Source organism: Bradyrhizobium sp. MI1.10 (assembly GCF_055811035.1).
On sequence record NZ_JBVVPN010000016.1, the window covers coordinates 8,832 to 63,557 of the forward strand.

A 54,726-nucleotide genomic window follows, 5' to 3' on the forward strand; every position below is an offset into this window, starting at 1 on the left:
CGGGGGGCGCCACCCCCCCCCCCCCCGGGGCGGCCCCCCCCCCCCCCGCCCCACCCCCCCCCCCCCCCCGCGCCCCCGCCCCCCCCCCCCCCGGGGCGCGGGCCGGGGGGCCCCCGGCCCCGGGCGGCCGCCACCCCAAACCGGGGACCGTTCCCGCATTCCGCTTCGCTCCATGCGGGCTACGATGACCGCCTCTTACTCCGTCTGGAAATCCCCCGGCTGCGGCGCGGCCAGTGGCGTGAACTCGCAGCGATCCGGTTTGATGTCGATCAGCGGCGTGTTGTCGAGGCAATCGAGCCCGCGCACCAGAATCGCGTTGCCCTCGATGCCGACCAGCTTCACGATCGACGTCCCGATCGGATTGGGGCGCACCGGCGAGCGCAGCGAAAACGTGCCGCGGGTCTTTTCGTTGTTCTTCGGGCTTTGCAGGACGATGTCGCGGCGCGACTTGTCGAGCCAGTAGAGCACTTCGAGATTGCTGTAGAAATCGACACCTTTGATCGCCGGCACGAATGGCTCGAAGACGTCGAGCCGGCATATCGGGCCGTCATGCCGGCCCTGCCGCGGGGTCTCCAGCCGCGAGCTCCAGGGCGTGCGGATGCGGCCGATAAAGACGAGGCCGGCATCCTGCGTCGGCGGCAGCTCGATGGAGACTTCACCCTCGCGGAGCTCGTTTTCGCGAACCATATTTCCAAATCCCTGCTGTTCGCCGGCAGTTTTAGCCCAACCACCACTTGCCGGCCAGCATGAAGACTTCGCCCGCGACCACGCCCGCGAAGATCGAGCGGCGGGTCAGCAGGAAGACGACGAGGCCGGCGCCGACCGCACCGTAGCGTAAGGCATCGGGCACGCTCGCAAGCGCCCCAGGCGGCTCGACCACGATCTGGGCGATGACGCCGGCCAGGATCGCGGTGGCGACCGCCCGTACCCAGACCAGAAGCTCGGAGCCTTCGTCGATGCCGCCGCCGAACCACAGGCCCAGCATGCGCCATATCTGGTTGGGAACAACGCCGGCGACGAACAGCACCGCCAGCGCGTGCCAGTCGCCAATGAGCTGCGCAAAACTCATGCACGCACCTCCCGCCACCAATGCACGCCATAGGCGATGGTGCCGGCCACGAGGCCGCTGACGAGGATGTCGAGTCCGGAGTTCATTTTCGCGGCCAGCGGATACAGCAGAACCCCTAGCGCAAGTGCGACGACATCGGCGACCTCGCGGCTGTTGCGTGCGGTCGAGAACAGGAAGGACAGCGGCGTCAGCAAAAGGATCGCCGCCCCAAGCGTCTGGGTCAGATTCGCAGCAAGGAAATAGCCGACCGTGTTGGCGGTGAGACACACCGAGACAAGACCGAAGCCAAGTCCGTTGACGAAGGCGATCCGGCGTTCACGCGGCACCTGCGGCAGGAAGCGATGGCATTCGACCCACAGTGTCACTGCAGTGAGATGCGCCGCGAAAAACAGCTCGCGCCGTTTCGTCGTCGGCGTGCGCATCAGCGGCAGCACCGAGACCACCATCGGAAACAGGCGAATGGCGCTGACGGTGACCGCGATCGCCGACTGGATGACCGTCGCGCCGGAGCCGAGCGTGGTGATCAGGATGATCTGCGCCGGACCTGCCCAGACGAACAGCGTCGAGCAGAGCGCCCAGAGCAGGCTGAAATGGGTGTCGTGGGCGAGCGCGCCAATGCCGAGATAGGTCGCGAACAGGACGAGGGTGAGGATCGTCTGCGTGATCGAGCGCAGTCCCCACGCAAAGGCGCGCCAGGGACTTTGCCATTGAGGTGAATCGAGCGGAGGAAGCGCCACGGGAGTCTTGGCCGGGTGAGGAATCGTGCCTGCATAACGGGCAATACGGCGGCGGGCGTCAAGAAAGCGCGCGGCGGGGCTGGCATGCACGCGTGGTTGCCATTCGGGGCGCGTCCCCTACCCGCTCACACCGCGGTTCTTCAGCACGAAGCATGCCCCGCCCGCCTTGCGGATGCGACCGCAGAGTTCATCCGCCTCGCTCCGCGTATCGGCGCCGATGCGCACCTGGTAGAAGGCGCGCGTGCCTCGGCTGCGCATCACTGAGCTCAGCAGGCTCGGATCACGTTCGCCGATCACGGCGCCCAGCCGCGTGACCGCGCGGGAATACATAGCCAGTGCCCGGTTGCGGTCAAAGCCCGCGGCGAGCTGCACGCCCCAGATTTTTGCGGCCGCCAGCTCCACATGCTGTTCGAGCTCGGCGACGAAAGCATTTGGCGCGCGCTTCAAAAGCGCCATCAGATCGCGGCAGCTCGTCGGTGGCGCGCTCGGCGGACCCTTGCCCGTTGCGCCTGCCTTGGCCCAGGCATCGATGCTGGTGCCAGTGATGGCAAGAACGTAATTGCGGGTCTGCTCCGGCATGCTGCCGGTGCCGGCGAGCCATTCCTGCACCCGGCGCGGCCCGGCATTGTAGGCGGCCGCCGCCAGGCCGAGATTGCCGAACTGGTTGCGCAGCTCGTTCAGGAATTCCGCCGACTTCGGCAGCGCCTGCACCGGATTGAAGGGATTGAGCAGCCCGCGCTCGCTCGCGGTGCCCGGCATGAATTGCGCGATCCCCTGCGCGTGTTCGCCGCTGCGCGTCATGGGCCCCACCGCATCGGCCTGGAAGCGGCTCTCCTGCCAGATCACGCGGGCGAAGAACTCCAGCGGCAGATTGGCATCGCGCGCCGCGGCCTCGACGATCAGGCAGATCGATTCCCGCGTATCGCTCTCGCGCGCATCCGCGGGCTTCGCCGGCTGCACAGCGAGTTCTTCGACGCTGGGGACGGCGACGTCGGTTTTGGCGGGCGAACTGTCCCACGCAACAACCTGTGTCGCCGAGACAAGCAGCGCTGGGATGATGCACATCGCAATCTGCACCCATCGCGTGCAGGCATGACGGTGGCGCGCCTCGGCGCGGCATGCGACAGTGTGATCTGCCATGTTGTGGCATCGTGCCATGGTTCGACGAGTTGCCAATATATGCTGCCTGACCTGCTTCTCCCAATGCGTTACCCCGCCAAACGGATCCGCGCGATCCTTGTCCTCGCCGCATTCATCCTGGGCGTCGCGCCAGCCGCCGCGCAGGTGACGTCCCAAGTCACCTCTCAAGTCAATTGGCGGATGACCACGGAATACCCTGAGAATAACATCTCCGGGATTGGACTCGCGACCTTCGCAAGCCGCGTCTCCGACCGTACCCACGGTTTCGTGACCGTGACGAACGCCTTCGATAACCAACTCAAGATCAACTCGGGCGAGATGCCGCGCGCGGCGCTGGACGGCCGGATCGCGGGCGGCGATGCCTTCGCGGGCGCGCTCTCGGGCCTCGACCCTGTGTTCGGATTGTCCACCCTGCCCTTTCTCGTGCAATCGGTCGACATCGCCCGCGCCACCAATCTGCGGGCGCGCCCGCTCTACGAAAAAGCACTCGCTGCGCGCGGCCTCAAGCTGCTCTATGTGACGATCTGGCCGGCCACGGGCCTGTGGTCGGAACGGTGGCTCGAAGGTGCCGACGACCTGCCGAAACTGAACTTGCGAACCTATGATGCCAATTCCACCGAGGTCATGCGCGCGGCCGGCGCGAACGCGCAATTCCTGCCGATGGACGCGGCGCTCGCCGGACTGAGGGAACACCGGCTGAATGCCTTCCTCACCTCCGGCGACGGCGGTGCGGGGCGCAAATTGTGGGACTTTCTGCCGCATTTCACGGCCATCAACTACGCGATGCCGATCTCGATCGCCTTCGTCCGCAGCGACGCCTTTGCCGAACTGTCCGAACCGATGCAGCGCGAGGTGCTGGCCGCGGCGGCCGAGACAGAACAGAGCCAGCTCGCGCTACTGACCCACCGCACCATCGAGAACTATGCGCGCATGCGCGACAATGGCGTCCATATCGCCGAGCCGGCGCCCGCGTTCCTTGTCACGGAGCTGCGGAAGGCAGCAAAGGACGCGATCGCCGCCTGGGGAACCCGGGCAGGCGCGGAGGCGACCGCAATCGTCGAATGGGCGAGACAGCAATGAGGGAGTGGTAGCGGAATCTGCAATCAACGTCCTGCCGGTGTCGCTGCCTACCGCCCTAGTTCTTGACCGGACCCGGGATTTCGCCCCGGATGGCGCGGTCGAGGGCATCGATCAGCGCCTGGATCTCGATGAACTTGTTGCGCGCTCGCTCGGCCGTGTCGCGCACAAACGGAGCGGCCAGCACTTTCGCATGCGCATCCCTGTCCTCGATCATGCGATCACGGGCCTTCTTCAGAGTTTCAAGTCGCTCGCTCATCCGGCCTCTCCTGAAAAAAATCGTCCCGATCTCTCGTCCGGATTCGCCATTAACAAGACGCGGCGAACGAGCAACCCTCAACAGCCGCGGCAGATGTTCTTCAGCTTCGCTGCGGTTCTGGCCTCTTCCGCCACGAACGGGTCCTTGTAAGCACCACGGGACCCATCGTTCTCCGCAGCAGCGGGCTTTCTTTTTTTTGGAGGAAACGCAGCATCGTAGCAGGCGAGACGTCCGCTCGTGCTTTCGATCGCCCGGCAGTCCGGCCCTGCCGCGACAGCGCCTTGCGAAAGTGTGCCAAGTATCAATATGGCAAGCATCAATGCGACGAGAAGCGCTCTCCGGCGGATCCAGTCGACCAGACGAAATCGAGTCATACACGCTCCTGCTTAGTCGGCGGGAGCGCTGGTGACCCTCAGTCACCGGTCGATGCCAATGGAAGGCGGTGATGGCGCGACTCTACGCTTCCCTCCCGCGAATAGCGAGCTTTAAGGGATACGCGGTATCAAGAAGGCGATTTTCGGCCTGACAATGGTTGCGCGTTTGCCTTGGTCCGTGGCCTCGTTTAGGTCAAGCAATAGGCGGCGGTATCAACACAGGCGTGGCGACATGGTTACAATCTATTTCGATCTCGACGGCACGCTGACCGACCCGAAGCCCGGGATCACGCGCTCGATCCAGTATGCCCTGGAGCGGCTCAACGTCGCGGTGCCGAGCGAGGACAAGCTGACCTGGTGCATCGGCCCGCCGCTGCATGCCAGCCTGCAAAAGCTCACGGGCAGCGCGGAACTCGCCGACCGGGCGCTGCTGCTCTATCGCGAGCGCTTCAGCGATGTCGGCCTGTTCGAGAACGAAGCCTATGCCGGCATCGTGGACACGCTGACAACGCTTGCCGCGACAACACCGCGCATGTTCGTGGCGACCAGCAAGCCCGCGGTCTACGCCACCCGTATCGTCGAGCATTTTGGCCTGAAACCGTATTTCGAGCGCGTGTTCGGTTCCGAGCTCGACGGCACGCGCGTCGACAAGCGCGACCTGCTGCGCTACGCGCTCGACGAAGCCAGGGTCGATCCCGCCAGCGCGATCATGATCGGCGACCGCAGCCATGACGTGGTCGGCGCCCGCACCAACGGCATGACCGCGATCGGCGTGCTCTATGGCTACGGCAGCGAGGCCGAGCTGCGGGACGCCGGCGCGCATCACATCTGCGCCGCGCATTCGGAGCTGCTCGGTCACTGCGTGGTCTAGGTCCATCAAGCGCTGACGGTCTCTACCGCCGCCAGCATGCCGGTCCTGGTGTGACAGTTCAGATACTCGAAGAACTGCTCGTCTGCAGCCGCCACAGTGACCTCGTGATAGAGCCGCAGTTTTGCTGAAGGGCCGAGCGTCGACAGGTACTTCATCGCGGCGCCGAATATCCTGACGTGGGTCGGATGCGATTCCGCCCACCGCTCCAGCGCCGCCAGGCTCTTCCACCAGCTTTGACCATAGGACTTTTCACTCGCGCTCCCGTCGGCTGCCAGCACGCCCATGTAACGGTTGGCGTAGCAGCCGATGCCGAGGCCCTCATCGCGCAGGAAATCCATGCCCTCGCGCAACACCGGTTCGACGTCGTCGAGATAGAGCTTTCGCTCCGAGGTCTCGGTATCGCTCCAATCCTGGCCTGATCGGATCAGGCAGAGATTGTCGTGCGCCTGCACGCGCAGCCGCGCGCCGTCGCGGATCAATTCGGGATTGCCGCCCGGCGACATTGGATCAGTCTGCGACAGCGGGATGCGATCACGCATGCCGCCCCAATAGGCGTGCTCCTGCACCTCGCCGCTCATGCCGCCGGCGATAGCGGCGACGCCCTCCGGCCGGCCGAGCGAGGAAAACAGCGTCTCGTGCCGCGCCACCGTGGGGCGCAGCACCTCGATGAAAGTGCCGATGCCCTCGCGCTGCGTTCCGGTCCAGGCCTCGCGCGCCGGTGCAAACCATTTGTCGAACCGCGCAATGTCGTCCCAATAGGCCACCGAGACGACGTTCTCGTAACCGGCCTGATCAACGTATTGCGCGCGGTCCCAATGCGAGGGCCTGCCTTCCGCGGCAAACCGTTCCGCGATGTCGGCGAGCGCGTCGGTCGCAGCCGCCGGCGCCGTGCCGCGATATTGAAGGCCGAAATAGGCCATCACGACCCGGTTCACCGCAGGCTTATAGCGCGCCACGAAGGACGGGTATGGCGGCTGGTAATCGTCCGGCACGCGCTTGTGGCGCGTGCGCGGGGTCTCGAGATGCAGAGGAATTGCGGATTCCATGAGCGTGCCTCCCTCGATTCCGGCGATCAGCTCGCCGCCGCGGCGATGTCCGTGGGCTCGACGGTGTCGACCGGCAGCGCAAACTGCTCGACGCGCTGGTAGCGCTTCTTGTTGAGCAGGAGCCGCGTCACGTCGGGGCGCGAATAATGCCCGGCTGGATCAGCGGCGTTCTTGGCGACACCGATGGCGCCAAGATCGATCTCGGCGATCAAGAGGCCCTCCTGGTCCGGCGCGAGCTTATCGCCGATCTGGCTGCCGTCGGGACCATAGATCGCAGCGAAGCCACCGCCGGCATGCAACAGCGCATGCTTGTCCGGTCGATCACATAGCTCGTCGATCATCGCTTGCGAGACCGTTGCGCAAGGGGCAAGCACGAAGCAGGAGCCCTCCACGGCATAGACGCGCGAGGCGGCGTTATTCACCTCGGCGCCGAGCGCCGGCGCGAACGGATCGTAGAGCGAAAAGCTCGGCCAGGCCGCGACATGGACCTGCTCGTTCTGGGCATACATCGCGTATTTCGACAGCGGCTGGAGATGCTCCCAGCAGCACAGTGCGCCGATGCGGCCGATGTCGGGGCGCGCATGCACGGCGAGATCGCTGCCGTCGCCCTCGCCATAGACCGTGCGCTCGGCATGGGTCGGCCGCAGCTTGCGGCGCTTTGCGATGGTCTCGCCATCCGGCCCGATCAGCCATTGCGCCAGATAAAGACTGCCGCCGTCGCGCTCGGACAGGCCGAGCACGGCAGTGAGCTTGGCCTTGTGCACGGCGTCGCGCAGCCGCTCGGCCTGCGGACTGTCATAAGACAACGAATTGTCGAAATAGCGCTGCACGAAGCCGCGGCCGATCGCCCAGGCCGGGGAATCCATCCAGATGTGCCAGGGGTAGCCGGGGATGAAGGCTTCCGGAAAGGCGATCAGCTTTGCGCCCTTCTCGGCGGCGTCCCTGATCAGGGCGATCGACTTGTCGATCGAGGCGTCGAGATCGAGCCAGGCAGGCGCCGCCTGCACCACCGCGACCTTGTATTTCGGATGTTCGATGCCCATTCCCACCTCCCTTGCCGGTTGATCGGAAGCCAGGTCCGATGCAGTCTATTTGACCAAGCCGGGACGGCGGGCGCTCGACCGCGGCGGAACAAAAACTCGACCGGACGGGATTCGCCGACCCGGTACGGGATTTGCCTTTCAGGCGGGACCTGCGCCGACACGCGATATTGCGGGATGTGAAAGGGAGGCTTTGCAGATGCCGATCCAGTTCACCACAGACGACAGCCCAGGCCACCGCCGCCTTGCGCTCTGGCAGGATATTGTCTGCGACGTCTTTGTCGGGCTCGACTGCAAGTCCGATCTTGGCAGCGCCTTTCGCGGCTCGGTCACCCGGGCGCCACTGGGCAAGGCGGAATGCTCCGAGGTCTGTTCCGACCGTCAGCACGTGTTGCGCACGCCCTCGCGCATCGCGCGCTCGGATCAGGATTTCATCCTGATCGCGCTCGGCAATCGCGGCACCGGCGGCGTGGTGCAGGACGGCCGCGAGGCCGTGGTGCACCCGGGAGAGTTTGCGCTCTATGACACCACCCGGCCCTACGAGCTGAAATTCGACGGCATCTTCACGCAGACCATCTTCAAGGTGCCGCGCGAGATGCTGCAGCGCCGGCTCGGCGCGACCGAAACCCTAACCGCCAGCGCTTTCGGACCAGACTCGGCACTGCAGAGGATCGCCTACGATTTCATCTACCGGCTTTGCCAGAGCGCGGATCAGATCGATCCGCACCACGCCGCCGCGCTGTCGGAACAGGCCGTCGATGTCCTGGCGATGGCGCTGGGCGAGCGGCTAGGCAAGACGCCGCTGCCGTCCTCGACCCATCGCTCCGCCCTGCTCTACCGATTGAAGGCGCATATCCGGGCTCATCTTGCCGATCCCGACCTCTCGCTGTCCGAGACCGCAGCGGCGCTCGGCATTTCGTCCCGCTATGTCAACGATCTCCTCGCCGACGAGGAAACCTCGTTCCAGCGCTACGTCCTCGGTGAGCGCCTCGCTCAATGCAGACGCGATCTCGTCTCCCCCGTGCTCGCTCACCGCCACATCAGCGAGATCGCCTTCGCCTGGGGCTTCAACGACCTCTCGCATTTCGGCCGCGTCTTCCGCGAGCATTTCGGGATGTCACCGCGCGACTACCGGCAGAGCCAGTCGCGGCATTGACGTAAGGTCTACCGAGAGCGTCGCCTACGGCACAAGCGCATCGCTGGGAGATGCGACGCGGGCCTTCATCGCTTCGCTCATGGGAAGCTGGAGGTTCTCCCCTTTCGGCGGAATCGGCGACTCGAACCACTTCGCGTAGAGCCTCCCGAATTCACCGGACGCCATCTTCTCCTTGATCGCGGCATCGACGACGGCCTTGAACTCGGGATCTTCCCTGCGGGTCACTAGCCCATAGTAAGAAGGCGCATAGGTGGCCGCCAACATCCGGAAAGCCCTGGGATCCGAGGCGTTCGCGACGAGACCGGCAACCAGGATATCGTCCTCGAACCACGCCGTGGCGCGACCCGTTCCCAGCATGAGGAGCGACTCGGCGTGGTCCTTGGCCTGCACGATCGTCACATTCAGCTTCTGGTCATCGAGGAGCTTCTTGGCGACCCCGAAATTCAGCGAGCCCTGCGTGATGACGACCGTCTGCCCGTCAAGTCCTTTCGGCTCCATCAGCTGCGACGAGGCCGACACCAGCCAGCGCGGCGATGCCACATAGGTCGCAACGGAGAACGCCACCTGCTTTTGCCGTTCGGCCGTATTGGTCGTGCTGCCGCACTCGACGTCGATGGTACTGTTCTGGAGCAGCGGGATGCGATTGGACGCATTCACCGGAACGTATTCGACCTCCAGCTCAAGCCGCTGCAACATGACCTTGACCTTGTCGGCCACTGCGGCACAGAGGTCGAGCGAGAGCCCGGTCGGTTTCTGATCTGCTCCGAGATAGGCGAACGGAATCGACGCCTCGCGGTAGCCGAAGCTGATCTTGCCGACCTCCCTGATCTTTTCCAAAGTCTGACTCGCCGCTTGCGCGGCCCCCATCTCGAGTAGCGCCAGTGATGCGGCGGCAATGGCGAGCTTCGGCGCGTGTACGCGGATCATGTCAGCCTCCAACCAGTTGCTAAGCAGTGGGATTTCGCGACAGCTCGTCGAGACTTTCTCTCAAAGCCCGATCAAGGATCTCAACGGCGCGGTCGATCTCCTCGGTCGAGACGGTCAACGGCGGCGCGATACGCCACACCGATCCGCGCTCGGGGCGGCGGCGGATGTTCATGCTCAGCCCGTACTCGAAGCACTTCTTCGTGGTGAGGCCGCCAAGCTGGTGGGCTGGGCGTCGGCTGTTGCAATCGCTGACCAGCTCGACGCCAAGCAGAAGGCCCATGCCTCTGATGTCGCCGATCTGCTCGTATTTCTGCTGGAGCCCTTCGAACCGGCCTCGCAGGTAGGCTCCCATCTCGTTGGCGCGTGCGACAAGTTTCTCCTCAGTGATCACGCGCAGCACCGCGAGCCCGACCTCGGCAAGCAAGGGATCGGACACGTGGCTGGTGTAATAGGTAAAGTGATCCTCGTGGAGCTTGCTCTCGATCGCCTCGGTGGTCGACACCGCCGCAAGCGGAAGCCCACCGCCGAGCGTCTTCGACATAGTCATGATGTCCGGAACGACCCCGAAATATTCGGATCCGGTCTTCTTTCCGATACGCCCGAAAGCAGTCTGGGCCTCGTCGAAGATCAGCAGCATGCCGCGCTCATCGGCCGCCTTTCGCAGGGCCTCCATGAACGCCTTCGGCGGCACCAGCACGCCGCCGGCGCTGATCACGGGCTCCGCGATGATCGCAGCACCCCTCCCGCTCGACTGCATGTCGAACATTTTCAGGGCGAGTTCGAGATTGGCGAGCGCAGACTCGTCATCGCTGCCCTTCGAGATGTAGGGCCGGTAGGCGTTCGGCTCCGGGATGACGAACACGCCGGGCGGCGGCACGCCATATCCCTTGCGGTCGCTCGCCATCGAGACCGAGGCCGCTCCGCCGGTGATGCCGTGCCACGAGCCGCCGAGAACGAGCACCTCGTAGCCGCCCGTGTACATCTTGGCCATCCGGAGCGCGACTTCGGTTGCTTCTGAACCGGTATTGATGAAGATCGAGCGTTTGAGATCGCCGGGCAGCCAATCCCTCGCCAGCACCTGGGCGAGCTCGGCGACCACTTCGGGGATCATCCCGCTGAAGAGATGGAAGGCCTTCTTTCCCGCGTTCTCCACCGCCGCGACGATGGCTGGATGGTTGTGGCCGATGGTGGCGCACATCTGGCCCGAGGTGAAATCGAGATAGTCGCGCCCATCGCTGTCGGTCACGATCGTCCCCTTCGCCGAGGTGAAGAGGTTCGGAAACACGTCTCCGCCATAGCGGACGAGGAATTCGTCGGCGGCCTGTTTCAGCGCTGAAGTCATGGGTTCTCCTCGGGCAAGCGGCAACGCCGCACAGCCGTGCGGTGTGGCGATGCACTCGCCGTTGTCGGGTCGGTCTTTTGGGGCACGAAGCTGTTGCTTCAGGGCGTTTGCGGTACAAGAATTGCCTGAGCAACAGATAAATTCGTACCGGGCAGACATGATGGGCGCCAGTTCAAAAAACTCAGCAGCCGATGAAGCGGGGTCAACACCGCGGTCGAGAATGCCGCCGCTCAAGGCGCTGTCGGCATTCGAAGCCGCTTCGCGCCACGGCAGCTTCAGCCGCGCCGCAGAGGAGCTCGGCGTTACGCCCTCCGCGATCAGCCACCACATCCAGAAGTTGGAGGATTTCCTCGGCGTTCGTGTTTTTTCGCGGCACGCCGGCCGCGCGGTGCTCACCAATGCCGGTCGCGTCTATGCCGCCGAGATCGAGCGCGCATTTGGAATGATCAAGGGCGCGACGCGGCTGGTCGCGCCGCAGTCGCAGCGCAATCATCTGTTCATCGCGAGCGGCCCGAGCTTTGCCGCCAAATGGCTTCAGCCGCGGATCGGGAATTTCATCGGCGAGCATCCGGAGATCGGGATCAGGCTGTCAACTATCGCCGACTTGCGCGAGCTCGATACCATTCGCTTCGATCTCGCCATCGCCTATGGACGCCCGCCCGTCCTCAACGACCGGCAGATCGAGCCGCTCCTGGCTGAGCGTCTGCGTCCGCTCTGTAGCCCGCTTCTGATCGAGCAACTCGGACTTCACGAGCCCGGCGATCTTGCCCGGGCCACCTTGATTCATTCGTCGAACGCGCTGACCTGGACCGACTATCTGCGAAAGGTCGTCGGCACGACGATCAAGGCACGCCACGAATTGTGGTTCGATCGATCCACCATGGCCATCGACGCCGCGGTCGAAGGTCTCGGCGTCGTCCTGGAGAGCGAGATTCTCGCCGCCGACGAGCTGGAAAAGGGCACCCTAGTCGCGCCGTTCCATCAGCCCCAATTCGAGGTCGAGACCGTGTCTTATTATCTGGTGCGGTCCTCCGAGGCCAAAGGCCGCAGCCATGTCGACGCGTTCGAAGCCTGGCTGCGCGCGAAGATCACGGCTGCGAATTTGAAGGGGACAATCGTGGCGTAACGCGTGCGGCCCCAGCAGAGCCGCTATGTGAGCACGCAATAGGACACTGCGCGTGCTTGCTCTACCATCGGCACCAGGCCGCGGGGATCAATCAGCGGCCAGCCGAGGAGCAAATCGATGGAATACCGACGCTTGGGCCGCTCGGGCCTGATGGTACCCGCCTTGAGTCTTGGGACCGGTACCTTCGGCGGCGTTGGCCGCCTCGCTGCATGGGGCACGACTGACGCGACCGAAGCGCGGCGCCTTCTGGATATCTGTCTCGATGCCGGCGTGTCGATGTTCGACACCGCGAACGTCTATTCGCTCGGCGAATCCGAGCGCGTTCTCGGCGAAGCCATCAAGGGCCGCCGCGACAAGGTTTTGGTCTCGACCAAGGCGACGTTCCGCTTCGGCGACGGCCCCAACGACATCGGGTCGTCGCGGCAGCATCTGCTCACAGCCATCGATGCTTCGCTGAGCCGGCTCGGCACCGATTACATCGACCTGTTCCAGCTTCACGGCTTCGACGCCTTCACCCCTCCTGAGGAGGTGCTTAGCACGCTCGACGTGCTCGTGCGCGCCGGCAAGATCCGCTACGTCGGCGTGTCGAACTTTTCGGGCTGGCACCTGATGAAATCGCTTGGCGTTGCCGACAAGCATGGCTTCCCGCGCTACGTCGCCAACCAGACCTATTATTCACTGATCGGGCGCGACTACGAATGGGAGCTGATGCCGCTCGGCCTCGACCAGGGCCTCGGCGCGGTGGTCTGGTCGCCGCTCGGGTGGGGACGCCTCACCGGAAAGATCCGCCGCGGCCAGCCAAAGCCTGACGTAAGCCGCTTGCCCAAAACGGCCGAGTTCGGCCCACCCGTGCCGGACGAGCACGTCTACCGCGTCGTCGATGCGATCGACGAGGTCGCCAAGGAAACGGGCAAGAGCGTCTCGCAGATCGCGCTGAACTGGCTGCTACAGCGTCCGACCGTCTCGACGCTGATTATCGGCGCGCGCAACGAGACGCAGCTGCGCGAAAATCTCGGCGCGGTCGGCTGGTCGTTGACCAAGGACCAGATCGCCAAGCTCGATACGGCGAGCAAGGTGACGCTGCCCTATCCTTACTGGCACCAGCGCACGGCCTTCACCGACCGCAACCCGCCGCCGGTGTAGCGACCGCGCGCGGCGCAGTCCGGCTTGAGCTGCATCAATCCGGCCCGCGCCGACAGTGGCATCGTGCGCTCCCGCGAGGCCGCCCGATGCGCCGATTTGCCATGAAGGCCCTGTTCACCGCTCTCAATCTCAACCGCGCCGAGCGGAGCGGGATCGATTGGGACCGCACCATCCGGATCGTCTCGACCGCGGTGACGGTTGGGCTCGTCGCGCTCTATGTTTTCGGGAAGTCGACCTCGCGCTGGTGAGCCGCGAGGGCTGTGCGGACCCATGCCCGCGGTGCCGGGAGACCCGCGCCCGGCGCAGGAACCGCCCGTATCCTGCCGGGTTGCGATGCATCTCGCAATTTCCTAATCCGGAGACGAACCACGGCTCGAATCAAGCCCGCCGCCATCATGTCGCCAGCCCCCATGGAGCACGCCGACGGCCTGCCGCAGCCGCAGCGTGGCCAGGCGGTCCTGACGATTGCGCTCGGCATCATCATGGCAGTGGTCGACAGCGCCATCGCCAACGTCGCGCTGCCGACGATCGCGGCCGACCTCGATGCAAGCCCGGCGTTCTCGATCTGGATCGTCAACGGCTACCAGCTCGCGATCACGATCTCGCTGCTGCCGCTGGCTTCGCTCGGCGAGATCGTCGGCTATCGCCGCGTCTATCTGGTCGGGCTGGTGCTGTTCACGCTTGCCTCCGCATTCTGCGCGCTGGCGCACACGCTGCCGCTCCTCACGATTGCACGCATCGTGCAGGGGTTCGGCGCGGCCGGCATCATGAGCGTCAACGCGGCGCTGGTGCGCTTCACCTACCCCCGCAGCCAGCTCGGCCGCGGCATCGGGCTCAACGCCCTCGTCGTCGCCTTCTCGGCTGCGGTCGGCCCGACGCTCGCGGCCGGCATCCTGGCGTTCGGCAGCTGGCCCTGGCTGTTCGCCATCAATGTCCCGCTCGGCGTGGCGACACTGGTGCTGGGCTTGCGCAGCCTGCCGCACACCAGGCCTGCGAGCCATTCCTTCGACTGGCAGAGCGCGGGGCTGTCCGCGATCACTTTCGGCGTCGGCATCGCGGCCGTCGATAGCGTCGGTCATGGCGAAGCGGCGATCACCTGCCTCGTGCAGTTCGCCATCGCGCTCGTCGCCGGCGCACTGCTGATCTACCGCGAGACCCACATGGCCTCGCCGCTGCTGCCGATCGACCTGTTGCGCATCCCGGTGTTCGCGCTGTCGATTGCAACCTCGATCGCCTCGTTCTGCGGGCAGATGCTGGCCTTCGTCGCGATCCCCTTCTACCTCCAAAGCCGCTTCGGCTATTCGGCGGTGCATATGGGTCTCCTGATCACGCCGTGGCCGATCGCGGTCGCGTTCGCAGCACCCCTCGCCGGTCGCCTGGTCGAGCATTACCCGGCAGGCCTGCTCGGCGGCATCGGCCTCACGCTGTTCGCCTGCGGCCTCGCTGCGCTCGCCTTGCTGCCGGCGGCGCCCACGCCGCTCGATGTGATCTGGCGGATGGCGCTGGCCGGCGCCGGCTTCGGCCTGTTCCAGACCCCCAACAACCGCACCATGATCGCAGCCGCCCCGCGCGAGCGTGCCGGCGGCGCCAGCGGCATGCTGGGGACGGCGCGGCTGCTTGGGCAGACCACCGGCGCAGCGCTGGTCGCGCTGTTCCTCGGCCGCTATCCGATCGAGGGAACCAGGATCGCGTTGCTGACCGGCGTCGGCTTCGCGCTCTGCGGCGCGGCGCTGAGCATGTTGCGGCTGTCGCCCGCGGGCGCGCGCGGCGCCGAGCATGTTCGTGTGCAGGACGACCAGCGCCTGCGCGGTGACTAGCCGAGCCCACGCGCACGCTACCACCCTTCCTATACACAACCGGTGCGTAGCTTAACTATCTGAACCAATGACGTATTGCCCTCCCGCTGTGGTTGCGCTTCAATGGCGTCGGGGAATAAGGGGCACTTCATGCGATCATTTGGAATTGTGGCGCTCAGCGTCATGCTGGGCGGCTGCGCGTCTGTCACGCGCGGCACGACCGAAAATATCAGCATCTCATCAACACCGTCAGGCGTGGAAGCAATTGTCAGCGGAATGGAAGTTCCAACCACCTGCACCACGCCCTGCTCAGTGGTCGTCAAACGCAGCGCCGACATCTCGATTGCCTTCCAGAAGGAAGGCTATGAACCGCAGGTCGTTCCGCTCAGCCGAGACATACAGACCGGCGGAGCCGCCGGCTTTGCGCGCAATCTCTTGCTCGGCGGCGTCGTCGGCATGGGCGTCGATGCAGCGACCGGGGCGGCAACCGATCACAAGCCGAATCCGGTTATTGTAACCATGCAGCCCTCTGTCCCGCACGCAGCGCCGCGCGCTCCGAAAAAGCCGCGGCCGCCCCGCGCGCCGGAGGCTGGGACGTAAGGTCGGCACGACGGGATCGGCTACCTGAGCCTAGTTCCTGCCCGGCCCCGCCACGAGGCAACATCCAGCGCCAAACAAAAGGCCGGCTTCTCAGCCGGCCTTTTCAATTCATCGCGTGCAGATCAAACCTTGACCAGCGGGCTCTTGGTCGGCCCCTTCGAGCCGCCGGGGCCACCGGGCTTGGACTTGCCCGGCGGGCGCTTGCGGGCACCCGGGAGCTTCTCCTGCTTCGGCGTGACCGGACCCTCGACGAACTCGAAGCCGATCTTGTCCTTGCTCTCGTCGGCCTCGTCCTTGATCAGAACGACGCGGACATGGCCGCCACCCTTGAGCTTGCCGAACAGCACCTCGTCGGCCAGCGGCTTCTTGATGTGCTCCTGGATCACGCGAGCCATGGGACGTGCGCCCATCTGCTCGTCGTAACCATGCTTCACCAGCCAGGTCTTGGCGGGCTCGGACAGCTCGATGGTGACGTCGCGATCGCCGAGTTGCGCTTCGAGCTGAAGCACGAACTTCTCGACCACCGTACCGATCACCTCGACGCTGAGATGGCCGAACGACACGACGGCATCGAGACGGTTGCGGAATTCCGGAGCAAACTGCCGGTTGATCGCCTCGTGGTCGTCGCCTTCCCGCTTCGAACGCGTGAACCCGAACGCCTGCTTGGCGAGATCGGACGCGCCCGCATTCGTGGTCATGATCAGGATCACGTTGCGGAAGTTGACCTGCTTGCCGTTGTGGTCGGTGAGCCGGCCGTGATCCATGATCTGGAGCAGCACGTTATAGAGATCGGGATGCGCCTTCTCGATCTCGTCGAGCAGCACCACGCAATGCGGATGCTGGTCGACGCCGTCGGTGAGCAGGCCGCCCTGATCGAAACCGACATAGCCGGGAGGCGCGCCGATCAGGCGCGACACGGTGTGCCGCTCCATGTATTCGGACATGTCGAAGCGCAACAGCTCGACGCCGAGCGACGCCGCGAGTTGCTTTGCGACCTCGGTCTTGCCGACGCCGGTCGGACCCGAGAACAGATAGCAGCCGATCGGCTTCTCCGGCTCGCGCAGGCCGGCTCGCGCCAGCTTGATCGAAGCGGCGAGCGATTCGATCGCCTTGTCCTGACCGAACACGGTGCGCTTCAGGGTCTGCTCGAGATGCTTGAGCACCTCGGCATCGTCCTTCGACACGCTCTTCGGCGGGATCCGCGCCATCGAAGCGATCGTGGTCTCGATCTCCTTGATGCCGATGGTCTTCTTGCGCTTGTTCTCGGCGACCAGCATCTGCGCCGCGCCGGATTCGTCGATCACGTCGATCGCCTTGTCCGGCAGCTTGCGGTCGTGGATGTAGCGCGAAGAGAGCTGCACCGCAGCCTCGATCGCCTCATTGGTGTATTTCAGCCGGTGGTAATCTTCGAAGTACGGCTTGAGTCCCTTGAGGATTGCGATTGCGTCCTCGACCGTCGGCTCGTTGACGTCGATCTTCTGGAAGCGCCGCACCAGCGCGCGGTCCTTCTCGAAGTGCTGGCGGTATTCCTTGTAAGTGGTCGAGCCCATGCAGCGGATGGTGCCGGAAGCGAGCGCGGGCTTGAGCAGGTTCGAGGCATCCATCGCCCCGCCCGACGTCGCGCCCGCACCGATCACGGTGTGGATCTCATCGATGAATAGGATGGCGTTGGGATGCGCCTCGAGTTCCTTCAGCACCTGCTTCAGGCGTTCCTCGAAGTCGCCGCGATAGCGCGTACCGGCGAGCAGCGTGCCCATGTCGAGCGAGAACACGGTCGCAGCCGCCAGCACCTCCGGCACTTCGCTGTCGACGATGCGCTTGGCCAGGCCCTCCGCGATCGCGGTCTTGCCGACGCCGGCCTCGCCCACGAACAGCGGATTGTTCTTCTGCCGGCGGCACAACACCTGGATCGCGCGGTTGATCTCGGAATTGCGTCCGATCACCGGATCGATCTTGCCGTCGCGCGCCTTCTTGTTGAGGTTGACGCAATAGATCTCGAGCGCCTCGCCCTTCTTCTTGGCGTCGTCGCTGCCCTTGGTCTCGGTCTCTTCGTCGACGCCGCGCACGGGGCGTGCCTCGGAGACGCCCGGTCGCTTCGCGATGCCGTGGCTGATGTAGTTGACGGCGTCGTAGCGCGTCATGTCCTGCTCTTGCAGGAAATACGCGGCATGACTCTCGCGCTCGGCAAAGATCGCGATCAGCACGTTGGCGCCGGTCACCTCTTCGCGACCGGACGACTGCACGTGGATTACCGCGCGCTGGATCACGCGCTGGAAACCTGCGGTCGGCTTGGCGTCGTCGGCGCCGTCCGTCACCAGGTTCTCGAATTCGGTCTCAAGATAATTGACGAGGCTCGTACGGAGCTTGTCGAGGTCGACGCTACAGGCGCGCATGACGGCGGCTGCATCGGAGTCGTCGATCAGGGAGAGCAAAAGATGCTCGAGCGTCGCGTATTGGTGATGACGCTCGTTTGCGATCGCCAGTGCACGATGCAGGGATTGTTCAAGGCTTTGGGAAAAAGTCGGCATTCGCGTCCTCTATGGCCCCCACCATCATGATCGCCATCGCCCGGTCAGGCAACAACAACCTTTGTCACATATAGTTATACAAGATCGCGGCGAAAGACCGGTTCCGCGACTCAGGCGGCTGCACAGCTGCGGTATTTTTCGATGCAAAACCCGTTCCGGTTTGGCACGATCGGCACCGGTCCGAAATTCCGTAGTTTTGCCGTCTGCAACGAACATCGCTCGCAGACATCACGCGGCAATCACACTGCGACATGCACAAGAACCGGCTTCAAACGCGCCGTGTCTTACTTCTTTTCCATCACGCATTGCAGCGGATGCTGGTGCTTGCGAGCGAAATCCATCACCTGCGTCACCTTGGTCTCGGCGATCTCGTAGGTGAACACGCCACACTCCCCGATCCCGTGATGATGTACGTGCAGCATGATCTTGGTTGCGGCCTCGGCGTCCTTCTGGAAGAATTTCTCCAGCACATGAACGACGAATTCCATCGGCGTGTAGTCGTCGTTCAGGATCAGCACACGGTACAGGTTCGGCCGCTTCGTCTTCGGCTTGACCTTGGTGATGACGGACGTGTTTGGCGCGGAGGGACCGCCCGAACGGTTCTCGTCGTTGCTCATCAGCGGAGCGTGGGCGTGGGCGGCGGCGGCCGCGGACGGATCTGGTCTGGAAGACAGTTGCGGCATGGCTCAGGCGTTCAAATTCCCCACGGAAGCGTATGGCGGTTCGCCGCGCAGCCCCGGCCTTCGGAGCTTCGCACAGGCGCACCGCCTTGTTGGATCGCCGCTTCCAGCCGGTCCGGTCCAAGCCGGATCGGCTTCACCGAATATGGGCCTGCCCCCGGCTCGCCGCAAGCGTGCGACAGCTGGGTCGATGCGGCCCCGGCGGTCCCGATTCCCGGTCCGGGCGATCCTCACCAAGGTTAATCAATCCGGACTGATTTGACAAAAGCTTCCGCCCCGCCGGTTTAGAAGATGTTGACCAGGAACCCGGCCGGTAACGCGGCTGCGGCGGCTTCGCGCGGGTTATCTCCGGTTTTCTACGGACCCATTTACCTGCCTTCAATGGCGTGGCGCGAAAACGGGCAAAGTCACAGATTTCCGGGAATCGTCATGTCTAGCCTGCCCCTCGTCAGCCGTATTGTTGGTCGACACCTCTCCCGGTTTGCAGCGGCCGAACAAGGCAATATCGCCGTGATCTTCGCTATCGCGCTGCTCCCAGTTCTAGGCTTCGTCGGAGCTGCAATCGATTACAGTCGCGCGGCCCAGGCTCGTTCCGCAATGCAGGCGGCCCTCGATTCGACCTCGCTGATGGTCTCCAAGGATCTGTCGTCCGGCACCATCACGACCTCGCAGATCAGCACCAAGGCGCAGGCTTATTTCAACGCCCTGTTCACCGCCACCAGCTCCCTGCCGTCGGTCAGCATCGCGGCCACTTACACCGCAAGCACCAGCATGGGCTCCACCATCCAGGTCACCGGCACCGGCACCTACACGACCACCTTCATGAAGGTCGCAGGTTTCCCGACACTCGACGTCGGCGCCGATTCCACCAGCGCCTGGGGTCTGGTGCGCATGCGCGTGGCCTTGGTGCTCGACAACACGGGGTCGATGGCGGACGACGGCAAGATGGCGGCGATGCAGACCGCCGCGAAGAGCCTCGTCGACCAGCTCAGCCCGCTCGCCAAGACCGATGGCGACGTCTACATCTCGATCGTTCCGTTTGCCAAGGACGTCAACGTGGGTGCCAGCAACTACAACAAGTACTGGGTCGATTTCACCGATTGGGACGCGGCCCGCGGCACCAGGTCCGCCAACCACAACAGGTGGACGGGATGCGTGGTCGATCGCGACCAGGACTACGACACCAAGAACACGACGCCCACGAGCGGCAACGCGGGAACGCAGTTCCCGGCCGAACAGTACTCCTACTGCGACACCGGCAGTTCATCCTATCTGCAGCCAATCATGCCGCTGAGCTACGACTGGAGTTCACTCAAGAGCCGGATCGACGCCATGAAGCCCACCGGTAACACCAACCAGGGCATTGGCCTCGCCTGGGGCTGGATGACGCTGTCGACCGGCGATCCCATGAACGCGCCGGCCAAAGACGCCAACTACACCTACAAGGACGCGATCGTGCTGCTCTCCGACGGTCTCAACACGCAGAACCGCTGGTACGGCAACACTTGGCAAATCGACGCGCGGCAGAAGAAACTGTGCGACAACGCCAAGGCGGCGAACATCACGATCTATACGGTGCAAGTGAACACCGGGAGCGATCCGACGTCCAGCGTACTGCAATATTGCGCGAGCGGCACCGACAAGTTCTATCTGGTGACGAAGGCAGATCAGACCGTCTCGGTGTTCAAGGACATCGGCACGTCGCTGTCCAAGCTGCGCGTGGCGCGCTGAGATCGACACGCCACGACAAACAAAAAAAAGCCCGGCTGCTTCAGCCGGGCTTTTGATTCCAGGACGTCAGGAAACGTTAGCTGGCGGCCGGAGTGAACTTCGACACGATGGTCTCGACCGGCTTGAACGCCTGCTTGGCGAGGTCGCCGTAAAGGCCTGCGATCTTCTGCGATTCCGCGACGAAGGACTCGTAGGCGGAACGGGCGAATTCGGTCTGCGCTTCGACGGCCTTGTCCAGCGACTTCACGCCGGAAAGCTTCTCGACGAAGGACTTGGTGTCTTCGAACGACTTCTTGGTGTAGTCGCCGTAGGCGCTGGCGATCGCCTGAAGGCCGTGCTGCATCGAGGTCGCGGAGGCGACGTACTGCTCGAAGTGCTCTTTCCCGTAGCCTTGAAAGTCTTCAACCTTGAACATTCGGAATCCTTTTCCCTAGCTCTCGTCGGGAAGCCCCGGCTCCCTGACTCTGCTCACAATTAGTGCAACGCACAAAAAAGTCAAGAATTTTGTGCGTCGCACAAATTACATACAAAATTCGCCGCGATTCCCGGGGTTTCCCGCAATGGTTCCTTAAGCTTTTGGAAACCGCAGCGCCCTACCTTGATTCCCTGGACGTGTTCTACTTCCACAAGCGGCCAAAAGCCGTTGGAGAACATCACCTTAGCCAGAACAGCGGCTCAGGCCCAACGTCACCCGCGGCCAACACCTGCGGAGGACAGCCTGAGCAGGTAATGATCCAGGGTCCCATGGGCACAATTTCGCCTCACGAGCCGGTGATCAAGTCAGAAACGGGGACGGGGTTTCATGCTTCGTAAAAACTTGTCTTTCTCGCGCTTGGCGCGGGTTGGCGTTTTTGGGCTTCTTGCGGTTACCAGTGCGGTCATCTTCACCACAGATGCTGCCGAGGCGCGGCGCCACCGGCGTCACTATGCGCAACACCGCGTGCAGCGCGATGTGTCCGAGAGCTCCAGCCCGAAATTCGCATCGATCATCGTCGACGGCAATTCCGGCTCCGTGCTTCAGGCAACGAGCCCCGACGGGATCCGCCATCCGGCCTCGCTGACCAAGATCATGACGCTCTATCTGCTGTTCGAGCGTCTCGAGTCCGGGAAGATGAAGCTCGACACCGAGATGCCGGTCTCACAGCACGCCGCCGATCAGGATCCGACCAAGCTGAACCTGCGTGCCGGCCAAACCATCCGCGTCGAGGACGCGATCAAGGGTCTCGTCACCCGCTCCGCCAACGACGCAGCCGTTGTGATCGCGGAAGCGATTGGCGGCGACGAGGACGACTTCGCCCAGATGATGACGCGCAAGGCGCGTTCGCTCGGCATGTCCAGGACGGTTTACCGCAACGCCAACGGCCTTCCCAACGACGAGCAGGTCACGACCGCGCGCGACCAGGCCACGCTCGGCCGCGCCATCCAGGAGCGCTTTCCGCGCTACTATCGCTATTTCGCGACCTCGACCTTCAACTGGCGCGGACAGTCGATCCGGAACCACAATCATCTGCTCGGGAATGTCGAGGGCGTGGACGGCATCAAGACCGGCTATACTCGCGCCTCCGGCTTCAATCTCGTGACCTCGATGCGCCGCGGCAACCGCCACCTGATCGGCGTGGTGCTGGGCGGCCGCAGCGGCGGCTCGCGCGACGCCATCATGCGCAACCTGCTCGCGGAGAACCTCGATAAGGCCGCGACCACCCACACCGTCGCCGCGGTCACCGAGCGCAACGGTTCCGATGCCGCTGCCGAAGTCGCCGATGCGTCGGATACCCCGACCCGCTCCGCTCCGCAGGTCCAGGCTGCGGCTGCCCCTGCTCCCGAAGCAGCCCCGTCGCGTCTCGCCGCGCGCCTCTCGACGCTTGCGGCTGCGACTGCCGCGGTGCCGCCGGCTCAGCCCAGATCTGAAGCCAACAGGCCTGAAGTTCGGCCGACAGAATCCAGGATCGAGCCTGCGCCGCTCACCAATGGCGTGATCTCGAGCCAGCCGCTCTCGATCATCCCCGGCTCGTCCGAGCCGATGAAGCCGGTCAGGGTCAAGACCGTCCAGGTCAAGGCCGGCGCCGTGAAGGTCGCCTCCGCCGCCCCGGCTCAGATCGCACCGCAGGTCACGAGCACGATCGCGTCCCGTTCCGACGTCGCCGAAACCTCCGGCGCCGTCGTCGCCCGGGCAGACCTCATCAACAAGCCTGAGGTCGCCAGCCAACCGGAAGCTCCGAGGGCCGAGATCGCCCGTACCGAGCTGCCGCGGCAGCCGGCGGGCTTCGGCACCGGCAACGGCGTCCTCGGCGTCTTACCGGCCGCAACCGCCGCCGCACCTGCCCCGGCTGCTGCGAAGCTCGCGTCAGCCGACCCGGCGCTGCAGCCGATCATGAGCGCCACCACGAAGCCAGTCGTCACCCACAGCGGCTGGATCGTCCAGGTCGGCGCGCTCGAGAGCGAGAACGAAGCCCAGCAGCGCATCGACGCGGCGCGCAGCTCGGCTCGTGGCCTGCTCAGCAAGGCCGACCCGTTCACCGAGCCGGTCGTCGCGAAAGACAATCGCAAGCTCTACCGCGCCCGCTTCGCCGGGCTCGACCGCGACCAGGCCGAAGCCGTCTGCCGCACCCTGAAGCGCGCCGATATCTCCTGCATGACCGTCCGCAACTAATCTTTCGCACCGCTCCAATGAAAATGCCCGCGCCTTGCGCGGGCATTTTCATTTTCGGGACGCGGTGGCCGACGAGGCTGTTCCACGACAACCTCTCGTCAAGGATTTACGGTTAAAACTTTACGCAAGGGATCGACCACGCCGACAATGGCGGGCATCGGGGCGACGGCAAACAGAGCAAGCAGAGCTCACACGGGACGAGCGTTTGTAGCGTGGTGCCGGAGTTAGCCGTTATGCGTGCGAAGCAGAGTATCCTTGGCCTCGTTTACACGGGCAGCGAGATACGTCGAGCCCCCCTGGTCGGGATGCAGTTTCTTCATCAGGGACTTGTGAGCCCGGCTGATGTCGTCACGCCCCGCCCCCGGCTGCAGGCCAAGGATCTGATAGGCCTCCTCCGTCGTCATTTTGCCGCTCGCCACCGTGCGGCGCTGCCCCCCTGCCGCGTCGCCCTGCGCGTTCTGACGCCAAGCGGGAAACCGGCGGTCCAGATAGCTTTCAAGTAGGGCCACGCTCTCGGCGTCGAACGCCGGGACCATTGCCAGCAGGGCCGCGAGATCGAACTCATCGAGATCGCGCCCGGCGTGAGGCCCGGCGACGATCCGGCCTCCGAGCTGGCCGGAATCGTGATCGAGCCGCATATCCAGGAATTGCGAGCGCACGCGCGAGGCCTGACCGGCCGGGCGCGTCGCGCCCCCGCCGAACAGCCCGCCGATATTGCCGAAGCCGGCGTTTGCCATCGGTGTCCAACCCAGGAGCCCGGCACCGAATATCCCGAGCGGGATCGCCACCACCAGTTCGCCCTTCAAGCCAGTGAACGCTGCGACAGCCAGCGCGACCACGCCGCCACCGAACCTGATCGCGCGTGCCAGCACCGCTGGGTTGGCCGAACGGAACATCTGGAGCAGCAGATAAAGGGTAATAACAGCGATAGCGCCGGCAATCAGGGTCATGGCCGGAATATAGTCGGCCTATCGCCAAAAAGCATCGTGTCCTTGCGCCCCCGCCGACCGCGCGCCAGCGCTACTTCATCTGGCCGATCAGCCTGGCCGCGCCACTTGCGGTCTTCGCCAATTGCAACAGCGCCTCGCGTCCGCCGGCCGCGTAGGCGGCGGCTGCGCGCAACAGCTCGCGCAACTGCGCCGCCGCGCCCGGATCGAACCGGCACCAGGCACCACCTGTCAGACGCGCGATCTCGCGAAAGGCCTGCTCGGCCACTGAGTCATGGCCTTCCTGAAATACGAACACAGGCACCTTGAGCATACCGAGCTCGCCTGCCTTGGCGCAGAGCTCGTCGACGTTCTCCTCCATGGCGTCGCCGACGAAGACAACGGCGCGCACGCCGGATGCGACCGCCTCGCGCCGCGACTCGCTCAGCACCTTGCCGATCTGGGTGTCGCCGCCACGGCAATCGATCTTGCCCATCAGCGTCGCAAGCCTGGCGCTGTCGGAGATCCATCCCGTGGCGCGGCACTCGTTGAAGCCGCGATAGTAGACGAGCCGGATGTCGAGACTGCCGAGCGCGGCGGTCTCACGGAACATGTCGGCCTGAAGCGCGCAGGCCATGTCCCAGGTCGGCTGCCGGCTCATCGTCGCATCCAGCGCGAAGATCAGCCGCCCTTTCGCACCGGGCGCATGCGGTGACAGCGCGCGCGCGTTTGCGACGAAGGCGGCGATGTCCTCCGAGGTCGAGGTCCCCGCCTGCGGCACAGCGCCATCTGGTTGTGCCGAGACGGCATCGCGGCCGCGCGGTTTGATGGGTTCGCCGGACATTCCTTGACCTTTCGTGAGCGGCTAATGTGGTCAGCGCACGCAGCTAGGTCAATGTGCAAAGCCCCCGCAGGCGGCAGCCGGCGGAGGCTTTGAAAATCGCTATCGACGACGAGGAAGGCGTCAGCTCTTGGCAGGCGCCATCAAAGCGACCGGCCCGGGCTCGAGAATCTTGGGCGGGGACGATTGCGTATCGACCGGCGCCACTTCGCTGTCGGTCGCGCTCAGGAACTTGTCGAGCATGCCCTGGATCGAGTTCTTGGCCGCGTCCGGACCGGTGTCGCGCATGTCGTTGTGCTGGAATTCGGTCTTCACGACCTGGATGCCGGCCTTCTCGCATTCCTCGTCGGTCGGGATCACGCCCGCATCGGCCTTGAACTGCGGATCGGTGGAGCGGAACGACAGGATCTTGAACTTGCCGGCGGTGACGAAGGGCACGCGAAGATTGTCGAGCGTGACGACCTTCTTGACCTCATCCGGATACTGCTTGGCGAAATACATCGTGATGTCGCCGCCCATGGAGTGGCCGACCATCGTCACCTTTTCGTAGTCGGCGTTGGGCTGAACCTTCTTCATCTCCTGCATGGCGAGATGGATGTTGGCGACGCCTCGCAGGATCTGCGGCAGTCGGCCAACATAGATCTCACCGGGCTTGGTCACCATCGGAGGATCGGTCGGCAAATCATGCTGCGGGCTGACGACGAGGTAGCCGCGCGCGGCGAAAATGTTGGCGAGGAAGCCGTACTCGGTGTTCTTGACGGTGTTGCCGTGGTTGATCACGGCGACCGGCATCGTGATCATGCCGGCATTGGCCTGCATTTCCTTGTCACGACGGATCGCGATATCGACGGGCACCGCACGGTTGTCGCGCGAGGCATCGTAGAAGGTGATGGTCTCGTGCCTGATTGCCCACTTGCTCGCCGTGAAATAGGCGACACCACAGAGGGCACTGACCGAAACCAGAACGGCAATTCCACGCTTCATTTTCGTCCTCAGCCTCAGGCTCTTGCGGCCTGAATCCCTGTTGAAAATCGTGTTCTTCCGGAGCTCTTCGGCCCCTGGTCGCCTATTCCCTAATATATGTCACAGGCGCGTGACAGGAAGGCTAAATATTGTGAACCATCAGCCCTTTCATTGTGCGGCGCACACGTTTCTTGGGCACCCGGTTCTCATACGGCTACGTCAGGGTGCACGTCACCTTCCGACGCAACCTGTCTCGATCGGGTTCAATTTTGCAGTAAACGCGGGGTGAAAACGGTTGAGTGCGGGCTCGGTTCCCGTGGGAACCGGCCGCTTGATCGACTGGAAGTAGCTATATACCGACGCCTAGGCGCCGAGGATGTCGTGGACCTCGAGCGGCTTGTCGACCTGATTGAACCACTCAGCGCGGTTGGCCGCGCGGCGGCGTCCGCGCTCGTCGAGCGGAAGCTTGAGCTGGCGGAGCAGGCTCGTCACCTCCTCCCGTGCGGTGAGATGGCCGAGATTGGGCCGCATGCCCAGCGTCGCCTCGTCGATCTCGTCCAGCGCGGTCAGGCCGCGCGGGAAGAACTCGCGATAGACGACGCGTTCGGCGAAGCCGTCGACGTAGCGGAAGCCGAGCCGTAGCGATAAATCCTTCAACCCCTCGGCAACGAGTTGCTTGTTGCGGGAGCCGAGCATCGACAGCCGGTTGCGCACCACGATCCAGTCGGTGGTCGCGCCGTCGAGCTGGCGGCGCTTGCGCCTGACATCCCGCACCATCTCGGCATAGTGGCTTTCGCCTGTCACCGCGTAATTGGCGGGATCGACGGTGCCGAGCACATCGAAATCGAGGAAGCTGTCGTTGATCGGGGTCACCAGCGTGTCGGCCATCGAGTGCGCAAGCCGCATCAAATAGCTGTCGGTGCCGGGCGTATCGATGACGATGAAGTCGAAACTGCTCTCGACCGCCGAGACCGCCTCCATGAACTGAAGGAACTCCGAATTCTCATTCTCGGCGACCTGCATGGTCTCGCCGAGCTTGATGCAGCGATGCAGCGGCAGTTCGAGGTCGAGCTTGGTGCGGCGCGCCCAGGCGGAACGGTTGTTGATGTAGTGAGTAAAGCTCTGCTGACGGCAGTCGAGGTCGATGGTGGCGACGCGCTGGCCGGCTTTTAGAAGCGCGACCGCGATGTGCAGGGCGGTGGTCGACTTGCCGGAGCCGCCCTTCTCGTTGCCGAGCACGACCACATGCGCCGAGCCGGACTGGCCTTGGCTAGCTTGCACAAGCATCGCGATCCTCAACACCCCTAACGAATATCTTCGAGTTGGCCGCGTCTGCGGTCAAGTGAAATGCGTGACAGGCAATACAAATCGCGGCGCGCCGTCCTTCGTCATGAATCGCCGCGCCGCTTCGCGTCTGTGATCCAGCCCACAATGTCGCGACCTCTTGCGCGGCTTTGCGCGGGATGCTGTGCCGCATCCGGATGCGTGGCGTCCATGGTCGCCGCTTGTTAAGGTTAGCCTGCCGGGCGCCGGGACGCGCCCGCCGATTCCAAACCCCGTCGAGTTCTGATGTCACGCAGCCCCTTGATTGCCCGCACGGTCCCCACCTTGCGACGCGCCGTCGACAATCTTCGCAAGCGAAAGGCCACGATCGCGCTGGTCCCGACCATGGGAGCGCTCCATGACGGTCATGTGTCGCTGGTGCGCCTGGCCAAGCGGCGCGCGAGCCGCGTCGTGGTGTCGATCTTCGTCAATCCGACCCAGTTCGCCCCGACCGAGGACTTTGGCGCCTACCCGCGCACCTGGAAATCCGACATCGCCAAGCTCGCCGCCGAGGACGTCGACATCGTCTGGCACCCCGGCGCCGAGGCCATGTATCCGGAGGGCTTTGCCACCCGCATCGTACCGGAGGGACCGGCGCTGGCCGGCCTCGAGGACCGCTTCCGCCCGCATTTCTTCGGCGGCGTCGCCACCGTCGTCGGCAAGTTGTTCACGCAGTGCCGGCCGGATGTCGCGATCTTCGGCGAGAAGGATTTTCAGCAGTTGCGGGTGGTGGCGCAGATGGCCCGCGACCTCGACCTCGGCGTCAAAGTGATCGGTTCCCGCACCGTGCGCGAGCGCGACGGGCTCGCGATGTCCTCGCGCAACGTCTATTTGTCGCCACGGGAGCGGCAGACCGCAACGACGCTGTACCGCGCCATGAAGGAGAGCGCCGGGCGCATCCGCGCCGGCGAAGCGGTCGCAGCCGCAATGGCGCGCGGAGCCGCGATGATCACCGCGGCCGGCTTTGAGCTCGACTATTTCGAGGTCCGCCATGCAGCGACTTTGGCGCCTGTCGCCTCGCGCAAGGACGGGCCGTTGCGCATCCTGGTCGCGGCCAAGCTCGGCACGACCCGGCTGATCGACAATATCGCGGTTTAGAGCAGCCCGAGATCGCGCAGCTCGCGCCGCATCGGCTCCGGCATCGCCGCGATCGAGCCGGCGGCGGACTTGCCGAGATCGGGCGGCACGGAATCGTCGGCAAGGTAGCGCCAGCCCTGGAACGGGCGCATCGGCCGCGGCGACACCGGAATCACCTTCGGCTGCATCACGATCCGGCAGCGTCCGATGCCGTCCTTGTCGCGGAACGGCTCGATGCCGATGATCTTTTCGCGTGCGGCGACCTCGCCCTTGATCACCCAATAGAGCGAGCCCCCCGACAAGATCTCGGCGTCGCGCTTGGGCACCATGCGGGTGATGTGGATGTGATGTTGCGGCAGACCCTTCTTCTTGGCGGTCTGTATCCGTTCGGCCGTCCACTCCTTCAATTCCTTGACGGATTCGCAGCCGACGGCGAGCTTGATCAGATGTAGTGGCATGCCCCAGCATTAGCCGGGCAGCCCCGCATTTGGAATGCCGATCTACTCGTTATCCGCAGCCGGGGGAGCCGCGGCCGGCGGCGTGAGCGGAACCGGTGCTGCCGCTGGTGCCCGCGCAGCCTTCGGCGCAGGCGGCTTCTTCGCGGCGGGAGCTGCGGCCTGTGCCGAGGCCGCTGCCGGGGGGCGCGGAGCCGCCGCGTTCGCGGTGGGCGCCGCCTGACGCGTCGGCGGCTCCGGATTCATGATGCTGACCGGCGGCGTCGACGAGGCACTCGGGAACTCCGCACTGGTCGGCTTGCCCGTCGGCATCGACGGCGGCAGTCCGGCAAGGGCGGCAGTGGCGGGCAACGATTGCGCTGCTGCAGGCGCATTCCAGGTCGGGGCGTAGCGCGCGACCAGCGTGTCGTAGAGATGGGAATCCATGTTGGCGGCGACCTGCTGCTGGTCGGTCAGCGAGCGGAAGGCCGCGCAGTCGAACTGCGTGCAGCCGTCGCGTACGACCAGCACCTGCGCGACCAAGCCATAGCGATCACGTTCCAGCGATTTGCGCAGCACCTTGATGTCGGGCGTCAGGCTCTTCTCGGCGGTCGCGGCATCGCCGAGCGCCATCAGCCGGTCGATCCTGGCCGCGGTCGTGGAGACGGCCGCAGCGGCCACGTCCGGCGCGCCGAACAGCGCCTTCTCGCAGCCGATGGCCACGGCATCGCCGGCGAGATCGTCGAGACAGGACAACGCCGGCAGGCTCGCGGTCATCGCGGCCTGCGCGCGCGCCTCGGTCGGGGTGGTCTGCCCTGCCGGTCCATCGACGCGCACAACAGCAGCCATCGCGATGGTGATGGCGAGCAGCGTAACAACGGTCAGCGCGCCGTTGGCGACCGACCGCTCGGCGCGCTGCAGCGTGACCAGGAGGATCAGTCCGAAGAAGCCGGCAGCCGCCAGCATCATCCACATTGGAAAGGCCGGCGAGCGCCAGATTTGGTCGAGCGACGAGGCCCATGCCCAGTTCATGCGCGACGTCCCCTCACGCGAGCAGAGAGCGAATGGTCAAAGCGAGCACCGAGAGTCGGCAGCTGCCCCCGGCCCACCTTTTGAAGGTGAAGCGGGCCTTTTGACGGCGGCAGAATACAAATTCCCGGGGACGCGCCAATGCGCGGGTAGCGTCGGTCTTCAGGACAGCGCGAGCTGGCTTTCCTTGGCGACGCGTTCAAAAGCCTCGGTCGAGCTCTTGATCCGGTACTGGCAGTCGTCACCATCCGTCGGCAGCAAGCGGATGATCTCATACGAGCCGCTGGCAGCAGGGCGTGCGACATTGCTGGCCGTGAACAACACGCGCGATCCAATAGGGAATTTGTGCTTCAACACCCTCTCCATCACTCAAACAACGCCTGCCACGCCCGTGGTCCCACTGCGTCGGCCGGCCGGAAACCCGGCCGCTGTATAGCATGCGGCGGGCTTTTTTGGCCAGCAGTATGCGACATGGCAAACGTGCAAATTTTGCAGTTATTTCAGAGTGATGCCGCCAGCCGGTGATACCGCTGGAACCGTTCCTCAGGCGCTATGGGGCAAATGGCCGTCGGGGCTTGCGTGATCCACGGCTTTGGGCAGTTCCTGGGCCAGAATCTGGCCCAGCTGGTCGACCGGGATGTTGTAGCGCGCAGCCAATTGGCGGACGGTGTCGCTGCCGAGCACGGTGCGGAGCTGGTCGGCCGAGATCGGCAGGTTCTGGCCGTTGCCGAGCCAGGATTTGACCTGGTCACCGAACCCGGCCTGCTGGAGCTTTGCGACGATCGCGCCGAGGCCGCCCTGATTGTTGCTGCCGAGCACCTCGCTCAGCACAGTCGGCAACACGGCTGCCCCGAGCTGGCCGAGCGCGCTCCGCAGCGCCGGGTTGTTCTCCAACGAGTCCAGGATTCCCATGATAACCCCTCTCCTTGCCCGCAGCTCCCCGCGATTGAGCGCCGTCACGCGCCGTGCCGTCAAGCCGCGCTCAATCACATTCGCGACTACACGTTCTCGAACTTTTCGATGACAAGCGTTTCGGCGAGCCCGTCCCGGGTCCATTCCTGCAACGCCGGCAGCGCCAGCATTGTGTCCATGTAGGCCTTGGTCTCCGGCGTGACCTCGATCGCGTAGGTGCGGAAGCGGTGCACGACCGGGGCATACATCGCATCCGCCGCGCCGAAGCGCCCGAACAGGAACGCTCCGTTGGCGCCATACCGGGTCCGGCACTCCCGCCAGATCTCCTGCACGCGCACGATATTGGCTTCGGCGTCCGCCGACAGCGTCACGGGGCGCACCGGGCGGTGCAGGTTCATGCCGCATTCGTTGCGAAGGGCCATGAAGCCGGAATGCATCTCGGCGCACACCGAACGAGCATGGGCGCGGGCGGCGGCGTCGTCCGGCCACAGCTTCACTTCCGGGTAGCGCTCGGCGATGTATTCGATGATGCTGAGCGAATCCCACACCGTGATGTCGCCGTCGACCAGCACCGGCACCTTGCCGGCGCGGCTGAACGAGATGATCTGCTCCTTGTCCGCGGGATTGTCGGTGTAGAGCGGGAGGAGGGTCTCCACGAACGGGATGTCGTTGGCGCGAAGCGCGAGCCAGGGCCGCATCGACCATGACGAGTAATTCTTGTTGCCGATTGCGAGTTTCAGCGCAGCCATGTCATCAGTCCTTCCCGATACGCCTTGAAGCGAGCCACTTTTAACGCCATCGCCTGCCGCCAATCAATCGTTGCTGCACCTCGCCATGCGTGGCAAGCGTTGCGATCCTCTCCAGGAGACTGACATGAGCAGGCATTGGGTCGACATCACAGCCGTCGGCTTCTTCATCATCGAATGGCTGGTCTACGCGCTGACGCTGGAGCATTCGGCCTATGGCCGCGACAGCCTGTCGGCGCGCATGAACCGCTACCGCGAGGTGTGGGTGCGCCGGCTGCTCGACCGCGACGCGCGCATGGTCGACATGCAGATCATGGCCTCGCTGCAGAACGGCACCGCCTTCTTCGCCTCCACTAGCCTCATCGCGCTCGGCGGCGCGCTGGCGCTGCTGCACGCGACCAACGACGCGATCACGATCTTGAGCAAGCTGCCGATCGATCTCAGCACCTCGCCCGCCATGTGGGAGCTGAAATGCGTCGGCCTTGTCCTGATCTGCGTCTATGCCTTCTTCAAATTCGCCTGGTCGTACCGCCTGTTCAACTATGTCGCGATCCTGTTCGGCGGCATGCCGGCGGCCTCGCAGCGTGACACGCCGGAGGCCGAAGCTCATGTGATCCGTACCTCGCGCCTGTTCGAATCCGCCGGCCGCCATTTCAACCGCGGCCAGCGCGCCTTCTTCTTCGCACTCGGCTATCTCGGCTGGTTCGTCAGCCCCTGGGTGTTGTTCGTCACCACGGCAGCCGTGGTGATCGTGACCTGGCGGCGGCAATTCGCCTCGAGCGCGTGGGAGGCGATGGCGCCGGAGTTGGTGGATGGTGATGAGATGAAGCGCGGTCGTTGACTCGCGCGTGTCCCGCACGCGACGGAATGCGCATTCGTAGGATGGGTAGAGCGAAGCGAAACCCATCACGCTTCTTCTTCGCGGAAGCATGATGGGTTCCGCAAGTGCTCTACCCATCCTACGCTTTCCAGACACAGCTTTGCATCCTCGCGGCGCGTTTCGCCCGAGCTTTGCTTGGTCGCTCCACCCTCAAAGCCAAGAGGGCGCAGGGAAGGCCGGGTGCTGACCTCGCACCCGCGGTCCGCTGCGCGAAAAGCACACGCAGAAAAACCGCACAGCAGCATACAGGTGGTGCCAATCACTCGGCCTTCCCTGCGCGATGGTTGGACGGCTTATGCCGTGCTCTCCCGGGAGCCGAACTTTCCTTCTGGCCTCCCTCGCCTCGCGAATTGGATGATGCTGTCTGCCCGGTTGGGCTCGCACACACCTCCGCGAAAGTTTGACCGTAGCAACGACGGCCAGGACCACACGGTTTTGCCGTACGCGCCTTCGCCATTTCGCCGCAGGGTTCGACGGCCTCGTGCACGTGGCCATCGAAATACCGACGAGACGAACTTCACAGCGCCGCTCGTCCGCAGGCGGTTGCGGGCTCACAGGGACTACCCGCCCTGCCCGCACCTCTCATGCCGACGCTGCCGCGTCCACCGCAAGCCCGGCTCGCAATCAAGACGACAACGAGATCGCCCCTCAAGGATGAGCCGGGATGACCGACACATACGCCAAAACCGAATTTCGGTAAAGCGGAATATATTTGCGTGAGCGGATTGACAGAGGAGCGACACAGGCGCGGTCGCGTAGCCCGGATGGAGCGCAGCGTAATCCGGGAAGGTGCGAAACGCAGCGCGAGCGGCCCTGGATTGCGCGGAGCCTGTCATCGGGCGGCGCTTCGCGCCGACCCGTTGGCTCCATCCAGGCTACTTGACTACCTGCTATCCGCCGAAATCCCGCGGGCTGAACGGCAGATCCATCACCTTCCATTCCCCGTATTTGTCGGCCGGCAGCATCTTGTAGGGCTGGCAGGCCTGAAGCGCGCTCATGGCGGACTTCACGAGCGCCACGCCCTTTGCGGATGGCGGGGCTTCGATCAGGATCGGCTCGCGCGCCAGTGTGCCGTCGGTCGCGAGCACCGTGCGCAGCTTGATGTTGACGGTGTCGGTCGGCGCGACCCCCGCCGGCAGCTTGGCGCAGCTTCGCAAGTGACGACGCAGCTCGGCGATGATTTCGGCCGGCAGCTTGGCCGCGATTGAATCCTTGGCATCGCCGCCATCGTCCTTGGGGGCGTCTTTCGACAGCTCCGTCGGCAATTCCGGCGGCAGGCCCAGCATGACGCCGTACTTGACGGTGACGTCGGGCTCCGGCGCCTGATAGGCCGGGGGCGGCACGGCCTCTGGCTGCTGCATCGCTTGTGGCAGGAGCTGTGGCGCCGGAGGCTGAGGTGGCTGCGGAGTCGCCTGAGGTGGCGGCGACTGCGATGGCTGAGGCTGTGGCTGTGGCTGTTGAGGCTGCGGTTGCGTCTGCGCATTCGCCTCGCGCTGCTGCTGCGGCGTCTGTGAAGGCTGTGGCTGCGGCTGTTTCTGCTGCGGCGGTTCAGGCGAGGCCTGCTGCTTTGAGGCTTGCTGCTTCGAGGATTGTGCCGCGGCCTGCTGCTTCGCCTCGGGCTTTGGCGCGGTTGCCGCCTTGTCCTTGTCGGTGAAATCCAGTTTCGGCAGTTTCAGGTCAGGGATCGGCTCCGGCGGCTTCGCCTTGAGTTTTTCTTCGGCCTTTTCCTCGGCCTTGACCTCCTCCTGCTTCACCTGCTCCGGCGTCACGATGCTGACGGAAACCGATTCGGGCGGGTTGGCGTGAAACGGATGGACTTCGCTGATCACGATGATCACCGCGACCAGCGTCAGATGGGCGATCGCCGACGCTGCAATGTCCGTCCGTATGATCTTCCGCAGTTCCATCGCCTGACTTCAGGTTGCCAAGCTGGTCCTAGCATACGGCAGCCCCCTCTCAATCCCATTTTGGCGCGAAGCCGAAATCGGTCAGGCGGCCCCTGGGACTGGCCAGCGCGGCGATCTGGGCCATCTCGTCATCCGAAAGCTCGAAATCGAAGATCTCGATGTTTTCCGACAGGCGTTCGACGCGCGAGGTGCGCGGGATCGCAGCGACATTCTGTTGCACCAGCCAGCGCAGGCAGACCTGCGCCGGCGTCTTGTGATGCAGACGTCCGATCTCGGCGAGCGTCTGGTCGGTCTTGATCCGCCCCCTGGCGATCGGGCTGTAGGCGACCAGCGCGAGCCCGTGCCGATCGCAGGCCGCCCTCACCTTCGCCTGGTCGAGATAAGGGTGGTATTCGACCTGGTTGCAGGCCAGCGGCTCCGGCGACAACGCCACCGCCTGCTCGATCAGCGCAACAGTGAAATTGGAGACGCCGATGTGGCGGGTCAGGCCCATGCGCTTGGCATGCGACAGCGCGCCCAACGTCTCCTCCAGCGGCACGTGCGAATTGGGCCAGTGCAACAGCAAGAGATCGACGGAGGGAAGCCGCATGCGCACCAGACTCTCCTTGACCGAGCGTTCGAGATCGTGAGGCGCGAAATGGTTGGTCCAGACCTTCGTCGTCAGGAAGATGTCGTCGCGGCGCACGCCGGAGGCGCGCAAGCCGTCGCCGACCTCGCGCTCATTGTCGTAGACCTGTGCGGTATCGATGTGGCGATAGCCGAGCCGCAGTGCCTGCTCGACCACACGCGCGCACATGCGCCCGCTCAGCTCCCAGGTTCCCAGCCCGATGGCCGGTATTCTTGCGCCATTGGTCTCGACGAACAGCATGAGGAATCCTCTCTGTCGCGGTCGCCCCAAATCATGATCCAGGCGTCATTATGAACCCGGCTGGCAACGCTGCCAACGGGCGGCACCGACCGCCGGGCCGGATCTTGCGCGCAATGCTAACGGGAGGTTCGCGCCAGACCTTGACGCCAAGCCTCGACGACAAGCCTCGAGCTCAGGCTTTGGCGAGCGCCTGGAACACGGTCTCGGGCGCATGCGCGATCACGGCGAGCAGCGCGCGGGCGGGTCCCCGCGGGGCGCGCTTGCCCTGCTCCCAGTTGCGGATGGTCTCGACGGGAACGCCGAGTTTAGCCGCGAACTCCATCTGGGTCAGGCAGGCGCGGCGACGCAAATCGCGCACGGCGAGCGAGCTGGCTTCGGCCGGCGCTGCGTTAGGTACGGGCTGGATTGGAAAGGGCTGGACAGGAAACTCTTGCCCGTCCCGCAACTCGACGATCCGTCCGTCCGCCTTCAGCCGCACACGCATGCTCATTCCCCCAAGCGGGAACGATGATGCGGCAGCTCGCTTAAGTTCGGATTAAAGATGATGGCCAGTAGCCCGGATGGAGCGCAGCGCAATCCGGGGCATCTCTCGAGCCGACGCAGCGGCCCTGGATTACGCTTCGCTCCATCCAGGCTACGGATTCAACAGCTCCTACCTGAGCCCGAACCACAGCGTCGCGATGCCGAGGAAGGAGAAGAAGCCGACGACGTCGGTGACCGTTGTCACGAACGTGCCTGACGCCACCGCCGGATCGGCTCGCACACGTTCGAGCGCCATCGGGATCAGGATGCCTCCGAGCGCGCCGGCGAAGAGGTTCACGATGATGGCGAGCCCGATGACCATGCCGAGGCCCGGGATCCTGAACCAGGCCACCGCCGCGATTCCCGTGATCACGGCAAAGGCGAGACCGTTGACGAGGCCGACCAGGCCCTCGCGCACCACCACGCGCCAGGCATTGGAGGAGCCGAGCTCGCGCGTCGCCAGCGCCCGCACCGCAACCGTCATGGTCTGGGTCGCGGCATTGCCGCCCTGGCTCGCGACGATCGGCGCCAGCACGGCGAGCGCTACCATCTTCTCGAGCTGCCCCTCGAACAGGCCGAGCACGGAGGACGCCAAGAAGGCGGTGGCGAGATTGACCAGCAGCCAGTTGAACCGTGCGCGTGCAATGGTGAACACGGTATCGGACAGCTCTTCGTCGCTGTTGACGCCGCCGAGCGCCTTGAGGTCCTCGTCCGCCTCTTCCTCGATGACGTCGACGACGTCGTCGACGGTGATGACGCCGACGAGGCGGTCCTGGGTGTCGAGCACCGGGGCTGCGACGAGATTGTACTTGCCGAACATGCGCGCCACCTCCTCCTGGTCCTCCAGGACGGAGACGCGGCGGCGATCCTCGTCGGTCAGCTCGGCAAGCGCCACCGGGCGGCGGGCGCGCAGCAGCACGTCGAGCGAGACCGCGCCCTGCCAATGCTGCTCCTTGTCGACGACGTAGATCTCGTAGAAGCGGTCAGGCAAATCCGGCGTCTCGCGCATGTAGTCGATCGCCTGCCCCACGGTAAAATCCTGGGGCACGGCGATGAACTCGGTCTGCATCCGGCGGCCGGCGGAGTTTTCCGGATAAAGCAGGCTGCGCTCGAGCACGACGCGCTCCTTGAGCGGCAGCTTCTCGAGGATCTCCTCCTGATCGGCCTGATCGAGCGTTTCCAGCAGCTCGACCGCGTCGTCGGATTCGAGCTCGAGCACACCTTCCGCGACCGTCTGCGGCGGCAGTTCCTCGAGGATCTCCTCGCGCACGCCCTCGTCGAGCTCGTTCAGCGCGGAGAAGTCGAAATCGCGCCCCGTCAGTTCGACCAGGCGGACCCGATCGTCAGGCTCGAGAGCCCCGATGAGATCGCCGAGATCGGCCTCGTGCAGTTCGGCAACGCAGGCGCGCAGCGCGGCGCTGTCGCCGGCCTCGATCGCATGGGCAATTTCCGCGACGAATTCGTGACGAATCTCGCCGTCTTCATTGCGCATCGGCACGTGGTCGAGTACCGATTCCGCAGCAGACGCGGCACCGTCCAGATGTTCATCCATGGCGCGCCTCGCCGTTCGACAGGTTGAAACGAGTGGTCTGAGCTGACGGTTCAGGCAATACCCACAAGGCAACTCTGAGCGCAATGACAAAGATGCTTCGATTGAGGTGGACCTCGATGTCGGCAGGCGCAGCGCTCGCCGCCCTCGCCGGCATCGCCTCGACTGAAGCCGCCGAGTGCCCTCGCAAGGACGCGCTCGGCACCTCCCGCATTCTGAGCGTCGACGCCAAGACCACGCCGCGCGTGGGCCTGAAGAGCTTTCCGCAGACGTTGCCACTCGCCGATCACGAGGTCGTGCTGACCTTCGACGACGGACCGCATCCGCCGACGACGTCGAAGGTATTGGCGGCACTGGCGCAGGAATGCGTGCGCGCGACTTTCTTCCTGATCGGCCTGCACGCCTCCGAACACCCCGACATGGTCAAGCGCATCGCCCGCGAGGGCCACAGCATCGGTCACCACACCTTCTCGCATCCGTTCATGGCGCGGATCCCGTTCGACAAGGCGAAGAGCGAAATCGATCGCGGCATTGCCGCCGTCGAGCTGGCTCTGCACGGCACCTCGACAACGACGCCCGCGACCCCGTTCTTCCGCTTCCCCTATTTCGAAGCCACGCAAGCCGAGCTCGACCTGCTCCAGTCCCGCGGCATCGTGGTGTTCGGGGCTGACCTGTGGGCCAGCGACTGGAACGAGATGACGCCGGAGCAGGAATTGAAGCTCGTCACCGAGCGCCTAGCCGCCGCCGGCAAGGGTATCATCCTGTTCCACGATCCCAAGGCGCGCACGGCCGCGATCATGCCGGCCTTCCTGCGGTATCTGAGGGAGAACGGGTATCGGGTGGTTCACATCGTGCCGGCGGGCACATCACAGAAGAGCGCCGACGCCCGTTGATGCCGGAATGTCACGCCGGCGCAAAATGGGGTGATTTTGGCCCTATTAACAGTCTGTTCATGCTACGCCATGCAAGTATCAAGGGGACTTGTCGCGGCAGAGTCCTGGGTAGCGGTTCCTTGCGCCTGAACCGTTTGCAGATGTCTCCGACCTACTATGGCGGCAATCGCGTAAGAGGGCAGACCGGGTTCATGATCGGAAGTAGCGTTGTTGCTCGGACGCGATCGTGGATCGTCCTTTGCCTTGGCGGATTCCTAGGCGGATTTTTGGGTGTCCTGACCATCGGCTCGCCGGCCATTGCGGCCGACTGCCCCGGCCGTCCGGACGCACTCGGCACGTCCCGCACCCTCGTGGTCGATCCGCACGAGCATCCCCGCATCGGCACCATGCAGTACCGCGAGACGCTGCCGCTGAAGGATCGTGAAGTCGTCCTGACCTTCGACGACGGTCCGTTGCCGAAATATTCCAACCAGGTGCTGCAGATCCTCGCCGACGAGTGCATCAAGGCGACCTTCTTCATCATCGGCGAACAGGCCAAGGCGAACCCGGACGGCGTGCGCAAGCTGGTCGCCGCGGGCCATACCGTCGGCACGCACAGCATGACGCATCCGCTCACAATGGACCGGATGCCGCTCGACAAGGCCGAGGCGCAGATCAATGGCGGCATCGAGTGGACATCGGCCGCAATGACCGATCCGTCCAAGCTCGCGCCGTTTTTCCGCATTCCCGGCCTGATGCGCGCCGAGGGCGTCGAGAACCTTCTGATCTCGCGCGGGATCCAGGTCTGGAGCGCCGATTTCCCGGCCGACGACTGGCGCCATGTGTCCTCCGATCGCGTCTATCAGCTCGCGATCCAGCGGCTCGAGGCCAAGGGCAAGGGCATCCTGCTGCTGCACGACATCCAGGCCCGCACGGTGGCGGCCCTGCCGAAGATCATCCGCGACCTCAAGGCGCGCGGCTATCGCATCGTGCACGTGGTGCCCGCGACCGCCGAGCAGCCGGCGACGCCGACCACGCCGGTGGAATGGCTGCTGCATCCGCCGACCGAGACCACACCGATCGCGCGCTGGCCCGCCGTGCCGAATTTCGTGTTCGCGCAGACCAAGACGCTTCCGGCGCCCTCGCTGGCCGACCTCAACGCGCAGACCGAGCATCAACCGCTGCTGCCGCGCAAGACCATGGCGCTCGCCAATGTCGCGGCCACCCTGCCCGTGCCCGCCCGCGATCTCTTTGCAATCCCCGAGGGCTCTGTCGAGGTGCTGCTGTCGACGACGTTGTCGCGGCGCGTCGCGACACGCCTGGCAATGGCGGCCGAGACGCCCCGTGCGGCCAAGGGCAAAGCCGGCAAGGCGCGCGCTGCCCGCACCGCGCGCGCTGCTCACGGCACACCGAAGCATGCCGCAGAGACCGAGGGCACTGCCCCCAAGAGCACTGCGCCCAAGAGCGCCGCGCCCAAGAGCGCCGCGCCAAAGAGCACTGCGCCGCGCCCGACCCGTGTGGCGAGCCTGAAGAAGCGCGCGCAGTAGAGCCTACTGTCGCATGATGTTGGCGACGCAGAGCAACACGATCAGCGCCAGGAAGAACAGGTCCATATAGGACTTGACCTCGCCGTCGCGCCGCAGCCGGGCGACGTCAACCACGACCTGCCTGCGCGCGTTCGTTCCGCCCGCGCCGTCATTGATCGGGCCCTGCAGCCGCTTGGTCTCAGCCTCCAGCCGCTCGATCTTCTGGTAGAAGTAGAAGGCTCGCAGCGTCGAAGCTGCGCGCATGCCGGTATAGATCAGCACCAGAATCGCGATGATCGCCCGGTTCTGGTATTTCTCCATTAAATTCAGGCTGAAATAGACCATCGCCATGAATGCGAAGTTGGTCACGAAGCGGTAGACGAAGCTTAGAAAGACCATGCGGGCTCAAGCCTTGAAGGGTAGTGCAACCGGACCGTGTTGCGAATGCGGGGATCAGGGGGCCAGACCGGAATAGCCGGCCCGAATGCCATGCAGGCCGGTCTACGCCAACTTTGTTTCACCAAAGATACTATTGCCCCGGCAATGCCGCCTTTTAGCCACGCCCGGCCATAATGCAAGCCGCAGGACGGCCGCCGGGCCCTCCGCGTGCCTGCTGGCTGCAACGGCTCCATGGAGATTTGGCGGAAGTCCCGATAGACTGGCGCCGCCACATATGGGGTCTGCCGATGCCGAAGAAGGGAATCACCGGCCACGACGACTGGGTTCTGACCGAGGCGCTGGCGACCGCGCTGGTCGCGCTGGAGCAGCTCGACACCAAGCACCAGCCGAGCGCGCATATGGACGACATCCGCAAGATGCTCTCGAACGGCAAGGAGCCGGCGGCGGTGAGCCTGCATCTCGCCCAGGCCAAATGCCGGCTGTTTCCCGACCTCGATCCGCTGGAGATCTACCGGGAATACGGCATCGGCGAGGAATATGGCTGAGGGCGCCGTTGACGGCCGGACTTAAGGCCCGCCGGCGACCGATCCCGCGATCACCATGACCAGCGCGGCCAAGTCGATCTTTCCGTTGACGATCAGCTCCTCCGAGGCTTTCGCATCGTCCGCGCGTTCGACCTTCAGCAATTGCGGCCGGTTGGCCGCCTGCCGCTGCAGCTCCTCGACGATGGCATCCGTGAGTTTCTCTTCCAGCATGGGCTTCGTCCTCAGGCCGCCATCGCACGACAGGATTGCGCGCAGGAGCGGCACATGGCGACGCACTCGTCCATGCCGCCGACCCGCTCGCAATCCTCGGCGCATTCGCTACAGATTTCCGCGCATTCGCCGCACGTATGCCGGTGATGCGGCGTGTTGATCAGCATGAAATGCGCCGCCGTCCGGCACATTTCGGCGCACGCCATCATCAGGCGGAAATGCTTGGGCTCGACGTGCTTGCCGCCGGTCTGGAGGCAATGGTTCATCGCGGTGCCGAGGCAGGTCTGGTAGCAGCTCATGCAGAGCGCGATGCAGCGCGTCATGTCTTCGGATTGAGCCATCCGGTTTCTCCAGTGCTCGCCCCCTGCCCCGGTCAACCAGGGGGATGTTGTGATCGTTCCTTCCGTCGTGCCGATTGTGACGCCCAGGGAACCTCGCAAAACTAGCCGTAGCGCCTCGCGCGCACCGCCCGGTAGCGAGCATCGGTCTGCGGCTTGATGAACAGCGCCGCCACGCTTGGATGGCGTTTGCGTATCTCGGTCTCTATCGCGACGACGCATCGCTCGATGTCGTCGGCGCGCTTGTCATCCGCAAATTCGATGCTGAGGGCCGCAACGACCTCGACCGGCGACAGCTGCACCGTCAGAAGGCCGTTGGCCCTGAGCACGCCGGGCGAACGCCTTGCGATGTCGAGGACCGATCGCGCAAGCTCCGGATCGGCAGGCTCGCCGATCAGCAGGCTCTTGCTCTCGCGCGCAAGACCGATCGACACGATCGCCAGCAATATCCCGATCAGGATCGAACCGATCCCGTCCCAGACCGGCTGGCTCAGCACTACGGCGGCCGCAGTGGCCGCCGCAGCAATGGCGATGCCGACCAGCGCCGCGCTGTCCTCGAGCAGCACCATGAATGCCGGAGGATCCTTGCTGCGAACGAAGGCCTGATAATATCCGAACCGCTGGCCGTCGGAGCCGAAGCGCCGCAGGGCAACCAGCCAGGAGCCGCCTTCAAACAGGAACGACAGCCCAAGCACCACGAAGCTGACGATCGGACTTTCGATCGGCTCGGGTGCGGCGACATGCAGAATGCCCTGATACAGCGAGACACCGGCGCCCAGCGCGAAGATCAGCAGCGCAACGATGAAGCTCCAGAAATACAGCTCGCGCCCATAGCCGAGCGGATGGGATTCGTCGGGCGAACGGCTCGCGCGCCGGTAGCCGTAGAGCAGCAGGATCTCGTTGGTGGTGTCGACGAGCGAATGCACCGCCTCGCTCGTCATGGCCGAACTTCCCGTCCACGCGGCGGCGCCGATCTTCGTGACCGCGACCAGGACATTGCCGAAGAGCGCCGCATAGACCGCGGTCTTCGAGGATGATTCTGTTGCCAATGTCCGATACCCCGCTCCTCATGCCAGCCGCCGCGGCAGGCTGTGGTGGATCGTGCAGGCGGCGACCGCGGCGTGGCCGAACGCGACCGAGATCTGGTGCAGGTCGGTGACGACGTCGCCGATGCCGTAGAGCCCGTCGACCGAGCTGCGCTGATGATCGTCGACTTTCAGGTAACCCTCCCCGGTATGTTGGGCCCCCAGATTCATCGCGAGATGCGAGCGCACCTCCGCACCCATCACCGGGTAGACCATCTCGAATTGCGCCGTCCGGCCGTTGGCGAAGACGGCTTCGACGCCGTGGTCTCTCCGCCTCAGGCGCAGGCCGGGCGCGACGACGATCTCGACACCCGATTCATTCAGCTCCGGTGCCGCGGCCTTCCCGTCATCCTCGCCCGTTGCCAGCAACGTCACGTCGCGCGAGTAGCCGCGCATGAAGAGCGCCTTGCCGGCGGCACGGTGAAGCGGACCGACGATGCCGATGCGACGGCCGATCGCCTCGTAGGCGTCGCAAACGGGGCAGTAGCGCAACAGCCCGTCTGCGACCGCCGCGCGCCATTCGTCGAACGGCGGATGGGCGTCGACGATGCCGCTGGCAAGGATGACGGTAGCAGCCGTATCCGCGCCGCCGTTCCAGATCGCCTGAAAACCCTGGTCGTCTCGCCGCAAGGCGGTGACTTCGGCGGCCACCCGCGTGACCGCGAGCTCGCCCAGTTGCGCGGACATGCGCGCGAGCAGGTCGGTGCCGGACAGGCCGTGGACGAAGCCCGGCACATTGTGACTGCGCGGGATCAGCGCCGCCCGGCTCGCGCCCGCGTCCACGACACAGACGCGGCGCCGAAATCGCGCGAGATAGATCGCGGCCATCAGCCCGGCGGGGCCGCCGCCGACGATCAGGCAATCATACGGCTGATCATTCGCCGTCATTTGGGGTTTGGATCCGACAGGCCCGCACCGGGCGCGCGAAGCTGTCCGCTCCGCGCCAGCCGGACCGCATTACCGAGCGCGCGCGCGACGTTCTTCACCTCCGTCTGGAATGCCCTGTCGTCATCGAGGTCGCGGTGCGAGGTGGCGTATGGCTCCATGTAGCCGACATAGCCATCGAGCTCGGCGAAGCGGCCCGCCGAGATCAGCTGCATGTCGGTCAACCAATCCGACAAAGCGCGGCGCACGCCCTCGGCACCGACCGCATCGCCGTGAACGACGAGGCCAAAATGACGGCCGGCGAGATGGCGCGGATAAGACCAGCCTTTCAGCTCCAGCGCCTTGGCTTCGGCAGCCTTCTTGCCGTGGGTCGAGGTCGGATCGGGATTGCCGCCGTCGGCGCAGACCATGCGATCCATCATCGCCTTGAGCCCGGCGGGCACGTGATACCAGTTCACCGGGGTCACGATCAGGATGCCGTGGGCCGCGACCCAGAGCGGATAGATATCGTTCATCCAGTCGTCGGTCTGCCCCAGCGAATAGTTCGGATAACAGCTGCACGGCCAGTGGCAGAGCGGCATCGCGGTTCCGACGCAGGATTTGCAGGGATGGATCGTCTTGCCGAACTCCGAAGCCAGGCGCGATAGATCGAGGACGTCGACGGCAAGCCCAAGCTCGGCAAAGACCGGCTCGGCGAGCTCGACCAGACGCCAGGTCTTGGACATCTCGCCGGGACAGGTGTGCTCGCTTCGGGCCGAGCCGTTGATGATGAGGATGCGCGGCGTCTCGTCCGCGTCGTCATGGCGTCGCTGCGCCGCCAGGATCTTCGCGCGCGCATCGAGCCAGTCGACGGCGATGTCGTAATCGGGATCGGAGAATCCTGCGCCCGCCTTTCGCGTCAGCGGGGCCTTGCGTGAATTGCTGTAGGCATCCCAGGCCGCGCCGACGATGGCGTCGAGCTCGCGCTGGAGCGGTGCAAAGGCGGGATCGACGAACCGGCTCCGGTAGCGGCGCTCGAAGGCCTCGCGCGAGAGCTTGACGGGCGGCATCCCCTTGCGAATGTCGGCTTCCGTCATGCTGGCTCCTCGCGAGGTCGGTACAGTCCGACCAACCCGGGGCGCAGCGCGCGGTTCCTTCTCGCTCTCCTCTCGTCGCCCTACTGGCGGACAACTTCCGGCGGCACATCGAACTGCGCGATGCGCTGGTCCAGCCGCCACAGTTCGATGCGGTGCACCAGCACGAGCGAGGCGGCCTCGCGCTTGGCCTGCTCATCATTGTCGCAGACCAGGTTGATGCATCCAAACACATGCCCGTCCGGATCGATCTGGAACGCGCGGTAGTGCTTGATGCTCCGCATCGTCACCCTCCCCGTCTCGGGTATACGGGTTCGCTCAGCCAGTCCGTCAGGTTGGAGGTCACCTCGTTCTGCTTGGCGCGCCGAAGCAGCATGTCACGCTCCTTGCCGGGCGGCAGGCTGCGCGCGCGCTCGCGAGCGGCTTCGGCGAATGCCACCAACCGCTCCTGGAGCGATTGGGTCTGTTTCCTGCGGTTGCGTTTCGCGGTCATTGTACTTTCACAAAGCCCTTCAGATGGAAGGAATTGGGAGGAATTGGCCCCGGCGGGAGGTCGGCGCCGGGGCCAGAGTTTCGTGCCGGTCGGGGCGGCCCAGCCCGGCAGCGTTCACAGCTTCGGCCGCAACCGCAGGTTCCGGCATTTCAATAAGTTAACGGTGCGTGATTTTGCCGATGCGAAACGAAACGGCGAAGCATCACCCGGTCGCGGCCATTCGCAGCAAGGCGCAGCGCGAAGGCATTTCGCTCAAGCCCGTCAACCGCTCGCCTTACAACAGGCGATCCAAAGCAGCGAAGCGGCGCTGAGCGAGGCACCCATCCCGGCGCATGCTAGCGTTTGATGTCGTCGGCTCCTATTCCGACGGCACGCGGTGTCTGAGATCCTGCTGTTCCCGGTTGTCGCGAAGGGCCTTGAGCTCCGAGCGCAACATCGCGCTTTCCATCACCACCCGGCGCACCTCGCGCGTGGCGTCATCAAGCTGATCCGCGACCGCTCTGCGCTGCGCCCGGAGGGCGCGGCTCGCTTCGATCGCGCGCTCAGCGCGGGCAAGCAGGACGTCGTTCATCGAACGACGATAGAAGATTCGGGATGAAACCGCCTTCACGTAAGTTACGTCAATTACTCAAAATCAGCCATCCGCTCAAAAAACATCCGCGAACGCTAACCTGGATCAAGTATCTCGGAACAGCCGAGAAGACGCTTAGGCCCGTCGATAGAGTTGCAAATAGCTCGGCGAGAACAGCGCCGCGTCCTTGAGCGCATCGAGATCGGTGATGGTCAGCGTGCGATCGCGCAGCACGATCAGGCCGGAGGCACGCAGCTCCTGAACCGTGCGGTTGAGATGGACCACCGACAGGCCGGTGGCGTCCGCAAGATCCATCTGCGTCACCGGCATCACGCAGGAATTGCCCTCGACCATCCCGACAGGACGCAGCCGCTCGATGATCTCGCAGAACAGATGGGCCACGCGTTCAAAGGCCACCCGGCGGCCGAGATTGATGGCCCATTCGCGCTGGATCGCGTTGTTGACGAGCGTCTCGCACCAGAATGCTTCCGCCAGCGCGCGGTCGGCAGCCACGAGACCTTCGAACCGCGCGCGCTTGATTTCGGTGTAGACGACCGGCGTCATCGCCGCTATGGAATGATCCATCACCGACAACAGGAACGCGTGCGCGTCGCAACTTTCGCCGGGAAAGAGAAAATTGACAATTTGGCGCCGGCCGTCCTCCAGCGTCTTGTAGCGGCAGAGCCAGCCCGACAGCACGAGGCGCACGCTGTCGACCGGATCGCCCTCCGAGATCAGATCCTCGCCCGCCCCTGCACGCTGGATTCCTTCGAGCATTGCGTATTCGAGCGAGGTGCGGGCCTCCATCGACAACGGCCTCAGCACGTTTAGCCGGCGAATGACCGGGTCCACCTGGCTGCGATCTAGCGTCGACAAGGGCATCAGTTGGCCACCGCCGGTGTATGAAACGCCCGCTTGCTGAGGGGCATGGTGATCGTGCATTCCAGTCCCCTCGGATTGAATGCCAACCTGGTCTGCCCCTTGAACTCGAACGCGAGTGTGCGCTCCAGAAGCTCGGCCCCAAATCCTTTGTGCGGCGGCGGCGCAACCGGCGGCCCACCGCGCTCCCGCCACTCGAACACCAGCTCCGCCGGGTCGGTGCCCTGCTCGAGGCGCCAGGAAATCTCGATGCGACCAGTCGGCCGGCTCAGGGCGCCGTATTTGAGCGCGTTGGTCGCCAATTCGTGAATGGCAAGGGCGAAGGTTTCCGCGGCCTTCGACTGAAAACGCACCGTGGGGCCGCTGACCCGTACCTGCTCACCTTCCCTGGCATTATAGGCCAGCAGCTCCTCGACCGCGAGGTATTCGAGATCAACGCCGCCCTCGGGATCGCGGGTCACCAACGCCTGGGTTCGGGCGAATGCGTTGAGGCGGCCATCGAGATGGGACGCAAACTCCTCGACCGTCGAACTGCTATCGGCCGTGCGACGGGCGATCGAGCGGACCACGCCGAGCGTGTTACGGACCCGATGCTGGAGCTCGGCCAGCAGCAGGCGCTGCCGCTCCTCGGCGCGGGTAATGGCGGTGATGTCGACGAAGGTGATCACGACCCCCGCGATGAAGTTGTCGATGCTGCGATAGGGCAGGATGCGCACGATGTAGCGCGTGCCGCTGTCCGGATCCCTCAGCTCGCGCTCGGCGATGGCAAGCGTCCGCAGCACGCCGCGAATGTCGTCATAGAGCTCCTCGATCGGGATGCGGGCCTTGATGTGCGCGATGGGGCGGCCTCTGTCGGTTTCGACGAGATGCAGAACCTGCGTAATCGCCGGCGTGAAGTTCATCACGCGCAAATCGTTGTCGAGGAATACGGTCGCGATCTGCGTGCTCTCCAGGAAATTCTCGAGGTCGCTGGTGGCGCGCGTCAATTCCTGGACGCGGTGAGCCAGCTCGCCGTTGACGGTGGTCAATTCCTCGTTGACCGACTGCAGTTCCTCGCGTGAGGTTTCCAGTTCTTCGTTTGCGGACTGAAGCTCTTCATTGAGCGACTGGTATTCCTCGTTCGAGGACTTCAGCTCCTCGTTGGTGCTTTCGAGCTCTTCGATGGTTGCCTGAAGGCGCTCCCGCGTCGCCCGCAACTCGCCCTCGATACGCTCGACATGCTCGGTCTGCACCAACGCATTGGGCTTGCCTTCGTCGGCATCGATGGCGCGCACCGGGCCGTCCTTGAACAGGACGACGAAATTGCGATCGCCACTGCCGCCCTCTTGGATCGGCTCCACCGTGATGTCGACGGGAATGTGCTGGCCGTTGGCGCCGAGCTGAACCTGCTCGGCATGGGCCGGCTCGTTCGTCTCCGACGCGCGGCTGAGCACCGCGCGCAGGTCCAGGCGGAGATCGCGGTGGACGAGTTGGAGCAGATCGAGCGTGGCGGCGCCTGCCGTCGGCTCGATGTAGCGTCCGGTGCGCCCGGAGAAGTGCAGGACCTGAAAGTTGCTGTCGGCAATGACATAGGCGGGCGCATAGCGCTCCGCGATCCGCTGCGCGCGACGCTCCAGCCCAATGTCGGGGCGGAAGGAGCGCGCTGGCGCTATCTCGAGGTTTGCCTTCCCCGCGGCGGTCGTGATCGGAAATTCCGGCGGCAGCCGCGTTCCGGTCTCGAGCTTCTTGAAGATGCGGGCGCGGCGGTCGACCGGTACGAACAGTTTTGGATGCCGCGTCACGTTCTCGGAATTGCCGAGGAACAGGTAACGATCCGGCAGAAGCGCGAAGTGAAAGAGCGGGATCACCCGGTTCTGCAATTCGGCATTCAGATAGATCAGCAGGTTGCGGCAGGAGACGAGATCGAGCTTCGAGAACGGTGCGTCCTTGATGACGTTGTGCTGCGAGAAGATGCACATCTCGCGCAGCTCCTTGACCACGCAATAGGTATCACCCTCGCGCACGAACCAGCGCGCCAGGCGCTCGCCGGTCATCTCCGCTTCGATCTTGGTGCGATAGCGGCCGACGCGCGCAGCCGCCAGCGCCCGTCCGTCGATGTCGGTCGCGAAGATCTGAACCTGCGGTGGCGAGTCCATTTTGGCCATGTACTCGCGCAGGAGGATAGCGATCGAATAGGCCTCCTCCCCGGTGGCACAGCCGAGCACCCAGACGCGAACCTGCTGGCTCGCGTCCTTGCCTTCGAAGAGCCTCGGGACGATCTGGCTCTCCAGCACCTCGAATTCGCGGTTGTCGCGGAAGAATTCGGTGACGCCGATCAAGAGGTCGTTGAAGAGGTGCTGCGCCTCGTCCTGGTCGTTGCGCAGGAAATCGACATAAGCGGAAATGTCGCCGATCTGGACCACCTGCATCCGCCGCTGCACGCGACGCAGGAAGGTGTTCTGCTTGTAGCCGTGGAAATCATTGCCGGTCTTGCTGCGCAGGATGTCGGCGATGCGCGACAGCGAGGTCGCTGCAGCGGCCAGCACCTCGTCGAACCCCTGCTTCTCCTCCAGCCGGCGCAGATGACGGGCATAGACCTGAATGTGCTCGGCGATGTCTTCGGCGGTCAGCACGTAGTCGGCGATCGCGGCCGGCGTATCGGCGTCCTTCAGATGATCCGCCTCGTCGCTCGCGCCTTTTTCGGCGATGGCAAGGCCACCGTGGTCCTTCAGTGTCGCGGTACCCAGTGTGCCATCGCCGCCGATGCCGGACAGGATCACGCCGATCGATTGCTCGGCGCGTTCTTCCGCCAACGACACCAGGAAGCTGTCGATCGTGGCCCGCTCGCCGGGCGCCTGCTCGGCCGGGCGGACGCCGAAGCGACCGCCGTGGATCGTCGTGATCATCGCGGGCGGGCACAGATAAATCGTGCCACCCTCGATGGTCTGGTCATTGCCGACGTCGGAAATCTTGCCACCGTGGGAATTTCGCACGATCTGGCGCAGCCGCGGCTCGTCGAGGGCCTCATGATGCTGGAACGCCAGCACGACGGCCTGGTCGGCGCCCACGGTCAGCTTGGAAAAGAACCGCTCGACGCTATCCAGAGCTGTCGGCGCGGCGCCCACCCCGATGATCAGCGGAGACCTGGTCTGGCGCTCTCTTTCGACCGGCTGGTCGCCGATTTCATGCATGGTCTCGATAGCCTCATTCAGTGACGGGAACCAGAGGACGCCCGCTCGCCGGAAATAGCAGAATTGATATTATCCCAACAGGCGCAAGGCGGAAACGTCACGCTGCGTTCCGTACGGCGAGCATTGGGTGTTCGGCATGGAGCTTAGGCGGCCTGCCAACGCCCCCTGGATCACTCCGGACCGACTTGCTGCCGGAGATAGCTAATCCGCTGCTCGATCAGGATGCGGTGGCGGAGCCATTCCGTCAGGGTCTGCTTCAGCACCTCGACCAACCGCTCCGCCTGGCCGGCGTCGTGGCCACCGGCACTGAGTTCACGGATCCGATCCTCCTGATCGCGGATGCGCTGCGAACCCTCCTCGATATCCCGATCGGCTTTGATCAGATGGCGGCGCTCGGTATCGAGCTGCTCGGTCCATTCGGCGAGGGAAATGGTCATGGCGACCTCCTCAGGCCTCCCGCTTGCGAACCGGAGGATCGAGCGACTTTAGCACGACCCTCCGGATCATGTCGGCATATTCGCGATATTCGGCAGCCCGCGCCTGGTACATCTCGGCAACCGCAGGCCGGCCGTTGCGCCGTCCGTCCGAGGCCATGCGCTGCACCAACTCAGCCCGCTCCTCAATGATGCGCAGTGCGACCCGCAGGGCTTCATCCACTTGCCCCTCCTGCTCTTTTGCGAGGATGTCGGCGGCAAAGGCATGGCCCACCTGGCAACGGAAGCGCATCGGGTGCGATTCCTTCATCTCGGACAGCACGCCCCCGCAGGCCGGACAGGTCAGCGCAACCGGATCGGCCATCGAGACGAGACTGTCACTGCCGATCCGCTCGCCCGCCGCGATCTCGACCTCGAGCCGGATCTCGGGCGGGATCGGCAGCGCGGCACCCGCAACCTCCCTGGCGAGATCCGACAGAACGTCGCCCATGCCGGCGCCAGGGACGCAAAGATCGATGATGGTCGCCTCCAGGGCGCTTCTTGGCATTTCATCGGCGATGGCGTCCGAGGGGTCCTGAACCACCGAGGTTCCGCCGCAACGCTTGATGGCGTTGAGACCGGCCGCACCGTCGGACAACAGGCCGCTGAGGAGCACACCGATGACGCGCGGGCCGTAGTTGATGGCGGCCGAGCGGAACAGGGCGTCGATGGCCGGCCGGACCATGTTCTCGCGCGGACCGCGCCCGAGGAACACGTGATCCTCGGATAGCAGCAGATGATGGTCCGGTGCGGCCAGATAAACCTGGCCGGGCTCGATCTTCATGCCATTTTCGGCCTGCCGGACCGGGAGCGGGCCGGCGCTGCTGGCGACCGTCGAGAGAATGCCGATGCCCTGCGCCGGGATGTGCAGCACGATGAACACCGCCGCGGGCAGATCGGGCGGGAGACGGCCGAGGATCTGCTTCAGCGGCGCGGTCGCGCCGGCCGAGCCACCTATGACGATGATGTCGCGGTTGCTCATGGAACCCACTATCGGTTGTATCGTTATACCAAGGCGGGTCACCGCCCAATGTTCCTATGGAAGGCAAGGGATGGAAGGTACCATGGCGATTTCGGCTGGATCGTCAGGTCCACGGTCGCCGCTCAGCGGGCGGCGCATCTTCATTGTCGAGGACGAATATTTTCTCGCCGATGACATCGGCAAGGCATGTCAGGCGCTCGGTGCAGAGGTCGCGGGGCCGGTCGGTGATCTCGATGACGCGCTCAGTATCCTGCGTGACGGCGGCATCCTGGATGCCGCTGTGCTCGACGTGAACATCCGCAGTGAAATGATCTTTCCTGTGGCGCGCGAACTGAAGGCAAGGAACATACCTTTCATTTTTACGACCGGATACGACAAGGTCGCGATCAGTCCGGAATTCCACGACGTGCCCATCCTGGAGAAACCGATCGATCTGCCTGCGATGGCGCAGCGGCTGGCGGCGCTCATCTCCGATCCGAACGGTTGAGCCGGACGGCGATCAGAACAGAAGCGCGAAAGCGAGCCAAGCGGTCACCGCCAGGCACAAAAGCACCGCAGCATAGGGCAATGCGATCCGCAAACAGCAGCCCTCCCCGGTATCAGCCCATCATCATCCAGACGATCGCCGCCATCATCACCAGAAAACCCGTGATTGCCGTTGCGACAAAGGCCTGTTCGACGCGATCCATCGGCATCGCAGCCCCCTTTTTCCAGCCGAACCAGTCTGAGGGCTCGGGGAGCTTTGCGCATTAGGCTATGTGAATCGGCGTGCTCCTTTGTGTCTGTCTGCGGGATCGGCCGCACCGCCCAGCAGAGATTGCGAGAGCATCGTTCTACGACTTCGCCGTGCCCGGCTCCGCCATCTTGCGATGTTGCTTGGCCAACATCTCGTTCGGCGTGACGTTGGCGATTGTGGTCTGGATCTTGTTCTTCATTCCCGTCACGATGTCGGATTCGCCGCGCAACATGGCGTCGAAGCCGGCCTTCGCGACGTCGTAGGCACTATCCTTCTGCTCGGTGCCGACCTTGGTGTCCATCATGTCGGCGCGGCGGAAGAACTCCGTTTCGGTGGCGCCCGGCATCAGACAGGTAACGGTGACGCCGCTGTCGCGCAGCTCCTCGCGGAGCGCAAAAGAGAATGAATCGAGAAACGCCTTGCTGGCGTTGTAGACCGCCTGAAAACTGCCCGGCGTGAATCCGGCAACCGAGCCGGTGATCAGGATACGGCCCGAATTGCGGCGGAGCATCTCGTTGCCGGCGCGATGGATCAGATACAGCGTGCCGGTGATGTTGGTGTCGACGACGTGCTTGATCCTGGCAAAATCCTGATCGAGGAATGCCTTGCCGAGGCCGACGCCGGCATTGGCCAGCAGCGCGTCGATCGGCCGGTCGCCGACCGCGGCGCAGAGCTTGTCGACGCCGTCGGTGGTAGCGAGATCTGCCTCGACTGGCTCGACGCTGGCGCCGAGCCTGCGGAGATCGACGGCCACCCTCTCGATCTCGGGCTCATCCGCCGCGATGACAAGGTTGAAACCTGCCTGGGCACAGCATCTTGCGAGTTCCAGGCCGATGCCGGTGGAGGCGCCGGTGACGACGGCAAGTTGATTGGCGGGCATGAGCGTATCCTTCTCGTATTCTCGCGATGACGTTGATGACGCTCCAATGGCTGCAACCGCCTCTCGTTCCTATCCAGGCCAAACCTCCCGCCGAAGCAAACCTCCCGCCGAAGACTGTGCGGTGCGAAGATTTTCCACGTGCGATAGCAACCATCGTTCGTTGTTCGACTTGGATGCCTCGTAGCTCGCGGGAGGACAGAGATGAAGGCGCTGGTTTGGCACGGCAAGGAAGACATTCGCTGCGACACCGTCACCGATCCTGAGATTCAGGATCCGCGTGATGCCATCATCAAAGTCACGAGCTGCGCCATCTGCGGCTCGGACCTGCACCTCTTTCACAATTACATTCCGGGCATGCTGCCCGGCGACATCATGGGCCACGAGACCATGGGCGAAGTGGTCGAGGTCGGCTCCGGCGTCGACGGCAAGCTGAAGAAGGGCGACCGCGTCGTCGTTCCCTTCACCATCATTTGCGGCGAATGCGACCAGTGCAAGCGCGGCAATTTCTCGGTCTGCGAAACCACCAATCGCAAGAGTCATCTCGCGGAAAAGGCGTTTGGTCATTCGGGCGCCGGCCTGTTCGGCTATACGCATCTGACCGGCGGCTATCCGGGCGGTCAGGCCGAATATCTGCGCGTGCCGTTCGCCGATGCCACCCATATCAAGGTGCCCGCCGGCATTCCCGACGAGCAGCTGCTGTTTCTCAGCGACATCTTCCCGACCGGCTGGCAGGCAGCCGTGCAATGCGACATCGAGCCGACCGACACGGTCGCGATCTGGGGCTGCGGGCCCGTGGGACAGATGGCGATCCGCAGCGCCATCCTGCTCGGCGCCAACCAGGTGATCGCGATCGACTGCCTGCCCGAGCGGCTCAGCATGGCCGAAGCCGGCGGCGCCACCACCATCAACTTCGAAAACGAAAGCGTCCTGGAGCGGCTCGAGGAGCTCACCGACGGCAGAGGCCCCGAGAAGTGTATTGATTGCGTCGGGATGGAGTCGCATGTGATGGCCTCCCTGCCCGACACGCTGCTCGACCGCGCCAAGCAGATGGTGATGGTGGAGAGCGACCGGCCGCATGTTCTTCGCGAGATGATCTATGTGTGCCGGCCCGGCGGCATCATTTCGGTGCCGGGCGTGTACAGCGGATTCTCCGACATGCTTCCGATGGGCGCCTTCATGAACAAGGGCCTGACGATGCGCACCGGCCAGACTCACGTCAACCGCTGGACCGACGACCTGCTCCATCGCATCGAGGAAGGCCAGATCGATCCGTCCTTCGTCATCACCCACACCGTCCCGCTCAGCCAAGGCCCCGAGATGTATCAGGTGTTTCGCGACAAGCGCGACTCCTGCGTCAAGGTCGTGCTGAAGCCCTGAGGAGCAATATCCATGTTCCATTTCTCCAACATCGTTCGCACCAAGGGCGACCCCAAGATCGTCGCCGGCGGCCCGAGCCTGAAGCGGACCGAAGACCAGCTCGCGCGTGCGCTCGGCTGGTTCAGCATTGGCCTCGGCGTCGTCGAATTCTTCGCGCCGCGGCGCGTCACGGAAACGCTGGGCATGGAAGGCCATGAGACGCTGGTCCGCGCCTTCGGCGTGCGCGAGATCCTTGCCGGGATCATGTCGCTCTCCGTCGACAAGAACGCCGGCTTGTGGGCCCGCGTCGGCGGTGACGGCCTCGATGCCGCCGCGCTGCTCTCGGGGCTGACCGCGGACAATCCCAAAAAGGGCAATATCGCGCTGGCGCTGCTGATGGTCGGCGGCATCGCGATGCTCGACTACCGCGCCGCGCAAGACACCAAGCCGCGGCGGCCACCGCGCGATGCGGGGCGCAAGCTGTATCCGAACCGCAGCGGCTATCCCAAGGGCATCGAGGGCGCCCGAACCGCTGCCAAGCAGATCGCAGCGCACGCCACGGCGGGGCGGACCTGACGAAGCACGACGAGGTGATGCAAGACAGTGATGCAAGGCAATGAGCGAGGCGTCCCGTAACGAAGGTGCGTGGTGGGAATCCGCCGTCATCTACGAAATCGCACTGATCTCGTTCCAGGACTCGGACGGTGACGGCAAGGGCGACCTTGCCGGCCTGACATCGCGCATCGACTATCTGAAATGGCTCGGCGTCGACGCGGTGTGGCTGACGCCGATCTCCAAGAGCCCGTTCCGCGACCTCGGCTACGACATCTCGGACTACTGCTCCATCGACCCTGCGTTCGGCAGCCTCGATGCGTTCGACCGCCTGCTCAAGGCCCTGCACGCGGCGGAGATCCGCCTGATTCTCGATCTCGTGCCCAACCATACCGCGAACGATCACGCGTGGTTCGTCGAGAGCAGCAGCTC

General features: G+C 64.5%; 59 protein-coding genes (1 of these 59 cut by a window edge). 19 read left to right on the forward strand and 40 right to left on the reverse strand.

The annotated features are described in order from the left end of the window. Positions 1-195: 195 nt before the first annotated feature. The 4 genes from tsaA to AC0L3K_RS18050 all read right to left on the reverse strand — a co-directional run bounded on the left by tsaA (position 196) and on the right by AC0L3K_RS18050 (position 2,871). Positions 196-687 (reverse strand): tRNA (N6-threonylcarbamoyladenosine(37)-N6)-methyltransferase TrmO, encoded by a 492-nt coding sequence (gene tsaA / locus AC0L3K_RS18035; protein WP_473366550.1) that lies wholly within the window; start codon positions 685-687, stop codon positions 196-198. Between the two features lie 31 nt (positions 688-718). Then, positions 719-1,069, reverse strand: a complete 351-nt coding sequence (locus AC0L3K_RS18040; protein ID WP_007603256.1) for an AzlD domain-containing protein — start codon at positions 1,067-1,069, stop codon at positions 719-721. Continuing rightward, entirely contained in the window at positions 1,066-1,806 is a 741-nt protein-coding gene (locus AC0L3K_RS18045) for an AzlC family ABC transporter permease (RefSeq protein WP_035994751.1), read from the reverse strand. Before AC0L3K_RS18045 ends, AC0L3K_RS18040 begins: the two co-directional genes overlap by 4 nt. Positions 1,807-1,923: 117 nt before the next feature. Then, a complete protein-coding gene (locus AC0L3K_RS18050; protein ID WP_007603254.1) occupies positions 1,924-2,871 on the reverse strand; it encodes a lytic transglycosylase domain-containing protein in 948 nt (315 codons plus the stop codon). Positions 2,872-2,985: 114 nt separating this feature from the next. Here AC0L3K_RS18050 and AC0L3K_RS18055 point away from each other — a divergent pair, with 114 nt between their 5' ends. Then, the gene (locus AC0L3K_RS18055) at positions 2,986-4,026 is read left to right on the forward strand and encodes a TRAP transporter substrate-binding protein (protein WP_007603253.1); all 1,041 of its coding nucleotides are present in this window, start codon (positions 2,986-2,988) and stop codon (positions 4,024-4,026) included. Positions 4,027-4,081: 55 nt separating this feature from the next. Here the strand turns inward: AC0L3K_RS18055 and AC0L3K_RS18060 are convergent, their stop codons facing one another. Further along, positions 4,082-4,282 (reverse strand): hypothetical protein, encoded by a 201-nt coding sequence (locus AC0L3K_RS18060; RefSeq protein ID WP_007603252.1) that lies wholly within the window; start codon positions 4,280-4,282, stop codon positions 4,082-4,084. Positions 4,283-4,359: 77 nt separating this feature from the next. Then, complete coding sequence (locus AC0L3K_RS18065; protein WP_473366551.1) at positions 4,360-4,656, reverse strand: hypothetical protein; 297 nt, start codon at positions 4,654-4,656, stop codon at positions 4,360-4,362. A 232-nt stretch (positions 4,657-4,888) separates the two neighbouring features. Here AC0L3K_RS18065 and AC0L3K_RS18070 point away from each other — a divergent pair, with 232 nt between their 5' ends. Next, on the forward strand, positions 4,889-5,527 hold the full coding sequence (locus AC0L3K_RS18070; RefSeq protein WP_473366552.1) for an HAD family hydrolase: 639 nt from the start codon (positions 4,889-4,891) through the stop codon (positions 5,525-5,527). 5 nt (positions 5,528-5,532) lie between these two features. Here AC0L3K_RS18070 and AC0L3K_RS18075 read toward each other — a convergent pair whose 3' ends face one another. Together AC0L3K_RS18075 and AC0L3K_RS18080 are read right to left on the reverse strand one after the other, a co-directional pair. Further along, the gene (locus tag AC0L3K_RS18075) at positions 5,533-6,573 is read right to left on the reverse strand and encodes a phenylacetaldoxime dehydratase family protein (protein ID WP_219684920.1); all 1,041 of its coding nucleotides are present in this window, start codon (positions 6,571-6,573) and stop codon (positions 5,533-5,535) included. Positions 6,574-6,599: 26 nt separating this feature from the next. Then, positions 6,600-7,616 carry a carbon-nitrogen hydrolase family protein gene (locus AC0L3K_RS18080; RefSeq protein WP_007603247.1) on the reverse strand — a complete coding sequence of 339 codons (1,017 nt, stop codon included), beginning with the start codon at positions 7,614-7,616 and terminating at the stop codon, positions 6,600-6,602. Positions 7,617-7,812: 196 nt separating this feature from the next. Between AC0L3K_RS18080 and AC0L3K_RS18085 the strand changes: the two genes are divergently transcribed. Continuing rightward, the gene (locus tag AC0L3K_RS18085) at positions 7,813-8,769 is read left to right on the forward strand and encodes an AraC-like ligand-binding domain-containing protein (RefSeq protein ID WP_354128544.1); all 957 of its coding nucleotides are present in this window, start codon (positions 7,813-7,815) and stop codon (positions 8,767-8,769) included. A 24-nt stretch (positions 8,770-8,793) separates the two neighbouring features. Here AC0L3K_RS18085 and AC0L3K_RS18090 read toward each other — a convergent pair whose 3' ends face one another. Further along, on the reverse strand, positions 8,794-9,696 hold the full coding sequence (locus tag AC0L3K_RS18090; protein WP_219684917.1) for an amino acid ABC transporter substrate-binding protein: 903 nt from the start codon (positions 9,694-9,696) through the stop codon (positions 8,794-8,796). Between the two features lie 19 nt (positions 9,697-9,715). Continuing rightward, on the reverse strand, positions 9,716-11,038 hold the full coding sequence (locus AC0L3K_RS18095; RefSeq protein WP_354128543.1) for an aspartate aminotransferase family protein: 1,323 nt from the start codon (positions 11,036-11,038) through the stop codon (positions 9,716-9,718). A 220-nt stretch (positions 11,039-11,258) separates the two neighbouring features. On the opposite strand from AC0L3K_RS18095, the gene AC0L3K_RS18100 reads away from it, so the two are divergent. The 5 genes from AC0L3K_RS18100 to AC0L3K_RS18120 all read left to right on the forward strand — a co-directional run bounded on the left by AC0L3K_RS18100 (position 11,259) and on the right by AC0L3K_RS18120 (position 15,703). Next, a complete protein-coding gene (locus AC0L3K_RS18100) occupies positions 11,259-12,164 on the forward strand; it encodes a LysR substrate-binding domain-containing protein (RefSeq protein WP_473366553.1) in 906 nt (301 codons plus the stop codon). A gap of 117 nt (positions 12,165-12,281) precedes the next feature. Then, positions 12,282-13,307: an aldo/keto reductase gene (locus tag AC0L3K_RS18105; RefSeq protein WP_219684914.1), complete on the forward strand. Its 1,026-nt coding sequence runs from the start codon at positions 12,282-12,284 to the stop codon at positions 13,305-13,307. Between the two features lie 86 nt (positions 13,308-13,393). Beyond that, complete coding sequence (locus tag AC0L3K_RS18110) at positions 13,394-13,555, forward strand: hypothetical protein (protein WP_197031132.1); 162 nt, start codon at positions 13,394-13,396, stop codon at positions 13,553-13,555. A 147-nt stretch (positions 13,556-13,702) separates the two neighbouring features. Next, positions 13,703-15,124: an MFS transporter gene (locus AC0L3K_RS18115; protein WP_354128542.1), complete on the forward strand. Its 1,422-nt coding sequence runs from the start codon at positions 13,703-13,705 to the stop codon at positions 15,122-15,124. Between the two features lie 129 nt (positions 15,125-15,253). After that, positions 15,254-15,703 (forward strand): PEGA domain-containing protein, encoded by a 450-nt coding sequence (locus AC0L3K_RS18120; protein ID WP_473366554.1) that lies wholly within the window; start codon positions 15,254-15,256, stop codon positions 15,701-15,703. A 122-nt stretch (positions 15,704-15,825) separates the two neighbouring features. Here the strand turns inward: AC0L3K_RS18120 and clpA are convergent, their stop codons facing one another. Next, positions 15,826-18,231, reverse strand: coding sequence for an ATP-dependent Clp protease ATP-binding subunit ClpA (gene clpA / locus AC0L3K_RS18125; RefSeq protein WP_473366555.1), 2,406 nt, complete (start codon positions 18,229-18,231; stop codon positions 15,826-15,828). A gap of 284 nt (positions 18,232-18,515) precedes the next feature. Next, entirely contained in the window at positions 18,516-18,848 is a 333-nt protein-coding gene (gene clpS / locus AC0L3K_RS18130; protein ID WP_018455182.1) for an ATP-dependent Clp protease adapter ClpS, read from the reverse strand. A gap of 492 nt (positions 18,849-19,340) precedes the next feature. On the opposite strand from clpS, the gene AC0L3K_RS18135 reads away from it, so the two are divergent. After that, the gene (locus AC0L3K_RS18135; protein WP_473366556.1) at positions 19,341-20,642 is read left to right on the forward strand and encodes a vWA domain-containing protein; all 1,302 of its coding nucleotides are present in this window, start codon (positions 19,341-19,343) and stop codon (positions 20,640-20,642) included. 76 nt (positions 20,643-20,718) lie between these two features. On the opposite strand, the gene AC0L3K_RS18140 is transcribed toward AC0L3K_RS18135, so the two are convergent. Further along, a complete protein-coding gene (locus AC0L3K_RS18140) occupies positions 20,719-21,057 on the reverse strand; it encodes a phasin family protein (protein WP_219684910.1) in 339 nt (112 codons plus the stop codon). Positions 21,058-21,444: 387 nt separating this feature from the next. On the opposite strand from AC0L3K_RS18140, the gene AC0L3K_RS18145 reads away from it, so the two are divergent. Next, positions 21,445-23,292, forward strand: coding sequence for a serine hydrolase (locus AC0L3K_RS18145; RefSeq protein WP_473366557.1), 1,848 nt, complete (start codon positions 21,445-21,447; stop codon positions 23,290-23,292). 224 nt (positions 23,293-23,516) lie between these two features. On the opposite strand, the gene AC0L3K_RS18150 is transcribed toward AC0L3K_RS18145, so the two are convergent. The 4 genes from AC0L3K_RS18150 to AC0L3K_RS18165 form a co-directional block, all read right to left on the reverse strand. Further along, on the reverse strand, positions 23,517-24,242 hold the full coding sequence (locus AC0L3K_RS18150; RefSeq protein WP_354158429.1) for a DnaJ domain-containing protein: 726 nt from the start codon (positions 24,240-24,242) through the stop codon (positions 23,517-23,519). Positions 24,243-24,312: 70 nt separating this feature from the next. Continuing rightward, positions 24,313-25,062 carry a vWA domain-containing protein gene (locus AC0L3K_RS18155; protein ID WP_007603235.1) on the reverse strand — a complete coding sequence of 250 codons (750 nt, stop codon included), beginning with the start codon at positions 25,060-25,062 and terminating at the stop codon, positions 24,313-24,315. Positions 25,063-25,182: 120 nt separating this feature from the next. Next, on the reverse strand, positions 25,183-26,043 hold the full coding sequence (locus AC0L3K_RS18160) for an alpha/beta fold hydrolase (protein WP_007603233.1): 861 nt from the start codon (positions 26,041-26,043) through the stop codon (positions 25,183-25,185). A 342-nt stretch (positions 26,044-26,385) separates the two neighbouring features. After that, a complete protein-coding gene (locus AC0L3K_RS18165) occupies positions 26,386-27,309 on the reverse strand; it encodes a division plane positioning ATPase MipZ (protein ID WP_007603231.1) in 924 nt (307 codons plus the stop codon). A 282-nt stretch (positions 27,310-27,591) separates the two neighbouring features. On the opposite strand from AC0L3K_RS18165, the gene panC reads away from it, so the two are divergent. Further along, positions 27,592-28,443: a pantoate--beta-alanine ligase gene (gene panC / locus AC0L3K_RS18170; RefSeq protein WP_354158436.1), complete on the forward strand. Its 852-nt coding sequence runs from the start codon at positions 27,592-27,594 to the stop codon at positions 28,441-28,443. On the opposite strand, the gene AC0L3K_RS18175 is transcribed toward panC, so the two are convergent. The 5 genes from AC0L3K_RS18175 to AC0L3K_RS18195 form a co-directional block, all read right to left on the reverse strand. Then, entirely contained in the window at positions 28,440-28,880 is a 441-nt protein-coding gene (locus AC0L3K_RS18175; protein WP_085395609.1) for a DUF1489 family protein, read from the reverse strand. The two genes, panC and AC0L3K_RS18175, sit on opposite strands and share 4 nt — an antisense overlap. Positions 28,881-28,922: 42 nt before the next feature. After that, positions 28,923-29,888, reverse strand: coding sequence for a hypothetical protein (locus tag AC0L3K_RS18180; protein WP_007603228.1), 966 nt, complete (start codon positions 29,886-29,888; stop codon positions 28,923-28,925). A gap of 159 nt (positions 29,889-30,047) precedes the next feature. Next, entirely contained in the window at positions 30,048-30,251 is a 204-nt protein-coding gene (locus AC0L3K_RS18185; protein ID WP_007603227.1) for a hypothetical protein, read from the reverse strand. Positions 30,252-30,428: 177 nt separating this feature from the next. Further along, positions 30,429-30,797, reverse strand: a complete 369-nt coding sequence (locus AC0L3K_RS18190) for a YidB family protein (RefSeq protein ID WP_219684905.1) — start codon at positions 30,795-30,797, stop codon at positions 30,429-30,431. An 86-nt stretch (positions 30,798-30,883) separates the two neighbouring features. Beyond that, on the reverse strand, positions 30,884-31,546 hold the full coding sequence (locus AC0L3K_RS18195; RefSeq protein WP_219684904.1) for a glutathione S-transferase family protein: 663 nt from the start codon (positions 31,544-31,546) through the stop codon (positions 30,884-30,886). Between the two features lie 124 nt (positions 31,547-31,670). Between AC0L3K_RS18195 and AC0L3K_RS18200 the strand changes: the two genes are divergently transcribed. After that, positions 31,671-32,384, forward strand: a complete 714-nt coding sequence (locus AC0L3K_RS18200) for a DUF599 domain-containing protein (protein ID WP_219684903.1) — start codon at positions 31,671-31,673, stop codon at positions 32,382-32,384. Between the two features lie 929 nt (positions 32,385-33,313). Here the strand turns inward: AC0L3K_RS18200 and AC0L3K_RS18205 are convergent. From AC0L3K_RS18205 to mgtE, 4 genes are all read right to left on the reverse strand, one after another. Next, positions 33,314-34,330: a hypothetical protein gene (locus AC0L3K_RS18205; RefSeq protein ID WP_354128534.1), complete on the reverse strand. Its 1,017-nt coding sequence runs from the start codon at positions 34,328-34,330 to the stop codon at positions 33,314-33,316. Positions 34,331-34,379: 49 nt separating this feature from the next. Continuing rightward, positions 34,380-35,198 carry an aldo/keto reductase gene (locus AC0L3K_RS18210; RefSeq protein WP_354201879.1) on the reverse strand — a complete coding sequence of 273 codons (819 nt, stop codon included), beginning with the start codon at positions 35,196-35,198 and terminating at the stop codon, positions 34,380-34,382. A gap of 172 nt (positions 35,199-35,370) precedes the next feature. After that, the gene (locus AC0L3K_RS18215; protein WP_354201878.1) at positions 35,371-35,688 is read right to left on the reverse strand and encodes a helix-turn-helix domain-containing protein; all 318 of its coding nucleotides are present in this window, start codon (positions 35,686-35,688) and stop codon (positions 35,371-35,373) included. A 162-nt stretch (positions 35,689-35,850) separates the two neighbouring features. Further along, entirely contained in the window at positions 35,851-37,272 is a 1,422-nt protein-coding gene (gene mgtE / locus AC0L3K_RS18220) for a magnesium transporter (RefSeq protein ID WP_007603218.1), read from the reverse strand. A 116-nt stretch (positions 37,273-37,388) separates the two neighbouring features. Here mgtE and AC0L3K_RS18225 point away from each other — a divergent pair, with 116 nt between their 5' ends. Both AC0L3K_RS18225 and AC0L3K_RS18230 read left to right on the forward strand, forming a co-directional pair. Further along, positions 37,389-38,162, forward strand: coding sequence for a polysaccharide deacetylase family protein (locus AC0L3K_RS18225; protein WP_473366558.1), 774 nt, complete (start codon positions 37,389-37,391; stop codon positions 38,160-38,162). A gap of 191 nt (positions 38,163-38,353) precedes the next feature. Then, entirely contained in the window at positions 38,354-39,688 is a 1,335-nt protein-coding gene (locus AC0L3K_RS18230; protein ID WP_473366559.1) for a polysaccharide deacetylase family protein, read from the forward strand. Between the two features lie 3 nt (positions 39,689-39,691). On the opposite strand, the gene AC0L3K_RS18235 is transcribed toward AC0L3K_RS18230, so the two are convergent. Beyond that, positions 39,692-40,066 (reverse strand): hypothetical protein, encoded by a 375-nt coding sequence (locus AC0L3K_RS18235; protein ID WP_007603215.1) that lies wholly within the window; start codon positions 40,064-40,066, stop codon positions 39,692-39,694. Between the two features lie 287 nt (positions 40,067-40,353). Here AC0L3K_RS18235 and AC0L3K_RS18240 point away from each other — a divergent pair, with 287 nt between their 5' ends. Further along, positions 40,354-40,611 (forward strand): hypothetical protein, encoded by a 258-nt coding sequence (locus tag AC0L3K_RS18240; RefSeq protein ID WP_007603214.1) that lies wholly within the window; start codon positions 40,354-40,356, stop codon positions 40,609-40,611. Between the two features lie 21 nt (positions 40,612-40,632). Here AC0L3K_RS18240 and AC0L3K_RS18245 read toward each other — a convergent pair whose 3' ends face one another. From AC0L3K_RS18245 to AC0L3K_RS18300, 12 genes are all read right to left on the reverse strand, one after another. Beyond that, complete coding sequence (locus AC0L3K_RS18245) at positions 40,633-40,821, reverse strand: hypothetical protein (RefSeq protein ID WP_007603213.1); 189 nt, start codon at positions 40,819-40,821, stop codon at positions 40,633-40,635. A gap of 11 nt (positions 40,822-40,832) precedes the next feature. Then, positions 40,833-41,162 (reverse strand): four-helix bundle copper-binding protein, encoded by a 330-nt coding sequence (locus tag AC0L3K_RS18250; protein ID WP_007603212.1) that lies wholly within the window; start codon positions 41,160-41,162, stop codon positions 40,833-40,835. A gap of 101 nt (positions 41,163-41,263) precedes the next feature. Beyond that, complete coding sequence (locus tag AC0L3K_RS18255) at positions 41,264-42,208, reverse strand: cation diffusion facilitator family transporter (protein WP_007603211.1); 945 nt, start codon at positions 42,206-42,208, stop codon at positions 41,264-41,266. Between the two features lie 18 nt (positions 42,209-42,226). Then, entirely contained in the window at positions 42,227-43,132 is a 906-nt protein-coding gene (locus tag AC0L3K_RS18260; RefSeq protein WP_007603210.1) for an NAD(P)/FAD-dependent oxidoreductase, read from the reverse strand. Beyond that, on the reverse strand, positions 43,129-44,205 hold the full coding sequence (locus AC0L3K_RS18265) for a flavodoxin family protein (protein WP_007603209.1): 1,077 nt from the start codon (positions 44,203-44,205) through the stop codon (positions 43,129-43,131). The genes AC0L3K_RS18260 and AC0L3K_RS18265 overlap by 4 nt, the downstream gene beginning before the upstream one ends. A gap of 80 nt (positions 44,206-44,285) precedes the next feature. Further along, positions 44,286-44,486 (reverse strand): hypothetical protein, encoded by a 201-nt coding sequence (locus AC0L3K_RS18270; protein WP_007603207.1) that lies wholly within the window; start codon positions 44,484-44,486, stop codon positions 44,286-44,288. Between the two features lie 2 nt (positions 44,487-44,488). Continuing rightward, a complete protein-coding gene (locus AC0L3K_RS18275; protein ID WP_007603205.1) occupies positions 44,489-44,695 on the reverse strand; it encodes a hypothetical protein in 207 nt (68 codons plus the stop codon). A 358-nt stretch (positions 44,696-45,053) separates the two neighbouring features. Continuing rightward, the gene (locus AC0L3K_RS18280) at positions 45,054-45,305 is read right to left on the reverse strand and encodes a hypothetical protein (RefSeq protein WP_245286057.1); all 252 of its coding nucleotides are present in this window, start codon (positions 45,303-45,305) and stop codon (positions 45,054-45,056) included. Positions 45,306-45,401: 96 nt separating this feature from the next. Then, positions 45,402-46,148 carry a Crp/Fnr family transcriptional regulator gene (locus AC0L3K_RS18285; RefSeq protein ID WP_007603201.1) on the reverse strand — a complete coding sequence of 249 codons (747 nt, stop codon included), beginning with the start codon at positions 46,146-46,148 and terminating at the stop codon, positions 45,402-45,404. Continuing rightward, a complete protein-coding gene (locus AC0L3K_RS18290; protein WP_219685670.1) occupies positions 46,148-49,315 on the reverse strand; it encodes a CheR family methyltransferase in 3,168 nt (1,055 codons plus the stop codon). Before AC0L3K_RS18290 ends, AC0L3K_RS18285 begins: the two co-directional genes overlap by 1 nt. 170 nt (positions 49,316-49,485) lie before the next feature. Continuing rightward, the gene (locus AC0L3K_RS18295) at positions 49,486-49,752 is read right to left on the reverse strand and encodes a hypothetical protein (protein ID WP_219685671.1); all 267 of its coding nucleotides are present in this window, start codon (positions 49,750-49,752) and stop codon (positions 49,486-49,488) included. Positions 49,753-49,762: 10 nt separating this feature from the next. After that, a complete protein-coding gene (locus tag AC0L3K_RS18300; RefSeq protein ID WP_219685672.1) occupies positions 49,763-50,770 on the reverse strand; it encodes a chemotaxis protein CheB in 1,008 nt (335 codons plus the stop codon). Between the two features lie 82 nt (positions 50,771-50,852). Here AC0L3K_RS18300 and AC0L3K_RS18305 point away from each other — a divergent pair, with 82 nt between their 5' ends. Next, on the forward strand, positions 50,853-51,257 hold the full coding sequence (locus AC0L3K_RS18305; RefSeq protein WP_219685673.1) for a response regulator: 405 nt from the start codon (positions 50,853-50,855) through the stop codon (positions 51,255-51,257). Between the two features lie 346 nt (positions 51,258-51,603). Here the strand turns inward: AC0L3K_RS18305 and AC0L3K_RS18310 are convergent, their stop codons facing one another. Beyond that, positions 51,604-52,386 (reverse strand): SDR family NAD(P)-dependent oxidoreductase, encoded by a 783-nt coding sequence (locus AC0L3K_RS18310; RefSeq protein WP_007603189.1) that lies wholly within the window; start codon positions 52,384-52,386, stop codon positions 51,604-51,606. Positions 52,387-52,587: 201 nt separating this feature from the next. Here AC0L3K_RS18310 and AC0L3K_RS18315 point away from each other — a divergent pair, with 201 nt between their 5' ends. The 3 genes in view from AC0L3K_RS18315 to AC0L3K_RS18325 are tightly spaced (at most 40 nt apart) and all read left to right on the forward strand, a layout consistent with a single transcriptional unit that may run on beyond the window. Beyond that, a complete protein-coding gene (locus AC0L3K_RS18315) occupies positions 52,588-53,763 on the forward strand; it encodes a zinc-dependent alcohol dehydrogenase (RefSeq protein WP_219683989.1) in 1,176 nt (391 codons plus the stop codon). A 12-nt stretch (positions 53,764-53,775) separates the two neighbouring features. Further along, positions 53,776-54,318, forward strand: coding sequence for a hypothetical protein (locus AC0L3K_RS18320; protein WP_219683990.1), 543 nt, complete (start codon positions 53,776-53,778; stop codon positions 54,316-54,318). A 40-nt stretch (positions 54,319-54,358) separates the two neighbouring features. Next, on the forward strand, positions 54,359-54,726 hold the 5' portion of the coding sequence (locus tag AC0L3K_RS18325) for an alpha-amylase family glycosyl hydrolase (protein WP_219683991.1). It continues 1,237 nt past the right edge of the window; the window shows 368 of its 1,605 coding nt (coding positions 1-368); the start codon lies at positions 54,359-54,361; its stop codon lies off the right edge, out of view.

Coding starts and splice junctions, on each gene's coding strand:
- clpA (WP_473366555.1), bottom strand. CDS start 18,231: ATGCCGACTTTTTCCCAAAGCCTTGAACAATCCCTGCATCGTGCACTG.
- AC0L3K_RS18165 (WP_007603231.1), bottom strand. CDS start 27,309: ATGCTTGTGCAAGCTAGCCAAGGCCAGTCCGGCTCGGCGCATGTGGTC.
- AC0L3K_RS18250 (WP_007603212.1), bottom strand. CDS start 41,162: ATGGCTCAATCCGAAGACATGACGCGCTGCATCGCGCTCTGCATGAGC.
- AC0L3K_RS18050 (WP_007603254.1), bottom strand. CDS start 2,871: ATGTGCATCATCCCAGCGCTGCTTGTCTCGGCGACACAGGTTGTTGCG.
- AC0L3K_RS18115 (WP_354128542.1), top strand. CDS start 13,703: ATGTCGCCAGCCCCCATGGAGCACGCCGACGGCCTGCCGCAGCCGCAG.
- AC0L3K_RS18270 (WP_007603207.1), bottom strand. CDS start 44,486: ATGCGGAGCATCAAGCACTACCGCGCGTTCCAGATCGATCCGGACGGG.
- tsaA (WP_473366550.1), bottom strand. CDS start 687: ATGGTTCGCGAAAACGAGCTCCGCGAGGGTGAAGTCTCCATCGAGCTG.
- AC0L3K_RS18195 (WP_219684904.1), bottom strand. CDS start 31,546: ATGGCTGCGCTGAAACTCGCAATCGGCAACAAGAATTACTCGTCATGG.
- AC0L3K_RS18190 (WP_219684905.1), bottom strand. CDS start 30,797: ATGGGAATCCTGGACTCGTTGGAGAACAACCCGGCGCTGCGGAGCGCG.
- AC0L3K_RS18150 (WP_354158429.1), bottom strand. CDS start 24,242: ATGACCCTGATTGCCGGCGCTATCGCTGTTATTACCCTTTATCTGCTG.
- AC0L3K_RS18120 (WP_473366554.1), top strand. CDS start 15,254: ATGCGATCATTTGGAATTGTGGCGCTCAGCGTCATGCTGGGCGGCTGC.
- AC0L3K_RS18215 (WP_354201878.1), bottom strand. CDS start 35,688: ATGAGCATGCGTGTGCGGCTGAAGGCGGACGGACGGATCGTCGAGTTG.
- AC0L3K_RS18205 (WP_354128534.1), bottom strand. CDS start 34,330: ATGGAACTGCGGAAGATCATACGGACGGACATTGCAGCGTCGGCGATC.
- AC0L3K_RS18295 (WP_219685671.1), bottom strand. CDS start 49,752: ATGACCATTTCCCTCGCCGAATGGACCGAGCAGCTCGATACCGAGCGC.
- AC0L3K_RS18160 (WP_007603233.1), bottom strand. CDS start 26,043: ATGAAGCGTGGAATTGCCGTTCTGGTTTCGGTCAGTGCCCTCTGTGGT.
- AC0L3K_RS18265 (WP_007603209.1), bottom strand. CDS start 44,205: ATGACGGAAGCCGACATTCGCAAGGGGATGCCGCCCGTCAAGCTCTCG.
- AC0L3K_RS18140 (WP_219684910.1), bottom strand. CDS start 21,057: ATGTTCAAGGTTGAAGACTTTCAAGGCTACGGGAAAGAGCACTTCGAG.
- AC0L3K_RS18225 (WP_473366558.1), top strand. CDS start 37,389: ATGTCGGCAGGCGCAGCGCTCGCCGCCCTCGCCGGCATCGCCTCGACT.
- AC0L3K_RS18040 (WP_007603256.1), bottom strand. CDS start 1,069: ATGAGTTTTGCGCAGCTCATTGGCGACTGGCACGCGCTGGCGGTGCTG.
- AC0L3K_RS18055 (WP_007603253.1), top strand. CDS start 2,986: ATGCTGCCTGACCTGCTTCTCCCAATGCGTTACCCCGCCAAACGGATC.
- AC0L3K_RS18315 (WP_219683989.1), top strand. CDS start 52,588: ATGAAGGCGCTGGTTTGGCACGGCAAGGAAGACATTCGCTGCGACACC.
- AC0L3K_RS18320 (WP_219683990.1), top strand. CDS start 53,776: ATGTTCCATTTCTCCAACATCGTTCGCACCAAGGGCGACCCCAAGATC.
- AC0L3K_RS18305 (WP_219685673.1), top strand. CDS start 50,853: ATGGCGATTTCGGCTGGATCGTCAGGTCCACGGTCGCCGCTCAGCGGG.
- AC0L3K_RS18085 (WP_354128544.1), top strand. CDS start 7,813: ATGCCGATCCAGTTCACCACAGACGACAGCCCAGGCCACCGCCGCCTT.
- AC0L3K_RS18240 (WP_007603214.1), top strand. CDS start 40,354: ATGCCGAAGAAGGGAATCACCGGCCACGACGACTGGGTTCTGACCGAG.
- AC0L3K_RS18135 (WP_473366556.1), top strand. CDS start 19,341: ATGTCTAGCCTGCCCCTCGTCAGCCGTATTGTTGGTCGACACCTCTCC.
- AC0L3K_RS18070 (WP_473366552.1), top strand. CDS start 4,889: ATGGTTACAATCTATTTCGATCTCGACGGCACGCTGACCGACCCGAAG.
- AC0L3K_RS18310 (WP_007603189.1), bottom strand. CDS start 52,386: ATGCCCGCCAATCAACTTGCCGTCGTCACCGGCGCCTCCACCGGCATC.
- AC0L3K_RS18175 (WP_085395609.1), bottom strand. CDS start 28,880: ATGCCACTACATCTGATCAAGCTCGCCGTCGGCTGCGAATCCGTCAAG.
- AC0L3K_RS18095 (WP_354128543.1), bottom strand. CDS start 11,038: ATGACTTCAGCGCTGAAACAGGCCGCCGACGAATTCCTCGTCCGCTAT.
- AC0L3K_RS18245 (WP_007603213.1), bottom strand. CDS start 40,821: ATGCTGGAAGAGAAACTCACGGATGCCATCGTCGAGGAGCTGCAGCGG.
- AC0L3K_RS18275 (WP_007603205.1), bottom strand. CDS start 44,695: ATGACCGCGAAACGCAACCGCAGGAAACAGACCCAATCGCTCCAGGAG.
- AC0L3K_RS18090 (WP_219684917.1), bottom strand. CDS start 9,696: ATGATCCGCGTACACGCGCCGAAGCTCGCCATTGCCGCCGCATCACTG.
- panC (WP_354158436.1), top strand. CDS start 27,592: ATGTCACGCAGCCCCTTGATTGCCCGCACGGTCCCCACCTTGCGACGC.
- AC0L3K_RS18290 (WP_219685670.1), bottom strand. CDS start 49,315: ATGCATGAAATCGGCGACCAGCCGGTCGAAAGAGAGCGCCAGACCAGG.
- AC0L3K_RS18235 (WP_007603215.1), bottom strand. CDS start 40,066: ATGGTCTTTCTAAGCTTCGTCTACCGCTTCGTGACCAACTTCGCATTC.
- AC0L3K_RS18110 (WP_197031132.1), top strand. CDS start 13,394: ATGCGCCGATTTGCCATGAAGGCCCTGTTCACCGCTCTCAATCTCAAC.
- AC0L3K_RS18260 (WP_007603210.1), bottom strand. CDS start 43,132: ATGACGGCGAATGATCAGCCGTATGATTGCCTGATCGTCGGCGGCGGC.
- AC0L3K_RS18080 (WP_007603247.1), bottom strand. CDS start 7,616: ATGGGCATCGAACATCCGAAATACAAGGTCGCGGTGGTGCAGGCGGCG.
- AC0L3K_RS18105 (WP_219684914.1), top strand. CDS start 12,282: ATGGAATACCGACGCTTGGGCCGCTCGGGCCTGATGGTACCCGCCTTG.
- mgtE (WP_007603218.1), bottom strand. CDS start 37,272: ATGGATGAACATCTGGACGGTGCCGCGTCTGCTGCGGAATCGGTACTC.
- AC0L3K_RS18145 (WP_473366557.1), top strand. CDS start 21,445: ATGCTTCGTAAAAACTTGTCTTTCTCGCGCTTGGCGCGGGTTGGCGTT.
- AC0L3K_RS18185 (WP_007603227.1), bottom strand. CDS start 30,251: ATGGAGAGGGTGTTGAAGCACAAATTCCCTATTGGATCGCGCGTGTTG.
- clpS (WP_018455182.1), bottom strand. CDS start 18,848: ATGAGCAACGACGAGAACCGTTCGGGCGGTCCCTCCGCGCCAAACACG.
- AC0L3K_RS18210 (WP_354201879.1), bottom strand. CDS start 35,198: ATGCTGTTCGTCGAGACCAATGGCGCAAGAATACCGGCCATCGGGCTG.
- AC0L3K_RS18065 (WP_473366551.1), bottom strand. CDS start 4,656: ATGACTCGATTTCGTCTGGTCGACTGGATCCGCCGGAGAGCGCTTCTC.
- AC0L3K_RS18200 (WP_219684903.1), top strand. CDS start 31,671: ATGAGCAGGCATTGGGTCGACATCACAGCCGTCGGCTTCTTCATCATC.
- AC0L3K_RS18180 (WP_007603228.1), bottom strand. CDS start 29,888: ATGAACTGGGCATGGGCCTCGTCGCTCGACCAAATCTGGCGCTCGCCG.
- AC0L3K_RS18230 (WP_473366559.1), top strand. CDS start 38,354: ATGATCGGAAGTAGCGTTGTTGCTCGGACGCGATCGTGGATCGTCCTT.
- AC0L3K_RS18060 (WP_007603252.1), bottom strand. CDS start 4,282: ATGAGCGAGCGACTTGAAACTCTGAAGAAGGCCCGTGATCGCATGATC.
- AC0L3K_RS18300 (WP_219685672.1), bottom strand. CDS start 50,770: ATGAGCAACCGCGACATCATCGTCATAGGTGGCTCGGCCGGCGCGACC.
- AC0L3K_RS18285 (WP_007603201.1), bottom strand. CDS start 46,148: ATGCCCTTGTCGACGCTAGATCGCAGCCAGGTGGACCCGGTCATTCGC.
- AC0L3K_RS18155 (WP_007603235.1), bottom strand. CDS start 25,062: ATGTCCGGCGAACCCATCAAACCGCGCGGCCGCGATGCCGTCTCGGCA.
- AC0L3K_RS18100 (WP_473366553.1), top strand. CDS start 11,259: ATGCCGCCGCTCAAGGCGCTGTCGGCATTCGAAGCCGCTTCGCGCCAC.
- AC0L3K_RS18075 (WP_219684920.1), bottom strand. CDS start 6,573: ATGGAATCCGCAATTCCTCTGCATCTCGAGACCCCGCGCACGCGCCAC.